This window comes from Xenorhabdus griffiniae, assembly GCF_015163655.1.
In the GTDB taxonomy this organism is placed as follows: Bacteria; Pseudomonadota; Gammaproteobacteria; order Enterobacterales; family Enterobacteriaceae; genus Xenorhabdus; species Xenorhabdus griffiniae.
Genome location: NZ_JADEUF010000005.1, coordinates 1 through 57,671, shown reverse-complemented (window position 1 = coordinate 57,671; position 57,671 = coordinate 1). Strand labels below are relative to the sequence as shown.

The window sequence follows — 57,671 nt, the reverse complement described above, 5'->3', positions numbered from 1 at the left end:
TTGGAATGCTCTATTGCCGTTATTCTTTTGCTTTAAATAGGCTATGAACGTTATTGGATTTATAATTCAGCACCGGATCAAGTTCTTCCATGGTGAAAGAGAGGCCCAGATAACGCTGTGACATCAACTCACTAAAATGCGCCTTGATTAAGCCAAACAACATTTCTCCGACTTTTTGCCGATCTTCAAGGCTGCGTCCGGCACCAATTTTCAGTGTCATATGAACGAAGGCATAATCTTGCTTACCATCCGCCATTTGCCAGGTATCCAGCCAAATGGCGCGACTACGGATACCGCCCAGCGGAAAAATGCCGGTATCTGCCAGCGCCTGATTCACTTTGGTAAATAATTCCGGCAACCTGGCTTTTTCACGGATATTTTCAGTACACTCAGCGTAAAAATGTGGCACGGTCTTCTCCTGTCAGGCATCAGTTTTATTTTGATTCACAATATAATCCGGCAGCGGGAAAACCGCGTTAACCTGTCCTGTCCCTGAACTGGCGAACAATTCCGTCAAAAATTCCACCTTGCCGTCATACTTGTCCCATCCGAGTAGCCCTAGCAGCATCACGGTATCATGCATATTGCCTTCTCCTCGACAATATTGCGCATATTCCGGTAACATTTTGCAAAATTCCTCGAACTTGCCTTCTTTCCAAAGCTGCACGACACGGCGATCCATCTGCTCATCGAACTCACGGGTATAGCTGTTCATGCCCTCTTCGGCACGTTGATCGTCAATGAAACTGTGTGACAGCGAACCGCTTGCCAGTACCGCAACCGTACCATCGTATTTCTCAATTGCCCGTAAAATCGCCGCTCCCAGTTTGCGGCTGTCTTCAAACGCATGGACAGTACAAAAGGCCGAAATTGAAATCACCTTGAAATGGCGGTCGCTGTTCATATAACGCATGGGGACCAGCGTGCCATATTCCAGTTTCAGGCTTGGGATCTCGTGTGACTGGGCACGAACACCCATCTGGCGAGCTTCTTGTGCAATCATCCGGCCTAGCTCTGGGTTGCCGTCATACTCATAGGTCATATCGCGGATAAAATGTGGTAATTCATTACTAGTATAGATGCCGGAGAAATGGTCGGAACAGTTAATATGATAGGCGCTGTTAACCAGCCAGTGCGTGTCGAAGACAACAATCGTATCCACACCCATTTCACGGCAGCGCCGGCTGATCTCTTTGTGTCCATCAATAGCGCTCTGGCGGCAACCGTGATGCTTGCCTGGCAATTCAGACAGGTACATAGAAGGGACATGTGTAATTTTCGCTGCTAACGCTAACTTTCCCATAAACCCTCACTTGGAATCAGGATGGCCGTTATTTAAACACCCCAACGAGGTATAGGGTGCTCTCCCATTGAGATACAGACGTTTTTCACTTCAGCAAACACTTCAAAACTGTATTCCCCGCCTTCACGCCCCACACCGGAAGCTTTTATGCCACCAAATGGCTGACGCAGATCGCGAACGTTTTGGGAATTAACAAACACCATGCCGGCCTCAATATGACGTGCCAGACGCAAAACCTTGCTGACATCCTGTGTCCAGATATAAGAAGCAAGGCCATATTCCACATCATTAGCCATGCGTAGCCCGTCCTCTTCACGCTTGAATGGCAGCAGACAAGCGACAGGGCCGAAGATCTCTTCCTGTGCTACGCGCATGTGGTTATCCACATCTGCCAGGACAGTAGGACGTAAGAAGTGGCCATTTTTTAGATGGGCAGGTAAATCGGCAGGTTTATCGGGGCCTCCGGCCAGTAGTGTGGCGCCTTCTTCGATCCCTAACCGGATATAATTGGAGACTTTTTCCCAGTGTTGCCGGCTTATCAAGCTGCCAACCTGAGTTTGCGGATCTTGGGGATCACCGACACGTAACCGATTCGCGCGTTCAGCAAAGCGTTTAACGAATTCGGGGTAAATACTTTCTTGGATGAAAATGCGGGAACCTGCCGTACAACGTTCGCCATTAAGGGAGAAAATAGTAAACAGAGCGGCATCCAGTGCGCGTTCAATATCTGCATCTTCAAAAATGAGGACAGGGGATTTTCCGCCTAATTCCATAGAATATTTTTTCAGTCCGGCATTTTGCATGATCAGGCGACCCGTTGCTGTCCCTCCGGTGAAAGAGACTGCACGCACATCATGATGTTTTACCAGCGCATCGCCTGCGGTGTTACCGTAGCCCTGTACCACATTCAATACCCCAGCCGGAATGCCGGCTTCCAACGCTAATTCGCCTAAGCGGTTGGCTGTCAATGGGGAAAGTTCGGACATCTTCAAAACAGCCGTATTTCCCAGAGCCAGACAAGGCGCAACCTTCCACGTCGCCGTCATAAAAGGCACATTCCATGGGGAAATCAATGCACAAACACCAACAGGCTGGATTAATGTGTAGTTGAGCATTGTGTCATCAACAGGATAAGTGCGCCCATTCATCTGCTGGCAAATTTCTGCGAAAAAATTGAAATTTTGCGAAGCCCGTGGGATCAAGACATTTTGTGTTTGATGGATGGGAAGGCCCGTATCCTTGGTTTCCAGCGCAGAAATATCGGGAACATTTTGGTCGATTAATTCACCCAAACGGCGCATCAAACGAGCGCGTTCTTTCATTGGGGTATTTGCCCACTTGGGGAACGCTTCTTTGGCTGCCGCAACAGCTTGGGCGATCTCTTCCTGCCCGCCTGATGCAACCTCAGCCAGCACCTCGCCTGTTGCAGGATTAGTCGTTGTGAAATAGGTTTTGCTGCCGACATTTTTGCCGTTGATCCAATGGTTAATCATGGTCATGACAAACTCTCCTCATATTCTTGCTGGCTGACAATACGATTAACTAAGCGCCCAACACCTTCGACTTCTACGATGACTTCATCCCCAGGAACAACATTGGACAACCCTTTAGGTGTTCCGGTGGCGATCATGTCGCCTGGTTGCAATGTCATAAAATCGCTGAGGTAGCTGATTAAGAAAGGAATATCGAAGATCAAATCGGCGGTTGTACCTTGTTGACGGAGTTCACCGTTCACCCATGTTTGCAACGTTAGATTATGCGGATCAGCAATCTGTTGTTTATCTATGATCCACGGACCGATTGGAGTAAGCGTATCGCGGCTTTTTACCCGCAGGTTAGGGCGATAGTAATTTTCCAGATAATCACGAATGGCGTAATCGTTACAAACGGTATAACCCGCAACGTAATTCATGGCCTCTTCTCTGGCAACTTTGTGAGCGGGTTTACCCATCACGACAACCAATTCTGCTTCATAATGCATATATTCCACATTATCAGGACGGACAGAGACCTGACGGTGTCCGGTTAAGCTATTGGCTGCTTTGATAAATACCAGTGGTTCTTCTGGGGGCTTAAATTCCAGCTCTGTTGCGTGATCGGCATAATTTAGCCCTAATGCGAACAGTGTTCCGCTGGCTGGGGGAAGCCATACAACCCCTTCACCGCTGACCGTATTTCCGTCTGGTAAGAAGACATTTTCCTGTTCGTCAACGGTGACATTGAGATCTTGTCCCTGATAATGAATTTTGGCGTATCTCATGCCTGACCTCCTGCCAATACAACCGTATTTTCTAAGTTAGGGAAGCCCTTGGCCTTGATTGTGACTTTATCGGCAGGATGAAGGGTTACGCGCTGGTGGGGCGTTCCCAATAGAATGGCATCGCCCTCGTTTAAGGTGGCGAATTCGCTTAATGCTGCCAATAATTCAGCTGCTGAACGAATAAGATCTTGGGTAGACCAGCGATCAACTTCCTGGCCGTTGATTTCAGTGACAATATCGAGTGATGCTACCGAGTTGGCTTTGATCATTTGACCTAGAGGGCAAAAACCGTCCCGACATTTTGCTTTAATGGCAGGACGGTAGAATGATGTTTCCGGCAGGCTAACTTCGTTTGCCAATGCGTAACCAGCAATATACTGTTCGGCATTCTGAACTGAAACTTTGCGTGCTGTTTTTCCAATTAACAGCGCCAGAGTCGCACCGCTCTGTACCGTTTCCCCGACAGGGTGAGGAATAACATCCCCTGAACCAATCACGGTATTACGGGGTTTGATAAACCAAATAGGTGTTTTGGGTGGTGTTTTATAAGGTTCTTTGTTAAATGCCTTATGCCAGAAATTGATCTGGCTGCTATGGTTGAGGGCAACGGCAAAGACAGTGCCTTTCATGGACAGCTCCTTGAAACCTGGATGACGTGTTGCAAGACCACTTATTAATATATTAATAAACTATGTGTTGGCAATCTTCAATATGTTAAAGAGATTGTTAATTTTAATTGTGATCTATGTAACAACACTTTATTGTTGATCATTTTTACTACATAAAGATCAGCCTGTTATATTTTTAATCAAGGTCATTTGAGATTGAAATTAACTTTTATTTAACTTTTTGTTGGTGGGATCGTTTTATTTATTTGTTAATGTTGAAATCTTTCCCCTTTGTGGATGATTTTGAGCGTGTTAGGCTTTTTAGTGTTCAGGTTGTCTATAATAAGCAGCATGGATGTTAAACTTATAGAGAATGACTAGCGATTAACTAAAGAGTCACTTTTACTTATGCATGAATCCTTGACAATTGCATTGCTTCAAGCGAGAGAAACCGCTATGGGTTTTTTTCGGCCTATTTTGAAGAGCTATAATTTAACTGAGCAGCAATGGCGGATTATTCGTGTACTTGCGAGTAGCCGTTCTATTGATTTTCATGACTTAGCTTGTCTCACTTGTATCTTGCGCCCAAGTCTGACAGGCATTTTGACACGTATGGAGCGTGATGGGCTTATATTCCGCCTGAAGCCTATGAATGATCAGCGTAAGCTGTATGTTTCTTTGACTCCGGCTGGACAGGAACTCTATGAGCAAGCAAAAGGGCAAATTGCTGAGGGATATAAGGCGATTGAGGACGCTTTTTCTCCAGAAAAATTGACCCAACTGTTAGGGCTATTGGATGAATTTATTGCTATTGGGAACCTTTCACAACAAGATTTGGATGAAGAAGACAAACTGTAAGTTGAAGGTTTATTAATTAGTTAATAAATTTAAAAATCAAGCTTATTATCAAACACAACATAAAGGCCGCCGTAATGAATTGCATACGTGTATTGATGCAGTATATTGCGGCGGCTTTTCTGTTTCCCACACGCTATGAAACCTGATATCTCCCCGCTTCGCGGGGAGATATCACAATATACCCACTAAGCTGACAAGACAATTTTCAGTGCTTTCTCTTGAGCTGCATTACCAAATATTTCATAAGCGGTTTCTATTTCACTCAATGGATAATGATGAGTGACCAGCTTTTCAGGTGCAATTTTGCCGGATTGAACGCTTTTCAGCAGCATGGGAGTGCTGCTTGTGTTTACCAGTCCAGTAGTAATGGTAATGTTTTTGATCCAGAGACTTTCCAGATGCAGGTCAACAGATTTGCCATGGACACCAACATTGGCAATGAATCCACCTGCTGCAATGATGTCCTGACATATTTTGAAGGTTGCGGGGATACCCACACATTCAATAGCCACGTCCACCCCAATGCCGTCAGTCAGTTTATTGATAGCTTCTACGACGTTTTGTTTTGCCGGGTTGATAACCGTGTTAGCACCAAACTGCCGGGCGACGCTAAGGCGGTTATCATCAGTATCGATCATGATGATATGTGCCGGGGAGTAAAACTGTGATGCCAATAATGCTGATAGTCCGACTGGCCCCGCACCAATTAAGGCGATAGTCTGCCCCGGTTGGACCTTGCCATTGATAACACCAATTTCAAGACCAGTTGGCAGAATGTCACTGAGCATTAATGCCGCTTCTTCATCGACACCTTCTGGCAGACGATGCAGGCTGTTATCAGCATGGGGAATACGCACTTGTCCTGCCTGTGTACCATCAATTTTATGTCCCAGGATCCAGCCACCATCTTTACAGTGAGCATAAAGCTGGCGTTTACAATAACTGCAACTGCCGCAGACGGTGATACAGGAAATAATTACCTTATCACCGACTTTGATATTGCGTACTGATTCCCCAATTGATTCAACGATCCCAATACCTTCATGGCCCAATGTGCGGCCTTGCTCGACAGTGGGAACATCCCCTTTAAGGATATGCAGATCTGTACCACAGATGGTGGTTTTGACGATGCGGACGATAGCATCTGTTGGTTCAATGAGTTGAGGTGGTGCCTTTTCTTCCCAGCGTTTTTTTCCGGCTCCATGATAAACAAGTGCTTTCATATAACCCCCTTCACAGGTAATGGTTGTGATTTATGGTGTTAAGAATGTCAGTAATCCAGAGCACGATTGACGTTATCTGTTGCCTAAAGTTTAGCAGATGTAAACATTTTCGATTTTCAGCGTGCTTCCCAGAGTCAGCCGTAAAGTAGAATTTGTTTATTTTTACTTAAATGCGATCTTCTGCAATCAGAGCAATAAGCACAAAATAATAGAACCAGAGGGATAATTCTCAAGTAAGATTGGCTTTCTAGACAGTGAATTATCAATAAATCGGACCGACAAAGTGACAGTTTCTCATTCAGCTTTACTAACTGATATTAAGGAAAGCTAACATGGAGTTTAATGAAGTTAATGAAGTTAATGAAGTTAATGAAGTTAATGAAGTTAATGAAGTTAATGAAGTTAATGAAGTTAATGAATCGAGTGCTTTGCAAGGTAAACGAGTAGTGGTAACAGGTGGAGGACGCGATTTTGGACAAGCGGTTTCTGTTTGGCTGGCACGAGAAGGTGCACATGTTGACCTCTGTACCCGCCAATTAACCCGTGCTGAAGCAACATGTGAGATTATTCGCCGTGAAGGTGGCATCGCCAGAGGTTATCAATGCGATATGAGTCATGCTCAATCCGTTAACGATTTTGCTACTCAGTTGCTGCAAGACAATCAACCCATCGATATTTTGATCTTAAGTGCGGCTCAATGGCTGGAAGGGTATTTGGGAGAAGGTGACAATGACACCGATATCGTCAATACGGTGAATTCAGGTATAACAGGTTCTATCCTGCTGACCAAAGCGCTATTGCCGAGCTTGCGCCAGTCACAAGGTGCCGATATTGTTGCTATGGTATCGGTTTGTGGTATTCCCCAATTTACCGAATCTGTCGCTCATCCGGCATTCTTCGCTGCCAAACATGCCATGAGTGGCTTTAGTCAGAACTTAGCTCATCATTTAAGCAAAGAAAATATTCGCGTAACTGGGCTTTATCCACCTGACTTTGAACTTAATGGCTTTGATGAAATTCTGGATAACCAGAAAAAAATGGGGGAGCAATTGCTGAATGGCCGTTCGGTATGGGAAACCATCCGGTTTGTTGTCACTCAACCCCGTAGTTGTCACATTAAAGCTGTTTATTTCCAAGGCCCGACTTTTAAGGATTTTGAATAAGTGGTAGTAAATAAACTGTGGTCATGTAGCGTTTGATGCAGTAATAATTCGGCGTGATTCATAGGATTGGTGAGCATAACGATCACGCCGTTGTTTTAACTTAACTCGCCTCTTTCAGAAAATCGTAGTCTTCTGTCCCCAGATATTCTAGCTCTCCATTTGGCAACCAGCGTACTTGTTCGCCTGTACGATAGAGCCACTTATCCTTGGTATATTGAACAAATGGATTGGCGATAAGTTGTTTTTCTGCCAATACTGAGTGATCCAAATATTTATTGCCCAATTCTGGCCCAGAGAGATAAAGTTCGCCCTTTAACCCCATTGGCACCATTTGCAATCGTTCATTCAACACATAAACTTGGATGCCTGATATTTCAGCAGATTGTGATTGCCCGATTGCCTGTTGATAATGTTTGCGGATCAAATCCATCACCAAAGGGGAGTGTCGTTCTGATTGGGTGTCGCTTAGTTGTTGTGGGTTACCGTATTCCAGTAATGTCTGTGTCTGCTCAGGTGTTAGCAAAGGAAATTGCGATATTGGCGTTTCGGGATAAGACAAGGCATTAACCAACAATTGCTGGAATTGTTCACCTAACGCTTTGATTTGTTTTGCATGGAAAAGGTTAGGATGATAGCGGATACGAAAAGCCCAATAGCCGTCTTCCAGATGATATTCCAATATCCACTCTGTAACGGCTAAATCGTTATTGAAACGACTACCGTAATGAACCTCACATCCGTCTAATTCCAGATTGAGATCCTTAAAACTGGCCTGATTGATACCGACATTGAGCTTATTGATAAGATCGGTGGGTACAGCCTGGAATATAGGCAAACTTGAAAAACGCAGATCAGGTTGAGCCTTCAATGATGCACTATAGTTTAACGTAGCCTGATAGAGAGAATTAAAGCTATCCGTCTCATTAAAATGCAAAGGGAAAACAACCGCATTGATTTGTGCACCAAGCGAAACCGATGCCCCGCCAGCGACTGCAACGGGATAGATAAGGTGAACACTATCAGTTGCAGTATATTGGGCTACGAGCGTTGCCCATAACGTTTTAAATACGAGGAACGGCTTGCAAGGGGATAAAGATGTTGAGAGGTTCTTCCAATCTTCCAATGGCAAGTTGAAACGAAATTCATTCGGTAATTCAGGCTCACCTATCGCGTGTTGAGGCAAATAAGGTAATGGATTACTGGTATTCATTCCTGACAAACATTTTTTCCAGTATTGTTCAGGGTTATATTTACCCAATAATTGTAGAAGTTGACGATCTTGTTCAAATTTCTCTGACGCTTGTTGCAGCGTCATGGGGGAATGGCGCAGAGGACGTTGGTTGTACAGATCAGCGATATTGTGAAAAAACTCTTCTATACCCTGTCCATCACCGATGATATGGTGCAGTACAATAAATAAGTGAAATTGCTGTTCTGTCTCTTTGATTAAACCAAAACGAACGACTGGTCCTTTTCGGAGGTCAAATGGCCGCAGAGCAAACTGATTCAATTGTTCTTCATTATTAGAAAGGTATGTAAACTCAATATTATCTGAGCCAAATATCCAATATAACTCATCATTTTCTTCTTCAATTCGATATTTAAATAAAGGATAAAGATTAATAAATTCTTGCAAAGCCCATTTTAATCTACTTTCATCTAAATTCCCCCTAATATTTTGTTCTATAACGATATTATATTTAGGTGAGTGCGGCTCGAGAACCCATGATTGCCAAAAGAAATGAATAAATGGAGAAGCCAGAATCTTATCCATATGAATACTCCGCTATGATTCTAAATTATATTCAAGGCAGCCTGAGATCAGCTTGTTAAGCATACTCGTGCTGTATTTTTGTTAGATAAAAAAACAGTGGGTTAAATCCATTCCAATAATGAAATTAATCACTATTGCAGGAAGTAACCTATTGATATGTAATGTCATTACTTTATGACATTATACATTCTATTAATTTAATTATTTTATCTGGCAAAGGAGGGGATTTTTTGTCAGTGTATTGATTTATAATAAACTTATTCATTGATGCGGTTGTGCCATTATTAGCTATTTGTTTGAAAAGGATACCTATAGATTGGAAGAGATTAAAGATTATTTTAAGTAAATCAATATCCATAAAATATTAAGAACTAAACTCTTATACCAATCTGACTTCAAGATGCGTGTGATTTCGCTCCGAGAAGCGGGGGAGAAATCAGGTTTCATAGAGTGTTGTAAATAGCGACTTGCAGTTTAATGCGTATTATTGGCTGTTATTTAATGGCTGTGTTGATCATGATAGGCGTGATCAATATGCTTTAATCTCATATGATCACGCTGACACTTAATTTCCGGTTTTATGAAAACGGTGTTATCTGACTCTTGATTATCCTTGCCGATACGCCAGTGCTACGGTTAAAGATTGTACCAAACACAAAGTAGCAGACTGGGAGCGGAACGCATCAACCTGGGCTTCCTTCACCACAAAGCAAATATCGCTAAAACTTGCAAGCGGGCTAATCTGGCTATCAGTAATGACAATTTGCTTTGCACCCGCCTGTACCGCTTTTTCACTGACCATCACCGTTTCTTCGGCATACGGCGTAAAGCTGATAGATACCACGACATCTTGAGGGCCAATCATACTCATCTGCTCGTGGAACATACCCCCTAAGCCATTAATAAGTAGCGGGCGGCATTCAAGATGGCTGAGGGCATAGGCAAAATATGAGGCAACACTGAAAGAGCGGCGCAGGCCGATAATGTGAATATTGTCGGCATTCGCCAGCAAACTCACTGCCTTATCCAAATCCTCTGCGGGAGTACGGGCTGCGAGTTGCTGCATGGCTTGAGCGTTGGAATGAGCAAACTCCTGCAAAATATGCTGAGGATCTTCTGGTATCTGATGATCGTTATCCAGCTCTTTAAACAGCCGTGCCCGATCGGTATAGCTGGCGGTCTCTTCCACCAAATTCAGGCGAAACAATTGTTTCATTTCATTGAATCCACTGAAATTAAAGGCATTGGCGAAGCGGATCAAAGTAGAAGGTGGAACATTGGCTTCTTTGGCAATAACGGCAACAGTATCAAATGCGACACTATTCGTATTATCCAGTACATATCTTGCAACTTGTTGTAACCGTTTACTCAACTCACCATAACGGGATCGAACTTGTTCTTGAAGTTCATTCAGATTAGACGCAGCAGACATCAGGCCCTCCATTTGCATAAAAATAGCGTGTTGATCACATTAATTAAAGCGCATTTCAAATTCAATTGAAAATGAAATATATATTTCATATATCTGTAGCATCGTGATGAAACGCTTATATACCAATCTAACTTCAAGATGTGTGTGATGTTGTAAATTGTCACTTGAAGTTTAATGCGTGTAGTTCAATAGCAACTTGCCAGTTCAATCTTAATTGAATTTAGAGAGGCTCAGAATGGAACAGATTAAAAACTTTATTGGCGGGCAACTCGTTGATAGCCAAAGCGATCGCATTTCACTCATTTTCAATCCAGCCACAGGACAGGAGATTCGAATGGTTGCCTTGAGTGCAACCCATGAGGCTGAACATGCCATTGAATCTGCTCATCTGGCCTTTAAGGAATGGTCAAAAACCTCGCCATTGAAACGTGCACGGATTTTGTTCAAATTCAAATCATTGCTTGAAGAAAACCAGGACAGACTGGCAAGGTTGATTTCTGAAGAGCATGGAAAAATTTATTCTGATGCGGTGGGGGAGTTAACTCGTGGCCTTGAAGTGGTCGAATTTGCTTGTGGTATCCCGCATCTGCAAAAAGGGGAACACTCTGCCAATGTAGGAGCGGGAGTTGACAGTCACTCCCTGATGCAACCCTTGGGTGTTTGTGCCGGTATCACGCCATTTAACTTTCCTGCCATGGTGCCAATGTGGATGTTTCCTATCGCACTAGCGACGGGAAATACCTTTGTCCTGAAACCTTCTGAAAAAGATCCCTCACTTTCGATTGAACTGGCGAAATTATTGCAGCAAGCCGGTTTGCCGGATGGTGTGTTTAATGTTGTGCAAGGGGATAAAGAAGCGGTTGATGTGCTACTGACCGATCCGCGCATTCAGGCAGTGAGTTTTGTCGGCTCAACCCCGATAGCAGAGTATGTTTATGCCACTGCTTCAGCGCACGGCAAACGCTGTCAGGCATTAGGTGGTGCAAAGAACCACAGTGTCTTGATGCCAGATGCGGATATAGACATGGCTGCAAATGCCATTATGGGTGCGGCATTCGGTGCGGCAGGGGAACGCTGTATGGCATTGTCGGTTGTCGTCGCGGTTGGGGATGAAGTTGCAGATAGATTGGTAGAAAAACTCCGGCAACAAATAGCTCAAATGTCGGTTGGCCCTGGTATTTCCAATGGAAAAGAAAACGACATGGGGCCAGTGATTTCTCAGCAGCACAGGGCAAAAATCTGTGACTACATTTGCAGTGGAATAGAGCAGGGAGCAAAATTATTGGTTGATGGGCGAGGATATCCGGTGGCAGGCCATGAAAATGGCTATTTCGTGGGGCCAACGCTGTTTGATTATGTCACGCCGGATATGAAAATCTATAAGGAAGAGATTTTCGGCCCTGTGCTTACCCTTGTCCGCGTACCGGATTATGACACAGCATTGAACTTGATTAACCAGCATGAATATGGCAACGGAGCGGCAATTTTTACTTGTGATGGTGAAACGGCACGCCAGTTCAGTGAAGACGTTCAAGCGGGTATGGTTGGTGTGAATATTCCGATCCCAGTACCGATGGCATTTCATAGTTTTGGTGGCTGGAAGCGTTCCATTTTTGGGCCACTGAATGTACATGGTAATGACGGGGTGCGCTTCTATACCCGAATGAAAACTGTCACCAGCCGTTGGCCCGCCAGTGTGCGTTTAGAACATCACGATAGCCATTTTGTGATGCCAACGATGGAGTAGCTATGTCATGAAAAACAGAGCAATAAAGACCAAGAAAATGACGATGGCTCAAGCCTTGGTCAAATTTCTTAACCAGCAATATATCAATATTGATGGGGAAGAATATCCTTTTCTTCGAGGTGTGTTCACCATATTTGGTCACGGTAATGTGGTGGGATTAGGGCAGGCATTGGAGCAGGAGCCTGGGCATCTTCGCGTTTATCAAGGCTGTAATGAACAGGGGATGGCACATATTGCGACGGGGTTTGCCAAACAGAAAAAACGTCGGCAGATTTTTGCCGTTACCTCCTCTGTTGGACCTGGCGCGGCCAATATGGTGACGGCCGCCGCAACAGCAACAGCGAATCGTATCCCATTACTATTATTGCCGGGAGATACTTTTGCTTGTCGTCAGCCTGACCCTGTTTTACAGCAGATTGAACAATATGGCGATGGCACCATCAGTACCAATGATTGCTTCCGGCCAGTATCCCGTTATTGGGATCGCATTTCGCGACCGGAGCAATTGATGACAGCCATGCTCCACGCCATGCGGGTATTGACTGATCCGGCAGATACGGGGGCGGTCACGATCTGTCTTCCGCAAGATGTTCAGGGAGAAGTGTGGGATTATCCAGATGACTTCTTCCAGAAACGGGTTCACTTGATTGAACGTCGACCTGCTTCTCAGGTGCGAATTCAAGAGGCAGTTGCACTGATTCAGCGCAAGAGAAAGCCGCTGTTGATTTGTGGTGGTGGCGTACGTTACTCCGAAGCTCATGACGCTTTCCGCCATTTTTCTGAAACCTTCCATATCCCATTTGCTGAAACTCAGGCGGGAAAAAGTGCGATTGTGGCTGCCCATCCCCTAAATTGTGGCGGCATTGGCACGACAGGTTGTTTGGCGGCGAATCAGCTGGCTAAAGAAGCCGATTTGATTATTGGCGTTGGCACCCGTTTTACCGATTTTACGACGGCCTCAAAGTCACTGTTCCAACACCCAGAAGTGGAATTTCTTACCATCAATGTTGCAGAATTTGACGCCTGTAAACTGGATGCTGTAGGCGTTCTGGCGGATGCCAGAGAAGGACTCAATGCCATTGCACAGGCTTTGTCAAAAACAGCATGGCGTTCGGCGTGGCAACAAGAAATTTTTCAGGCGAAGGCAGCCTGGCAGCAGGAATTGGAAAGATTGTTTTCCATTCAATATCAGGCCGGAATCAAGCCAGAGATTGCCGGGCATTTGGATGAAAAATTGGAAGAGTACAGTGAAACGTTGCAGACCAATCTGACCCAAACCCGTGTACTTGGTTTGATGGATCAGTATCTGGAAACCAATGCCATCATTGTGGGGGCTGCGGGTTCTCTGCCGGGCGATTTACAGCGCGTTTGGCAACCGAAAGTGCCTGATACTTATCATCTTGAATATGGCTATTCCTGTATGGGATATGAAATTGCTGCATCATTGGGGGCAAAACTCGCGTGTCCTGAACAGCCGGTTTATGCAATGGTTGGTGATGGTTCATATTTGATGTTGCACAGTGAATTACAAACGGCTATTCAGGAAAACATTAAGATCACTGTGCTGCTGTTTGATAACGCGGGATTTGGTTGCATCAATAACTTACAGATGAGCCAAGGTATGGGAAGTTTTGCCACGGAGAATCGTTATCGCAATCAGCAAAACGGCAGATTGGATGGCGCTTTAATACCGGTGGATTTTGCCGGGAATGCGGAAAGCTACGGTTGTAAAAGTTATCGGGTGCATGATGAACAACAATTAATTGCCGCTTTGCAGGATGCGCAGAAGCAGCCATGTGCAACGTTAATCGACATTAAAGTTTTACCAAAAACCATGACGCATGATTATGAATCATGGTGGAGAATAGGAACTGCGCAGGTTGCTGATAATCCAGACATTGCTGCATCAGCGGAAAAAATCAGGGAATATGTGGAGAAAAAAGTGCGTCAGTATTAATTATCAACCGATATTGGATAGCATTGATCAAGACTGAGCGCAAAATCCATGTGTTATATATACCCAATGAATTTCAAGTTGCGGCTTGCAACTCAATGTGATTGTTTATACCTCCCCGCGTAGCGGGGAGGTATAAGACGCATCTTGAAAGACGATTGGTATATACGTTGCGGTTTCTGTACTCAGCCCGTGTTTAAAGTATTTGCCGATAAACGGCACGCTATTCTTTATTTGTACTAGGAGATTTTGTATCAGGTTGGTTATTCATCGAATTTAACGGTAAAAATTTTCGCGGATCGACAGAATTTCCATTTTTTCTTATCTCAAAATGTAAGTATGCCGAAGAAGCATTTTCTCCCATAGTGGCTATTTTATTTCCACGTAAAACGATGTCCCCTTCTTTGACCAAGATAGTATTATTGTTCGCATAGGCGCTTAAGAAAATATCACTGTGTCTAATCACAATCAGATTTTTGTAGCCTTTGAGAGCGTCTCCTGCATAGACCACCCGACCATTTTCGGCAGCCAAAATAGCTTGACCATATCCGCCGAATATATCGATTCCCGGTTCTTTTTCATTAAGCTCAATTTTTATTCCTGATGTCGGCCATATCCATTGATTCACTTCATGAGCCTGATCATATATATCGGATTTTTTCTCTTCTACCCTATTTTGAGTACATGCACTGATGAGCACAGAAATAAAAATCAGGAAAACTGTTTTTTTACAACCAATTAATAAATTAAAAATATTTCTCATTCTAATATCCTTTTTATAAATTTATAAAACAACACCATTCAACCTTGTTTATACTAATCTAGCTTCAAGATGCGTGTGATTTCTTCCCGCGAAGCGGGGATAAATCAGGTTTCATAGAGAGTTGTAAATGACAACTTGAAGTTTAATGCGTATATATTAGTTGTAATCAACTACATCAGATGATTTTTAATATTCCCTGGGTATTAATTAAGTTTATATACCAATCTAACTTCAAGATGCATGTGACTTCTCCCCGCGAAGCGGGGAGAAGTCAGGTTTCATATCGTGTTGTAAATTGCAGCTTGAAGTTTAATGCGTATAGCCCTTACATAATGTGTATGTTTTGCATAAAAACACATCAAATATAACGCTTGGTTGTCATATCGGGCAGAATAAATTCAAGAAAATATGATGTCAATTCAAAAACGAACTGATTTTTTTATGAAATATTTTGCATTAATGGGATCAAAAATATTTTTATGGTAAATGACAATCTGGCCTTTTTAATTTATTAAAAAATTGAGGCTAGTTCTTACCGAAATCCCTACTATAGATGTGGTTACAATTCTGTGTTTATGTTACTACATGCTTGCTGGTGATATCACACTTGATAACAGGCAGATTATCCCTCGATTTTGCTCATAAGATATGGAAACGATCAGGCAGCGTAGACATTGCCGGCAAGATACACGCCAGATGAAAGTTATGAGCTAGCTCTAAAAAATAAAATTTTCAAATAAAGAAAAATTGAAATAAATATTTTATTTGGTATGTTTTCATCCACACCAAAAAGCAGATACCAAGGTATCAAGGAGCATTTATGTTCAATATTGCATTATTTGGCGCTGGGCGAATTGGGCAGGTTCATGCTGTCAACATTGCCAACCATAAAGAAACTTGTCTCTATTCTGTGATAGATCCACATCTGACAAGTGCTAAGACATTGGCACACCAATATCAGGCTAAAATACAGACCACTGAAGAAGCGATGTCAGATCCTGATGTTCATGGTGTCCTGATTGCATCAGCAACGGATACCCATGCCGATCTGATAGAACTGGCCGCCCGACACAATAAAATGATTTTCTGCGAGAAACCGGTTCACCTTGATCTTGAACGGGTTCGCCAGTGCCTTGCTACGGTAAAAACGTGTCAGGTTTCTCTGTTTGTCGGATTTAATCGTCGCTACGATCCGCAGTTTCGTCGGCTGAAAGACCTGTTTGATGCCGGAACCATTGGCAAGGCAGAATCTCTGCTTATTATCTCCCGTGATCCGTCTCCCCCACCTTCTGAATATGTGCGTGTATCTGGTGGTATGTTCAGGGACATGACCATTCATGACTTAGATATGGCTCGTTTTATCATTGGTGAAGAGCCATGTGCTATTTATGCCCAGGGCAGCAATCTGGTTGACCCAGCTATCGGTACGGCGGGTGATATCGATACTGCGTTTATTGTCATGAAATTTCCATCGGGGGTAATGGCAACCATCACCAATAGCCGTCGTTCCGGTTATGGTTATGACCAACGGTTGGAACTGCATGGCGAAAAAGGGCTTCTGACTGCCGGAAATATAAAGGAAAACAGTGTGGAATTCTGGGGAGAAAACGGTTGTACTGCCGCGAAACCAGAACATTTCTTTTTGCAACGTTACCGTGACGCATACATCGCGGAATGGAGCCATTTTGTTGATGTCATGGCAGGCAGGGTAATGCCTGAGACAAGTGGTAGTGATGGAGAACGGGCTTTATACCTCGCAGACAAGGCGCTCGAATCTTTGCACTCCGGTAAAGAAATCAAACTATAACGATAATATTCAATAACAAACATTACTGGAACATTTATTTCATAAAAATCACATATCTGTTCCGGCAGCCATAACTTCGGCAGGCCGTTTTGTACCCGATAGATTTCTGAGGGCGGTGGCAAAGGAAATAATCCTCAGCGGAGGTAACTATATAGCTCTAAACGGTTAATCAGGGGGGAGGGTATATGTTAGCTTTTCTTTCTTTTATTGGTTTTACCTTATTGGTAGCCGGGTTTGCTTATTATAAAACGCACAACAAACACTTAAGTGATTCGACTGAAGGCTATTTTCTTGGCGGGCGTTCCTTGACAGGAATATATATCGGCAGCTCCATGTTGTTAATGAATCTGTCTACAGAACATTTGGTCGGTTTGAATGGACTGGCGTTCAGAACTGGGTTTATTGTTATGGCCTGGGAAGTGATTGCAGCTTTAACTATTGTCCTATTTGCTATTTATTTCTTGCCGAAATATCTGAAATTAGGCATTTCAACCATCCCAGAATATCTTGAACGCCGGTTTGATAAAAACACGTTGTTAATTACATCAATCCTATTTTTGGCGATGTATGTGATCTCATTATTACCTATCGTTCTGTATACAGGAGCGATTGCCTTGGAAAGTCTGTTTCAGGTTTCCCAGGTTTTTCAAGTCGATAAAACCACAGCACTCTGGATCATGGTTTGGGGAGTGGGGGGATTGGGGGCAATTTACGCAATCTTTGGTGGGATCAAAGCGATTGCCGTTGCCGATACCATTAATGGCGTAGGCTTAATTGTAGGCGGCTTGATGGTAACGGTGTTTGCCCTGTTGTATGTGGGAGATGGCAGTATATGGAAAGGGTTAACTGATGTCTATCAGACCCATCCAGAGAAGTTTAATTCCATCGGCAGTGAAGATTCACTTGTTCCATTCTCGACCCTGTTCACAGGACTACTTATCTCCAACATGTTCTTTTGGTGTACTAACCAATCCATTGTGCAGAAATCATTGGGCGCTAAGAATCTGGCGGAAGGGCAAAAAGGCGTAATGTTATGTGCTTTATTTAAGCTCATTATTCCTACCATTATTATTTTACCAGGGATAATTGCATTCCATATTTTTAATGGCCAAATAGATAACCCAGATAATGCCTATCCTGCATTAGTGCAACTGGTATTGCCCAAAGTGTTGGTTGGTTTCTTTGCCGCGGTAGTTGTGGGAGCTGTATTTTCGACATTCAGCGGTGGTCTCAACTCTTCCGTGACATTATTTACCGTCAATATTTACAAGCCACGAATTAACCCGAATGCCACTGAAGCACAGGCTGTGACAGTCGGTAAATATTTAGGCATTGGTCTTGCGCTGGCAACGATGCTCATTGCCCCATTTGTCGCTAACGCACCTGATGGCTTGTTCTACCTGATTCAACAGCTACAAGGGATCTTCAATGCTCCGATCCTCAGTGTCGTTCTGGTTGGACTGATGACAAAACGGGTTCCCCCGATTGCAGCAAAGTTGGGGTTGTTGTTTGGTATGTCGGCTTACATCATTTGTCACTTTATCCTGAACTTCAATATTCATTTCTTCCATCTAGTTGGCATCCTGTTTGTCCTGAATATCATTTTCATGTTGACGATTGGGTATTTTTTCCCAGCTGAATCTTATCAGGAAGTGTATACAGAACAGGTGGATATTACCCCTTGGTCGATGGTTAAACCGGCAGGATGCTTAATTACACTGGCTGTTGTCTCCATGTATGTTTTCCTTGCTGAGAACGTGCCGGCTTATGTGATGGCGCTCTACTATCTCTTTGTCGCTAGTATATTGGGCTACGTTTTCTACCAGATAGGTAGAGTGCTATTTAAACGTCCGGTGGTGGTGAGTACATCAGAAAAAACAGGTATATCAGAAAAATAAGAGCGCAATTAGCAGAAAGTCCTTACTGGATCACAGTATGAATCATGTTCCCATTCTTATTAAAAATGAAATAAATGTTTTCTTATAAGGATCGTCTGGTTTCCGGCAGGGCCAAAGGGGTAACGAAAGCGAACAATATAAGGCGTTTAGCAAAGTAGCGTATCCGGTAAGAGGTGAATCAATGGAACAGCATAGAAAGTTGGATGTGATCTGCATGGGACGTATTGCGGTTGATCTGTACGGTCAACAAATTGGTTCCCGTCTGGAAGACATGACAAGCTTTGCAAAATACTTAGGTGGCTCTTCAGGTAATGTCGCCTATGGAACAGCACGTCAGGGATTAAAATCCTCAATGCTGGCAAGGGTTGGTGATGAACACATGGGCCGCTTTTTGCGTGAAGAATTGGAGCGGGTGGGTTGTGATACCAGCCATTTGATCACCGACAAAGAGCGGTTAACGGCTTTGGTTTTACTCGGCATTAAAGATAACGAAACTTTTCCGCTGATCTTTTACCGTGATAATTGTGCTGATATGGCGATCTCCCGAGATGATTTCAGTGAAGATTATATTGCATCTGCCCGTTGTCTGGCGATCACCGGAACTCATCTTTCCCATCCACAAACTCGTGATGCTGTTTTGACAGCTCTGACTTACGCCCGCCGCAATGGTGTCAAGACTGTTATTGATATCGATTATCGTCCGGTATTGTGGGGATTAGCATCATTAGGTGACGGTGAAACTCGTTATATCGCTTCTGAATCAGTGACAGCACAATTGCAAGAAGTGCTTTCCCTGTTTGACTTGATTGTGGGAACCGAAGAGGAATTTCATATTGCGGGTGGCACTACGGATACTGTTGAAGCTTTGCGTCGAATACGGACACTAACGGCGGCAACATTGGTTTGTAAGCGTGGTGCATTAGGGTGTTCGGTATTTGCTGCCAATATTCCCGATACCTTAGACGAGGGGATCACTGTACGGAGCGTCAAGGTAGAAGTCTTGAACGTTTTGGGGGCTGGAGATGCCTTTATGTCTGGTTTATTGCGTGGCTACCTTAATAACGAAAGTTGGGAACAGGCTTGCACTTATGCCAATGCTTGTGGAGCGTTGGTTGTTTCCCGTCATGGGTGTGCGCCTGCTATGCCAGATAAAACAGAATTGGATAACTATTTAAGGCGAGCAACAGAAGTACGATCCCCAGATTTAGATCCACATCTCAATCACCTGCATCGGATTAGCAATCGACATAAACAATGGGATGAATTATGTGTCATGGCATTTGATCATCGCATCCAGTTTGTCGAAATGGCGCGTGAGGTGAATGCTGGTCTTGAGCGAATTCCACAGTTGAAAAAACTCCTGTTCCGTGCCAGCCAGGAAGTCAGCACAGAAGCTTATTTGGCAGGAAGAGCGGGGATATTATGTGACAGCAGTTTTGGTCAAGATGTACTGAATGCTGCAACAGGGAAAGGATTATGGATTGGCCGTCCGATTGAATTGCCTGGCTCCCGACCACTTTGCCTCGAACATGGTGATATTGGTTCCCAGCTAGTTAGTTGGCCGCGGGAACATATTGTTAAATGTTTAGTGTTCTTTCATCCAGAAGATCGCCACCCACTGCGTCTGGAACAGGAAAAAACCGTACAAGAAGTTTATGCAGCCTGCTGTCAGTCTGGTCATGAATTGTTGCTGGAAGTGATTTTGCCAGTCGATATGCCCCATTCTGATGAGCTTTATCTACGGGCGCTCCAGCGTTTTTACAATCTTGGTATTAAACCGGACTGGTGGAAATTGCCACCGATGCAATCTGCAACCTGGGACCAAATCGCTGCATTAATTGAACAGCGTGATCCTTATTGTCATGGGGTTGTGATCCTTGGCCTTGATGCACCGGAAACGATCTTAAAAGCCAGTTTCAATGCAGCAGCGGGTAAATCTATCGTCAAAGGTTTTGCTGTTGGCAGAACACTATTTGGTCAGCCGTCACTGCAATGGCTGGCGGAAGAAATAGATGATGAAACACTTATCCAGAAAATAAAAACTAATTATCACAACCTGATTGACTACTGGAATCAGCGTAGGTAACTGAATCACAAAGCAAATAGAACATCATTTTTTTCACCTTACAGGAGGAACTTCATGGCTGTTCAACTTGGCATCAACCCCCTGACCTGGACCAATGATGATTTGCCGTCCTTGGGGGCAGAAACACCGTTAGAAACTTGCCTGACAGAAGGGCGACAAGCAGGGTTTGCAGGTTTTGAGTTGGGTAATAAATTCCCTCGCCAGGCACAGATTTTAGGCCCCATTTTGGCCGCTCATGATTTAAAACTCGTATCTGGCTGGTATTCTGCTGAACTATTAACACGCAGTGTTAAAGAAGAAATAGCTGCTGTTCAACCGCATTTAACCCTGTTGCGGGAATTGGGGGCTACTGTGATGGTGTTTGCCGAAGTGACTCATTGCATTCATGGCAATCAGGATAAGCCAGTGTATCTTCGTCCACTGTTTCCGGCAGAGCGTTGGCAGGAATATGGTGAAAAATTGACAGAATTTGCCCGTTATACGCAGTCACAAGGCATACAGATTGCGTATCATCATCACATGGGAACGGTGATTGAAAGTGCAGAAGACATCGATAAACTGATGGAAAATACGGGTGAGGAAGTGGGATTGTTATTGGATACTGGACATCTCACTTTTGCGGGGGATGATCCGTTAACGGTGGCAAGACGTTGGTGCACACGTATTAATCATGTGCATTGCAAAGACATTCGTCCAGACGTGTTAAAAGATGTCAAAAATCGCAAAACCAGTTTCCTGGATGCGGTATTGAGCGGTGTTTTTACCGTACCAGGAGATGGTTGCGTCGATTATCGGGCTATTTTTGCGATCTTGAAAGCGAATAACTATCACGGTTGGTTGGTACTTGAAGCAGAGCAAGATCCTGCTGTTGCCCACCCACTGACTTATGCCACGCTGGGATATCGCAATTTGCATAAATTTGCCAAAGAAGCGGGATTGATTTAAACGCGGAGATTGAGGGGGAGGTTAAATGTCTAAACTACTGTCAAAATACCACGCACCAAATCAGGACAAACGAACGCAGCATATTACGCCGGAAACGGCAGACTGGGGATATGTTCATTTTGCGGTTTATGAACTGAATGTAGGGGAAACCATCACTTTACCCGCTTCAGAAAATGAGACGTGTTTGGTACTGGTGGCAGGAAAGGCCACGGTAGTGACACCTCAGCAACGGTTTGAAAAAATTGGGGAGCGTATGGCTCCATTTGAGCGCAAAAAGCCTTATGCCGTCTATGTGGCACCTAATGAAACGATGGAAATCGTTGCCGAGACTCAACTGGAACTGGCGGTATGTCAGGCGAAAGGAAAAGGCAGTTATCCCACCCGCTTAATCGCCCCACAAGATATTGGGGCTGAACAGCGCGGCAATGGTAATAATCGGCGCTATGTTCATAATATCCTGCCAGATGATCAACCGGCGGATAGTCTGCTGGTTGTTGAAGTCTATACCGATGAAGGATGTACCAGTTCTTATCCTAGCCACAAGCACGATACTGACAACGAGCCACAAGAAACTTACTTGGAAGAGACATACTACCATCGCCTTAATCCAACTCAGGGTTTCTGTGTCCAGCGAGTCTATACCGACGACCGCTCGTTGGATGAAACAATGGCGGTTTATAACAAAGATGTGGTGATGGTGCCAAAAGGGTATCATCCTGTGGCTACCATCGCGGGTTATGACAGTTACTACCTCAATGTTATGGCTGGCCCGACACGCAATTGGTTATTTACCTGGGAAAAAGATCATCAATGGGTTAATGGCAAAGAATATGCGGAGAAACATGCCAGCCGTTAGGTATTGCTCCCATTTAGGGGAGCAATATCATAGAGGCATTTGCTAAACGCGTTTACAAACTGACTTAAATAGCCCATAGGTTAAGCTCGCTAGCAATAATGAATTAATTGCTGGAACACCCCATTCTGCCACCAGGCCAATTACGCTGCCGATAACACTGGCAATAATGGCAGCCCAGCCGATAGTTGGTGTTTCATGCGGAAGTGTGCCTTGCTCTCGGCTCTCATCTAATATCTTGCGATGGGAACGCAGAATATAGTAATCAACCAACATAATCCCAATAATGGGTGGAAAAACAACACCCAACACAGTCAGGAAATCCACAAACCGTTCTAGGATACCCAGAATAGAAAGTAGCGTTCCAAGTATTCCAATAATTACGGTCGTTGGGGGATAACGGAGTTTTTTGCCAGTAATACCCTCTACGGCGTTGATAATACCTAATGATGAAGAATACAGATTTAAATCGTTGACCCTCAATGTGGAGAAAACGACAACCAAAAGACCTGCTCCTCCTGCCACTTGTGACATAATAGTGACCACATCTGACGTATTCAGGGCCTTTGCGATAAGGATCGCCAGGCCATTAATCACAAATTCTCCTGCAATAATGGTCAGCAAGGTGATCCCAAAAACATGCTTGCCTGATTTGGTGTAGCGAGTCAAATCAGGTGTCATTAAACTTGCAACAATTGCGCCACCCACGACGATCGTAATACCTGCACTAATGGTTAAGGTATCACCAGAATGAGGTAAGTTAATAATTTCATGTAGCTGCTGAGTGGTGTTGCCGGACAGTACTATAGTGGAGATATAAGCAACCAACAAAATGAACAGAGGAACAGCGATTCTGGCGGTAAAACGCAATGCCTTAAAGCCAAAAGCGACCAGTGTTGTCAATAAAGTGCCGGAGAAAGCTGCTGACCAGCCAAACCCAAGTTTATCGCCGGAGGCAAAATTAAGGGAGTGGGCGAAAATTGCGTTTTGGATACCAAACCAACCTAATAAGCTGATTGCAATCACGAGGCCTATTAATACAGACCCTATGCGACCAAAACCACACCACCGAGCCAATAGGCTGCCGGATAAGCCTTCACGCATTCCCGCGAAACCGAGCCCAAATGTGACAATGCCAAAGATCAAGCTACCGACGAAAATAGCAATAAAAGCATCGATTAAAGCCATAGAGTTGCCCAACACAGCTCCAAGCATAAATTGGTCCAATGCCGTCAACATGCCCATATGCACAATAGCCACGCTTAACAATGACACACGTTGTGTTTGTGGTACTCGGCTCAATGGATAATTTTCAATTTTGACCATGATATTTCGTGATTCCTTTGGAGTTTAGATAAAGAGAATACCTTTCTCAATTAGGCGTTCAGGAATGTAGTTATCAAGATGTAAATGCCTACAAAATTCCTCAAATTGTTGGAGAGAATGGACATTGGCTTTTTGGTAAATGTTATATATCCTGTTTTCTATGGTTTTGTTACTCACATTGTATATTTTGGCCATTTCCTTATTTGAAAACCGGTGAAGCATAAAAAAAATGATATCCATCTCGGCTCTGGTAAACAGTTTGGTATCAATTTCTGTAGTCAAAACGCTGGGTTTATGTTGATTGATATATTGTAAAGGGGACAATGTATTTAGAGGCTTAGCATTCCATACGATCCAAATACATTTTTTGTCGCTGTTGTATACTGGATACTTTTCACTAATGTATGGTGTTAAACTGTCCCGACCATACCAATAATGTGTTTCTATAACAGAAACTTTATCTTGGGATTCTTCGGTCATTTTATCATGATTTGTTAGATCTTCGGCCAATTCAGCCCAGTCAGCCGGAAACTCATTATCAAACTTTCCCTCTATATCAAAATTTATGGGGGTATTAGTGTAGAAATATGCAGCTTTGTTCATGTAGATATGGCGAGAGTTCAAATCTTTAATTCCCCAAGGTTCGCTCAGATGTTCCATCATGGCGATTAATCCCTTTAGATAGGAGTTGTTATTGTTGTAGGGCAACTTCATTTTTTATCTCATATGGTTGGACACACTGAATTTTTTCGCGAGATAAAAACGAGTGTACTTGTGGGCGTATTCTCCAAGTTCTCCATAGACTTTGTATCCTAACTTTTCATAAAAACCTCTGGCTTGAAAGCTAAAAGTATCAACATAAGCCATATGGCAGTGTCTTTTTAATGCTTCTTCCTCAGCTTGTAACATGAGTTGTCTTCCAAAGCCTTTTTTACGGTATTTCTCATCCACCCAGAGATATTGAATTTCAAGGCCTCCCCACCAAGTTTTAGCAACGAGGCCAGCAATAATTTTATTATTATCAGTGATAGTGAGAAATAGAGGTCGGATATCAACATCACTATATTGTTGATTATGTGCCCAGAGATTTTGAATGACATATGTTTCATCTGAGGAATTTGGAGCGTCAGTAATATGTATTTTCATTTTGAAAGATACCTTTCCATTGTAATAATTTTGGATGTAATTGTTTGTAAATGAAACTAAAACTCTCTAGAAGCAATCATTATCATCTTTTAAATTTAATTTCAAGGGTGTTTTCCACCCATTTAATTTACGATAAAAATGATTATCTTTAATTAGGGTGATGGAGACAGCAAAATGCGAAATTCACCGTTCCGTAGTAACTGTCTGCCACCCTTATTTATTACAAAAATGTAGCGTCCGATTAGGGCATCATCAGGGAAATTCACTTATATTTTCAAATTTGTTGTTATTTAACAGAAAAAAATTAATCTGTCATCCAATAGTATTTATCTTAATACCATATTAAATGTGGTCGGAATATCTATTCTAAATAGGTTTTCATAATACTAAGAGTATCAGATGTTGGAGTTCCTTACCCCGCGCGAGGTAAGGAATACTCCTATCATTTTGATACGCCATTAGATAGGTTGTTTTTTGAACTATAGTGGACAGTCTCTTAATCGAAGAGATCTGATTAAGAGACTGGAACTATCATCAAACTAATATGCTACAAGCTAACGTAGCAAAACTTTATGCCAGAGGCAGGTAAATATCAGTGACAGCTTCGGCTTCAGTCACCGTTGGGAACAACTTTACTCGTTCAAAAAATAGCGGGAAATTCCGAACTTCCTGACTATGCTCTGATAACCAATTTGTATATAAGTAATTGACTATGGGAGCTATTCCCTCATCTGAACCCGTGTATCTAACATAAGCACATTTTCCTGATGGAATTGTTTTTAATACAATTTTTTTGTTCTTAACCTCAAACTTTGGCGAGATCTCTACACACAAATCAAACTGATACTCTTGTGGTTCAACGTTTGCAGGATCTGCATAAACAAAATTAAAAGTTCGGTGACGCTCTGGGGATAATTTATTGCTTATTCTCCACGCTTTGAACTCTCTAATTGTATTGCCAATATTTGAGGGCGGGCCTTTGTGTTCCATTACTGCCACGGTGGTTTCTGGAAAATTGACGATTTTTACTTCAACAGGAGATAATTTCTCACTCATCATTTTAGTCCTAATATTATTTATGATTTGGTAGTGGCTGTGCCAGACAGACCAATCAGGTTTTTTTCTGAATTCAATAGGACTTTGACCAACCGAATTTTTGAACGCCCTGGAGAATGCTTCAGGACTTTCATATCCACATGCAAGAGCAATATCTATGACTGAATTATCGTTATACGCCAGTTCATAAATAGCTCTTTTCAATCGAATTTGCCTGATATATGCAGCAACACCAATACCATAAGTTGCGGAAAACAATCTGTGAAAGTGATATTTAGAACAAGCTGCAATGTTACTCAAACTTTCTCCATCCATATGTGTATCGATATGTTCATCAATGTAATGAAGAAGGGCATCCAATCGTTGTTTAATCATCGTCATATATCCAACCTATCTGGTACAAGGCGATGTTATCTAGTCTCCTATAGCAGAACATGATGATTATTGCTGACTTATATTTTTCATGGATATTCCTGCCAATAAATAGCCTCTTTTTGAGATTTATTGAACCCTATTTATACCAATCTAACTTCAAGATGCTTGTGATTTCTCCCCGCGAAGCGGGGGGAGAAATCAGGTTTCATATCGTGTTGTAAATTGCAACTTATATAGATACAAAACAGGCGGAAATAAAAAACAATCCAATAACAAATATTGCTATTTTAAATTAATTCATTGATTTTTAAGGTAATTATTTTTCTGGATTGATATTGGTAATAATTATAGTATTGATAATTATCATCAATGGTGATCATACCTTTTAGTTATCTTGACTATGAAAAAAATTTTTTCCACAGCTATATAGATATTGTTAGTTAATGTGGATTAACCATCTTACTAATATGTTTTTTCCAATAACATGAGAATGGAATCACATGATGGGTGCTACGATTGATAAGGACAATATATCTGCCGATACGTTGTCTTCTGCCCTTAACTGTTGTCGATTATTGTTGCAGTTGATTAAAGGCGAAGCTCAAGAAACGCCTTCTTTGTCCTCTGATAGCAAGCTGAAATTTGCAGTAAAAGAATACGGTAAAGTACATAATGTTGATATGGCATTATGCCGTTTAAAATTCCATAAGCTAACACCAAAACAGCTACCTTTGGCTTTTCGGGACAAACAGGGAGGGTTTGTTGTATTAGTACGCCTCTCTCCTAATCAGGCGCTGATACAGTCTCCTTATTCTGCTTCACCTGAAGTGCTTCCTATTGATGAACTTGAAGCCAGATGGAGTTGTGAAGTGATCCAGCTGCGGGAGGGTTGCCGCAGGTTCGATGTTTCCTGGTTTATTCCTGCCTTTATTCATCACCGTCACCTCCTTGGTGAGGTGCTGATTTTCTCCCTGATGCTGCAACTACTCGCTCTTGTGGCTCCTTTGCTTTTCCAGGTAGTGATGGATAAGGTGTTGGTACACAGGGCATTGTCCACCCTGGATGTGCTGGTGATAGTGCTAATAGTGGTAGGGGTATTCGAAGTGATACTTCGAGGGTTACGTGAATACCTATTCGCGCATACCGCTAACCGTATCGATATTACCTTGGGCGTTAAACTCTTCCGGCATTTGCTGGGTTTGCCTCTGCTCTACTTCAAACACCGTCAGGTAGGCTCTATTATCACTCGGGTGCAAGAGCTTGATAGTATTCGTGACTTTTTGACTGGCTCTATGCTGACCTTATGCGTAGATGTTGCCTTCACTTTCGTCTTCTTCGGAGTCATGGCCTGGCTGTCATGGCCTCTGACTTGCGTGGTACTGGCATTATTGCCTCTCTATTTCTTGCTGGCTTGGCTGAGTTCAAAACCGCTGCAACAACGGATTGAACAGCAGTTCCAGACTGCGGCCTGCAATACTTCTTTTTTGAACGAATCCGTTAGCGGTGTCGAAACCATCAAGAGCCTGGCGGTGGAACCTAATATGCAGCGGCGTTGGGAGTCTCAGACCGCAAATATGGTTGAAGCCAGTTTCCGTACTCAGGTTCTTAATAGCTTCGTCAGCCACGGGGTGATGTTGCTACAGAAGGTAACGAGTGTCGGGATTATCTGGTTAGGAGCGAACAAGGTTATTGCTCTGGAGCTTACCATTGGTCAGTTAATCGCGTTCAATATGATGGTGTCACACATCAGCCAGCCTATCGCTAAGATGATCGACCTATGGCAGCAATTTGTCCTGACCAGAGTCGCTGTTGACAAACTTGGCGATATGCTCAATCTGCCTGTTGAGCAGGCGCAAGGGGATATTTATCCCCAGACGCCGCTTAACGGTGATTTACAGCTGCGTAATTTGGTGTTCCGTTATCAACCCGATCAAGAGCCTGTACTGAAAGGGGTCACACTGCATATCAAGGCCGGCGAGTCTTTGGGAATAGTCGGTCCTTCCGGCTCAGGGAAAAGCACTCTGGCCCGTCTGCTACAAAGGCTTTATGCTCCAGATGAAGGAGAGATCTTGATCGATGGCATTCCTCTGCATCAACTCAATCCTACCTGCCTGCGCAGCCAGATAGGTGTCGTATTGCAGGAGAATTACCTGTTCAACCGCAGTGTGCGCCATAACATTGCACTCAAGGAGCCCACTGCTTCGTTGGAGGACGTGATAGCTGCTGCCAAATTAGCAGGTGCTCATGATTTTGTCCTCCAGTTGCCTTTGGGTTATGACACTGTGCTGGCTGAAGCAGGTAGTTCTCTGTCTGGAGGGCAGCGCCAACGCATTGCTATCGCTCGAGCACTGATGGCTAATCCCAAGATTTTGATTTTTGACGAGGCGACAAGCGCCCTCGATGATGAGTCTCAAGCCTTAATCCAGGCCAACATGGCTGAGATTTCCCAGGGACGCACCGTTATCACCATTGCTCACCGCCTGTCGACCGTGCGTGACTGTGATCGCATCATCACGGTAGAACAGGGCCAGATCACTGAATCGGGCAGCCATCACCAGTTGCTGGCTAAGGGCGGTTGTTACGCCAGACTGTGGCAGTTGCAACAGGAACTGCGGCAGGAGGTGGTGTGATGTCGTTCAAGCATCTGAAAACCGCACTTTTGGCCTGGCGTCAGGAACGTTATGCACCCAAGGCACTAAAGCGTACCCGTGACGAATACGAGTTTCAGCCAGGCTATCTGGAGATCGTTGAACGTCCTCCAGCACCTTGGGCAAGGCTCACTGCGGGGGCACTGACTCTGTTATTGCTAATCGCTTTGATCTGGTCAATTGTTGGCCGACTGGATATCCATGCCAATGCTATGGGGAAATTACTTGTATCCAGTAATTCGAAGATAATTCAGCCCCTTGAGACTGGTGAAATTGCAGAGATATTAGTTCGCGATGGCCAGAGAGTAAAAGCGGGAGATGTACTTATCAAACTCAACACTTTAGGCGTTGAAGCTGAATTGAAGGAGTTGCAGGAGCAGCTTAACTTCAAACAGTTGGAACAGGCGAGATTGCAAGCACTGTTGACCGATGCTCCTATCGAAAATTTCGTGGTTCCGCAAAGTACGCCACCAGCACAGGCTATGCAAGCGAGAGAGCATTTGGCGAGTATCTGGAAAGAAGTGGTTGCCAATCTAAACAGTCTGGATGGCGAAATGAAGGTTAACCAGGCGAACCAGTACGCTCGTCGTGCCGATATCTCCGCATTGGCGGATCTTGCAGCCAATATCAAGGTACGTCTTGAAGCGCACCGGATCCTGGCTGCCAAAAATCTGCTATCAAAAGTTGAGCTACTGGGGCAAGAGAAAGAAAGGCTGGAGGTAGAACGTTCTCTTTCTCAACAACATGCCGAATTGACTGTCCTTGAAGAGCAATATCAAGGATTGCAGGAAAGCCGAGAGCGCTATCTGGCGAAGATCAACCGCGAATATTATGACCAGTTGAACGAAGCACAGACCGCAATCGCTGTCATGGCGCAGCAGTTAATTAAAACTCGCGAAAAGTTGCGGTCGTATACCCTGCGGGCATCCGTTGATGGGGTGGTGCAGCAATTGGCGATCCACACGTTGGGGGGCGTCGTGCAATCGGCTCAACAACTGATGGTGATCGTACCTGATGATACTCTGTTTGAAGCCGAAGTGATGGTCTTAAACAAGGATGTGGGATTTGTGCACGCAGGTCAGTCGGTAGAAATTAAGGTCGATGCTTTCCCTTATACCCGTTATGGCACCGTACGGGGCAAGGTGGCCCATATCTCTAAGGATGCAGTTAAGGATGAGCAACTGGGGCTGGTATTCCCTGCACGGGTTCGAATGGAGCGAACTTCTATTGCAGTGGATGAGAGTGAAGTCCCATTACAAGCAGGTATGAGTGTTACCGCCGAAATCCGTACCGGGGATAGACGGGTAATCGACTACCTGATCAGTCCGTTGCAACAGTACCAGTCCGAAGCATTGAAGGAACGCTAATGCCAGCTATCGAATCTACCCTATTAGAGCCATCTGGCGGAGACGAGTCCACTGTTGTAGATAGTGGTCTTTTGGCTCTGGCCTATGCCGCCCGCCATTTCAATGTGGCGGTGGAGCCGAAGTTATTGCGTCACCGTCTCGGACATACCCAAGGGCGCACGGACTACCAAGATCTTTGCCGTTGTGCCCAGTGGATCGGTTTAAGGGCTCGCTATATCACCACAGAGATGAGCCGTCTCGAACACCTTCCCCTGCCTGTCTTATTGGATACAGAACAGGGATGGTTAGTATTGGAAAGGGTTGAAGGCGAGTTTGTTGTCTTGTATCAGCCAAACTTGGGTAAAGAGAAGCATTATCCCCGGACTCTTCTCGCCGACCATTGGCAAGGCAGGATTGTGTTACTGGCGGAGGCGGCCGAGCAACCGAAACGACAGAAATTCGGTTTTGGCTGGTTTATGCCTTCCATTCGTAAACATGCTGCCCAGTTCAGAAACGTGCTCCTCGTGTCTTTGATGCTACAGTTGATTGCCTTAGTCACCCCTATGTTGTTCGAGAATGTGATCGATAGGGTTCTGGTCAGCCGCAGTCTGTCAAGTTTACAGGTGCTCGGATTTGCCATGCTTATTCTGGCCGTGTGCGAGCCTGTTTATAGTTTTCTCCGCTCCTGGCTGTTCGCTAACCTTGCCAGTAAAGTCAACGCTGAGCTTTCCAGTCGTCTCTATCAGCACTTAATCGCTCTGCCAATGGACTATTTCCGGCAGCGTCAGACGGGAGAAATCATCGCCAGAGTGCGTGAAATGAGCCAGATACAACAGTTTCTTACCGGTTCGGCCCTGACGATGGTACTGGATTTGGCCTTTGTCGGCTTGTTTGTGGCGGTGATGTTCTTCTATGCCCCTGAGCTAACATGGCTGGTACTCGGCTCTCTGGTGCTCTATTTCCTGTTCTGGATGATCGTTGGACCGGTGCTGCGTGCCAGGGTGTTGCGGGAATATGAGTTAAGGGCTGACAACACTGCTTTCCTGATCGAATCAGTGACCGGCATTGAAACGATTAAGACCAGTGCTACTGAGGCGGGTTTCGCGCGTCGTTGGGAGCAGCAGCTATCTGCGTTTGTTCGTTCCTCGTTTCGCGCCAAAGTGGTAGGACTCCTCGCCGGACAGGGAATAGGGCTGATCCAGAAACTGACCTCCGCCCTGCTACTGTGGTGGGGAGCTATTATGGTGATGGAGGGAAAACTCAGTCTGGGGGAGCTGGTGGCCTTTAATATGCTATCGGAGCACGTTACCCAACCCATTCTGCGTTTAGCTCAAGTCTGGCAGGACTTTCAACACACGTTAATCTCATTGAACCGGCTCGGTGACATCCTCGATGAAGAGGGAGAAAACGGTAGCGGAGGTCTGGCTTCAATCCCCAAATTACAAGGTGGGGTGAGCTTCAAAGGTGTGCGTTTTCGCTATAGCGAGGAAGGTCAGGAAGTATTACGTAACCTCAATATCGAAATTAGACCTGGTGAATTTGTGGGTATTACAGGGCCATCAGGTTCGGGCAAATCCACCCTGACGCGGTTGTTACAGCGCCTTTATATCCCCCAACACGGGCAAGTATTAGTGGATGGGATCGACCTGGCGATTGCAGATCCGGTGGAGCTGCGTCGCAACATGAGTGTCGTACCACAAGAGAGTTTACTGTTTTCAGGCTCGGTGGCAGAAAACATCCGCCAATGTCGGCCGCAAGCCAGTGATGCTGAAGTGATTCAGGTAGCGACTTTGGCTGGGGCAGACGAATTTATTCGCCACCTGCAACAGGGATACAACACTCAGGTGGGTGAGAAGGGCGTGCTCCTGTCTGGTGGACAGCGTCAGCGTATTGCTCTGGCCAGAGCCTTGCTGACTAATCCAGGTATTCTGCTACTGGATGAGGCCACGAGTGCCTTGGATTATGAATCGGAAGCGGCGGTGATAGCCAACTTGCAGCACATTGCTCAAGGTCGCACTGTGATCAGTGTTGCTCATCGCCTCAATACCTTGCGCCATGCTGATCGAATTTTGGTACTCGATCAGGGGCAAGTCGTTGAGCAGGGCAGCCACGAGCAATTGCTTGCCTTGGGCGGACTCTATGCCCGGCTGTGGGCCTTGCAGATGAAAGAAAAAGTAACCCCGTAAAGAGCATCAGTAGGATTTTTTTTATAAGGAGAAGTGTTCATGCCCAATAACAGCTACCCATCACTGCTTGCGCCCGCTCAGGCGGTATCCCGTCAGGGCAGTGCTGATATCCAGCAGTTTGCTATCAATCCTGAATTATTTGCAAAATCCAACACTATCAGTGCCGAGACTCTGGTTAGAGCAGGGCGACTTCCGACAGAAGGAAACGCCAAATTGGTGAAAGTTAAGTCAGGCTTATACGAGATTGAATACGCTGCTCGAAGCCCGAATGAGATAGCCGGTAGTGATGCTAACAGCGTGCCAGCCTATTTCCTTGGCTATAACGGTGCAAATCAGGCTAATACGTTGCCGGCCTATGTAGATATTCCTAAGCATCCCATGCCAGGAAGTTTTCTGTTCACGGGATCGTTGTCGGGATGTTCACTGGTGGTGACCGGCCTTGATGCTGATACTTACCGAGTCTATCACGATGGACGGGTCAACAGTTCGCTGCTATATGATAACGTGGTCATGGCAGTGGATTTTAAGGATTATCAGGTAGCAAACACGGCTGAAGGTCTCGCCGCGGCCTACATGCAATACGTTGAGGGTAAATGGCAATTGGTGTTCCAACGTCAGGAATACCAGCGAGAAGGTCAGAATATTTGGCCGACATTGCGTCGTGGTGAGGAACCCATATTAATTCAGGAAGCTGACAGACAAGCAACTGAGCGTAGCAAGGCCCAATTCGCCACTTATCGTGAGAAGATCCATCAAAAACTGAAAAAGGCTGCTGAGCAGTTTGGTGTGTCAGTTGAAGGGATCTCGGAGGGTGTATATGAACAAGGAGAGTTTTCTCCTCATCATCCGGCAATTGCTGGGTGGATTAAGTTGCGTGACCAGGTTCAGGCTGCGATCGGAGCAGAAACCCAGCCGTTGGTGGATACCCGCAATACACTCTATGAAAAGCGAAGAAAAACCAGAGACAGTTCTGAGATTTCTCTGATTGATGAAAAGATAAGATATATCAATATCACGCTGGATCACTATAAGGAGGAATACGATTCAGTTTTGCGCGAAGTGTTTTCTGTAGAACAAAGCTGGTTGTGGCAGCAGATCAAGTCCAAAAACGGTACAGATGCAGTAGTGCGGATTGATGATACCGCTATTCAAGGTGGACAGGAACACGATTATAACGTGGGTGAGCGTTATGCTATTGTCGAAGCTTACCAGCGAAGTGGACCGAAAAGCACTGAATTTTCTGATGGATTACAGAACTTTCAGGATATCACTATTCCAGGTTTTAATGATGGAATGTCAATCCTGGAGATGAAAAAACTGTTTCTTGACAGCCCGCTTACCCCTAAACAACGAGGAGCTTTGAGCGGTCGTATTACCGAAGTTAGTCGGGCTGAATATATCGACAAGGTATTGAAACAGACCGCGGTGTTCAGTGAAGACTTTCAGCGGGCCGGTAGCAGCTTCAGTCGTCTGATACCACAAGATTTCTATCTGTCGTTGGTTGGGGACGCATCTGGTGGCCGCTGTTATCCCCTGGTCAGAGCTATGGCGGTAGCACTCGCCAATGGTGGTGAAACAAGTATCAATAGTCTGGTGGAAAAACTCTTCTTTGCCGCCGCTTCCCCCCAGGCGGGCAGTTCCACACTGCTAAAAAATAGTCTGGCAAGACTGCATTCTAATGTTGAGGCTAGTCAGGCGTCAAAAGTGCTGGAAGAGAAGGTTACCTTGTCTAAGGTGGTTTCTTTGTTGCAGGAAGCGACTGGAACTTCGACGTTCGCTCTCAATACCCAAAACCATGCCATGATGGTGGGGAGCACTGTCGGCGCTAAAGGGCGTCGTTACTATTTCTATGATCCAAATTTCGGGATATTTGCATTCGATAATTCAGCTAATTTTTTACGTGCGATGGAAAAACATTTAGTGAAGCGTGGCCTGGCTGTTCACTATAGTGCGTTTGGTAGCCAGTCTGCACCTACCTTCAATCTGGTGGAGATTGATCCCGTCAAAATGGCAAGTGTCCCCGTAGGAAATGGCTTAGATGTTGCCGATTTAACCCGTCCAGACGAACTTGCCACTGTGATAGAACAACGACAGTGGGTCAAGCAAGCCGTCAATGCTCAAGTGAAAATTGCCGAGGATGCTCAGTTACGCACCTCATTGGTTACTCTTGATACCGAACAGTGGGGAGCAAAATTTGATAAGGCCATTACAGCGCTGGCTCAGGAACATAAGCTTGATCATCGTTGGATGCCAGTAATTGGCAGCATTAAGGAACAGGAGGAAGGCCGTTATAGTGTCCAATTCATCAATCGGGATCAGCTTGAGGAGACGCTTTTGGTGAGCAGTAACGATGCCACTGTTTTCGAATTTCGCCGCTTTGTTGATGAACATATACTCACTTTGAGCAAACATTTTGACCTTGAACACGGCCAGTTACAGTTTAATGGCGTTGGAGGTGAGGTAGCTCCGGTTGATGGGCTGAATGCTGGATTTGCAGTACAGACGCTAATCCAATGGTTTGCCGACAAAAATCGCAATGATGCGGCCCATGAGAATGTTTCTCCTGATCTGGCCACCGCACTCAAAATCCACAGTTACCTTAACTACGCCCAGATGATTCACGCTGGTGTGAACGATGCCACCAACGTTATCGAGTTGGTGCGCACGGCATTACGTGGTGAAGTGGTGGTCGCTGAAACCTCGCTCAATCAGTTTTCTTCAACTCTGGCTCATACCGCTAATGAAGGCATAGGTGTGCTTCTTGGTGGAGCTTTGGTTGGGTTGGATGCCTATGAACTCGCCCATGCCGAAACGGATACACAAAAGGCGGTGTTCGGAACTCAGCTCGCATTCGATTCGGCCAGCTTTGTTACGGGTACTGCCGGGGTGGGGGCGGGGCTGCTTGGTGCTTCAACGGCCTCAGCTGTATTGGGTGGCGCAGGAGTGCTCCTTGGCGGGCTTGCCGTGGGCTTTACCGCGCTGGCGCAAGCGTTTGGTGCCGTTGCGGAGGATGCGAAAGCAGTGGGTCGTTACTTCGATATGCTCGACAAGGCTTACAAGGATAATGGCTATCGGTATGACAGCGAGAAGAAGGTACTGATACCATTAGCCGGCGCTGTGATTAAGACTCTGGATCTGCGCAATAATCAGATTGATTTTGACAGCCAGTACATTTATCGCACCCATTCAGGTCCTACTGGTTCAGGGAAAATCAATTATTTCTTCTGGATCGGCGATTTTCCAAAAATGGTTCATGATCGCAGCCAGGCGATAGAGGTACGTAGCGGCATCGGCTACAAGGATGTCTCTCATAAACTCGAGCACAGTGACAGTAGCGTATTAATCCTGCCGGGGACACCTAAGTCATTCATCAGGTACGAATATATGCAACTTCCTGGAGCAACTACACGCCACGATACGGGATTTGATGTTATCCGCAGACTCGAAGAGGATAAACGTTTCGATTACGATTTCTACATTTTCCCAGGTGAAGCGACGATCCGCAGGATCCATCAGGAATATGTAGCAACCCCGATCGAAGTGGTACTCGATCAACACGACAGGAAACTGATAGTGCCTGAGCTTCCCAAAGAACTGCACGGCTATCTGCATTACGAAATCAAAGGGGCAGGGGGCGAGTACCTGATAGGGTTGAATGAAGGCACCAGCGTGAAGCTTATAAGTGACGTCGTGGCTGGCAGTAACCCTGTTCCGTCGCGCTGGATCATCGATAGAAGCCAACTCGCCAGTAATACTATCAGCATCTCGAAGAACCGATTGGTAATTGGTGGTGTTGTGGTCGAACTCGATCCCGCTCAGAACGGTCAGATATTGGTAGTCAACGGCAAAAATGAAGTGAGAGAAGTCGATTTTTCCAATCTGACAACGCAGGTGATAAGCGAAGATGCGAGCAAATGGCAAGTGCCCGGCCAGCAAATTGAGCAACACCTCAATGCTCTGGCCGAGGCGCATCAGTTACACGGGCAGTATGTGGTAGTGGAGAACTACAATCACAACGGGCATGATGTTGGCCGGGCTTTCTATGATGTCTCCAGGAAGCGGATGTTATTCACCGATACTCCCCACGACCAAGCGAAACATGCTCAACTGGGAGCGGTGGTGGGTGACCATGCTTATTTCTACGATGCCGATAACGCCGTAGCGTGGCGGGTGGACATTGCCACTGGACAAGTTAACGCACAGTTTGAGCCATGGTTCAACCAGAATGCAGGCAAGATTAGTCGGTTATGGCAAGAAGGTGATGCGGTCTATCTGGCGCGCCGTTATCAGTTGAAGGAGAGAGAAGCTGAATTGAGCTACCGGATCACCGGTGACCGCATGGAGTTAGTTAGTGCGGTGGGTGATGATGAGTTACTCCAGCTTTCGGCAAACAGAGATCGGCACGGTGATGCACTTAAGACTGTACTGCGAGGTTACGAGAGCAATAGCACGCAACGTGAGACTTCGGTGTATACACTGGGTGCGCGGCTTATCCAACCGACCAGTGCCGAGCTGGTCACTCTATTCGGGACGGATGCGGCAGGTGTGGCACATCGCTACTGGATACGTAGCGATGGAACACTGATTAAACCGAATCTGGCACCCCCGAAGGAACAGACCTTACACTTTAACGAGGACGAACAGATCCGCAGTGCCTGGCAGATCCCAGCTGATCTTGTACTGGCGGGAAGCATTTCCCGCCCCGTTGGTACGGAAGTGTTCTTCTTCTACAGTAAAGAGCAGAATGCTTTGTTCCGTCAGGAAGGTCCTGGCCAGGCTGTTCTTGACGCTAATCAACCCACTGCCTTGCGTATCAACACACCACCGTTAGCCAATGTAGTCAACCTGAATGGTAGCCTGCTTGCCATCACTGAGGATGGGCGCGTAGCGCAACTTGATGCATTGGGGCAGCTTAACTACGAAGCAGTTAACGAGCATTGGCTCAAGGGGCGTACCCACTGGTGGCAGGATCTGGCGAGTGTCACAAATGGGGGAACCACTCTGGCGGTATTTGGCGTCAAGGGCACCGATGGCAAAAGCGTGTTGCCCGTGTGGTACCACAATGGACAAGTGGTCGTGGCTTCAGCAACACTACAGGATAAGCCGCTGCAATTCTTGGGATTCGAAGCTGATGGCACCTCTGCGCGGCTCTTTGCACCTGAAAGTGGTAAATTATATCGCCAACCTGCTATGACCACGAATGCATTGGCTACTGCCTTTGGTTCTGACCTTGTACTTAATGCTTCGGCACAACTTCCCGTTGCCAGTGAATTGACACCTGATTTGTCTCTTAAGGCAGCACAACAGGTTGACACGGGAATACGTCTGATCACAGCCAAGGGTGAGATCCTGATACGAACCAATACGGGAGAATTGCGGTTAGTTGGCGTTGATAAAGATTGGCACCAGAACAATGCGGCTAATTTATCACAGGCACTCACTGAACTTGCTGCCCAATGGCACGCCAAAGGGGTACTGACCTTGCAAAATAACAATACTCAAGACTGGTTTGATATTGGCAGCGGTCAGGTTTTTTCAGGTAATGGCATTCCCGTCTCAGGCAATCTGCGTTTTCTGGGAATCAATGCCAAAAATAAGGCGGCATATGTGTATAACCAGGTGACGCAGGAGTTATACCAGAGCGATAGCAGTGGGGTAAAAATACTCAATAAATCCATTGGAATGGAGCGAATCCAGTCATCCTTATTACTTCAAGGAGGCGAAGCCAGTGATAATCTAATGCTGCCGATCATCGATGGTGTCGATAGTCTGGTGCTGTATGGTGGAGCCAATCACGATACCTATCGTTTCAGTAAGGAGATGTGGGCTCACTACCGTACAGTGATCATCGACAATAACGATCCGAGGCAGTCTTTAGATCGTCTGATCTTACCGATAGCCAATCTGAAAAGTGTTCTTGTGAACCGACATGATGATGACTTGATGTTGACCGACTCTGGCACAGGAACAGCATTGGTGGTGCGTCAGGTATTTGGTAATCAGGCCAAATCTCATCAACATTTGCATATTAATTTGGAGGGAACTTCGTCGGCGATTAATGTGGCTTATCTAGTCGAGAACATGAGTAAGCAAGGAGATATGTTGATGGATTTATCCTGGGCCAGCAGGCAACCCAATATTGCCGCTCATGCCGTCACTACTGTTTCAGCGATAGAAAGCCCAAGTCTGGTGAAGTTGAGCGAAGCTATGGCTTCATTCCCTGATATGGGAGGGGCTTACGAGCACTTACGGCAAAATACACAACCGGCTAAGACCGAACAACCGCTTTTGTTACCTAACTCCAACTCTGTCATAGGGTAAGAACGAGAAATAACAGGAGGGGTTAAATGCCTCTCCTGTTTCTGTGCTTACTCAACAAAACTGCTCATGATGTTCAGTTCTAATACCCAAACTTTCATTATTTGCGTAATGGATGACGCGAGAACCACCAGAGGAATTCCATCTTTAGCCAGAGTTGAAAACCCTGACAGGAAGCTATTGAACCTTGCCGCCATTATTGTAGGATCATTCTTAATGACATTATTTATTTTGTACTTGATTAATATCAGACAGGTCAAACCAACACATGAAATTGTTATGTATGATCTTAACCTATTGTTGCAAAAGTAATGTTCAGGATTAAAAAATATTTTGTGCTTTTAAGAAAATAAGTGTTTTTATGGGAATAAAAAGGAATACAGTCCTGCAAATGGGTATCATGCATGATAAGAATAACGCGTAGTTTAGCCAATAAATATGAGCAGTACGAATATGCATTGCGCCACTATGATTTGCTGCAGTCAGTATTGGTTCAACATCTACCTATAAATTTTTCTTTATTGTTTGCCAGGCCGATCAAAAGCAGTGATGATGCCATTGAATGGTATAGTGATTTGCAAGGCCAGCCTCAACCTTTTTCCCAGTTATCAGATATTGGGCGCGAAAAAATTCATGCACAAATTACCCGCCAACTCGCCGTTATTGCCCGATTACGTGAACGATTGAGTGAAAAAGGGGAAGTAAATACAGAAATCTTTACGCTATTGGAGAAAATTAGCCATTTTCCTGCGGAAGAAAATATCTGGAGCATAGATAATCAACCGGTTATCCTCTGGGGGCAAACTATTTCACCTGCCTCGCAATATCAAGATATTGTAACGGGTAACACGATGTCTCCTGATGCGCCTTTACCAGAGCAGAAACGAAAATTTCGCTGGATGTGGTGGCTACTATTATTACTGTTCGCATTATTATTACTATGGTTATTGAGAGGTTGTATATCGCCGAAGCTTTCTCCAGTGAAATCAGCCAATTTTCCTGTGGAAACATTGCCGATACAGCAACCTGTTGTTGAAACGATCGCTGGTGAATCTATAGGGGAGGCAATACCAGAACCATTGGAAGCATTTGCTGTTGTAGAACCAGAGCAGGTGGAGTCAAAAGTAAAATCGAGCGTCACAGCAAAATTACCCTCAATGGATGTGAAAAAGCTTTGCCCTGCTCAACGCAGTAAAAATCAGGCCCCTGAAGTTGTGCTGATTTTTGATGCCTCAGAATCCATGTTTCTTGGCATAGATGTTACACCACGTGAAGTACAACTTTGGCTACAAGGTCTATCGTTCGAAAACGTCCAGAGGGAGCCAAGGCGTATCACGGTAGCAAAACAGTCTGCCAAGAAAATTATCGATAAACTGCCTTCCGATATGGCAATTAGCCTTGTGGCAGCTTCTGATTGCCAGCGTATTTCGACTTCATCGTCATTGACATCTGGGCAGCGGCTGGCGTTAAAACGAACGATTGACCGTATTGAACCGTATGGAAAAACGCCGCTGGCATTGGCATTAGAAACAGCGGGTTCTTTGGTAGATGGTGTGGATCGTGACGCGATCATTTTGTTAATTTCCGATGGGGATGAAACGTGCGGTGGCGATCCTTGCGCTGTGGCTAATGCGCTTAAAAAACAGAAACCCCGTTTACAAGTCAATGTCGTGGATATCATGCATACTGGAGCAGGAAATTGCATTGCTAAACAAACAGGTGGAAAGGTATTTGCCGCTAATAATGCCAGCCAGTTTACCCAAGTAATAAACCAAGCGATACAAGAATATATCCCTGACAATTGTAATTAGTAGAAATAAAATGCAATAAATTTAATGTATTTTTGCATTTTTATCTGTTTTTAGTGGATGTGGTAGCGTAATAAGGGCACGAGGTTTTACTGCTTATTATGTAATAGTTACAATAGACTCTTGGGAACCATCTTCCGTTTTAATGCGCAGCGCAGATTATTCCGTAGCATTATTTTATCTTTTTGGAAAAGGTATATTTGCTCTCTTGGCCCAATTAGCGAAATAAATACATTAGTGTTGTATTTTTTGATAGCAAGGAATGGCTTATTGTGAAAGAAACTTTTTTACGTGGTGACAAACTCGAAAGTTATTTACCCATGGGAGAGAATGGTCAAGCTGTTCACCATTCTGCCCTGCAATTACGAGAAACCCTACGTCTACGCCAGCTCTCTGAGGTTGCTAATTCACTGGCTATTCCACAGGGCAATGAACAGGGGGATCGTATTGATTGGTATGCGGGATTTGCCGGTCATGTTGTTCCTTGGGCGGCGGCAACAGATGACGAGCGTCAATCTGCATTGCGACAACTGGAGGCAAACCAAGCCGCCATTGAACAACTTAGTACGCAAATGGTTAACCAAAAGGCACATGAAATGCGCTTGTTTGGTGCCTTACTGAGTAAAACTATCCAATTTCCCGACCAAGATCATATCTATTTGGTTGACGGCAAACCTGTAATAACCTTTTGGGGATTTGTGAATGCGAAGCAGCAAGCACGCCCAAAACCTCTCGATTGTTTACGTCAATCGCATCAGGAGACTTTTTTACGTAGTGATAAACTCGAAGGCCCTCTGCCCATGGAAGAAAGTGGGCAAGTAGCTCACCTTTTTCCATTGAGATTACGCGAAAGCTTACGCTCACATCAGCTTCCTGGGGTTGCTGATTCACTGGCAATTCCAAAGGTCAATAGACAGGGGGAGCGTATTGATTGGTATGCGGGATTTTCCGGTAAGGCTGTTCCTTGGGCGGCGGCAACAGCTGATGAGCGTCAGTCTGCACTGCAACAGTTAAAGGAAAATCAATCTGCTGTTGAACAACTCAGTGCGCAACTGCCTGAGCAAAAAGCACATGAAATGCGCCAGCTTGCAGGCTTGCTGAATAATACCATCCAATCTCCAGCTCAGGATTGTATTTATTTGGTTAATGGTAAGCCTATATTAACGCTTTTAGGAAAAGCGAGTGCGAATTTAGGAAAAATAAAAACGCAGCAGAAAAACGCCAATACCCTTGATGGCTTGCGCCCAATGCGGCCTGCTAAATCAGCAATTGTTTCAGAATCACCAATTACTTCAGGCAATGCATCAAAACTTGCAATTGAGCCGGTAGCTTCTGTTGCATCGCTATCTTCTTCTGCCTCTGCGTCAATGGCTAAGCGTACACAACGTCGGCGATTACGTCGTTGGTTATGGTTGTTATTACCTTTGTTACTGATTTTACTTTCCCTTTTGTTATTGCGTGGTTGTATGCCCGAAATGCCTGTTTGGGGAATAGTATCGTCAACTCACACTACGCCTTCACATCAAGATGAAGTGATTTCATTTCATGGTGTTACAAGCAGTGGCGGTATATTAGAACGTAGTGACACGATAAATAGCAATAATATGGGTAATTCCCAGCTACTGAATCCCCCCCTTAAGCTGGAAGCAGGAAATTCTGCGGCTGATGGAATGCCATCGGCAAAAGATTCTTTGTTGGAAAAAAGTGTTTCTGAATCAATTGATTCTGGTAAATCGATACCATCAACCAGTACTGATCTATCCAATAACTCATCATTATCTGGGACACCAACATCTTCTTCTGAAGAGATGACAATTCCTGCTAGCGCTTTGCAACAAAACAACATTGATTTTCTCAATGGTCGTTGGCATGCGGGGGCGGGGATCCAGGATAGCCGTACTGGTAAGCCATTGAGGCTGACTTATCAGATCCATAATGGCAAAGGGCAAGTTGAAGTAGTGCGAGGTGATGGAATTCGTTGTCAAGCTCCAGTCAGGGCGGCCATGAACACTGAAATGTTGCAGTTAAATAACAGTGGTGAAGCAAAATGTACTGATGGTTCAAATTACACTATGCCTGATGTTGTTTGTCAGCAGGGCACACAGAATATGGCAGAGTGCAAAGGACGCTATGACGAAAAAACTTTATTTCCTATGTCGATGAAGCGAGAGGCAAATTAACCACATGCTGGCAACTATTACTGATTTCAAAGAGAAAGTCACACTGATCCGTGACAGTGGTATTCAGTTTCTGGATTTTGCTTTTGCGTTACCTAAGCACAAAGTGTACGGTGAATTTCTACTGGCTGGAGAAGATAATCCAGTGATCCGCTTGGTATATAACGAGCGAGATAACAATTTCCTGGTGCCCTCACCGTCGGGAGTTTCTGCGTTTGCAGCGGAATCAGATTACTCATTGTCATTGGAAAAATCCCTTGAGCTTTATAACGACATTTGGCTACCGTTACCATTTTTCCGTTTTAATTCACCCGGGAGTTTTGCACAAGGACCGACCAACTGGTCGCGGGTGAAGTTTCATGCACTTGATACACCGGATGAACAGGGAAACACCTGGCGTGTGACGCTGGCTTTTGATACCAAAGTTTTTCCAGACAGAACGAATACCCAATATTTGGCACCGGGGGATGACGATGTACGTTCTGGTGTCGGTTTTGCGCTGGCAGAAAACCATCATGAAATGGGTGATTTTTTGTTGCTGAAATGGGTGGACGATTGGTTGCGGGAAACCTATACCGAGCGGGCTACTGGATTATGGCGCCATTATCATGAAGATATCGATAATAGCCTGAACCAAAAGGAACATCAGGCGCATTATCTTAATTTGGTTAATGCACTGAACGTTTCGCTGGGCGTTCCTGAAATTCAGCTTAATGATGTCAGGTTAAATGATAACCCGATTATTGACGTTGACTTGGTGCTAGATATAGGTAACTCACGCAGTTGTGGGATTTTGATTGAAGACCACAAAGATGATAACCAAGGCTTATCTCATCATTATCAGTTGCAGCTACGTGACTTGAGTGAACCTCAATATGTCTATACAGAACCTTTTGAAAGCCGATTGGAATTTGCCCAGGCTGAATTTGGCAAGCAGGATTTTTCCGCGAAGAGTGGACGTAGTGATGCCTTTACTTGGCCAACTATTGGCCGCTTGGGAGAAGAAGCCTTCCGCATGGCATCACAGCGTTTAGGAACGGAAGGATCAACCGGGCTTTCCAGTCCAAAACGTTATTTATGGGATGAAGCAACATATTCCCCCGGCTGGCGGTTTAGTCGTGCATTTGTTAAATCGGATCGTGAACCACAGGCAACAGCGGCACCGATGACCTACATGATCAATGACAAGGGTGAAGCGCTTTATGCACTCAAGCCTTCTGAACGTATGCCAGTGTTTACACCGAACTATAGTCGTCGCTCTTTGATGACTATGATGTTGTCAGAGGTATTGGCACAAGCGTTAATGCAGATTAATAGCCCAGCCCAACGCTTGAAGATGACCCATGCCAGTACACCACGCCAGTTAAAAAATATCATTCTTACTGTTCCGCCAGCTATGCCAAAGCCTGAGCGTGCTATTTTCCAACAGGCAATGACACAAGCCATCAGATTGGTGTGGAAAGCACTGAGCTGGGAAGATCGAGATCAAGGTATTGATGAAAGTGGGCGGGAAGATAAGAACGTCGAACGCAAGCGCATATTGCCAGAAGTGCATGTGAAATGGGATGAGGCGACTTGTGGCCAATTAGTTTACCTCTATAACGAGACACAAAACTATTTTTGTGGTCGTAGTGAAGAGTTTTTTGCTGCCACTGTGCGGCCTGACAACAAGCTGGAAACTGGTGATAAACGCACATTGAAAATCGCATCCATCGACATTGGTGGTGGGACGACGGATCTGGTTATCACGCGCTATACCTTGGATGAAGGTAGTGGCAGTAATGTGCGTATTGTTCCAACGCAATTATTCCGCGAGGGTTTTAAAGTCGCCGGTGATGATATTTTGTTGGACGTGATCCAGCTTTACTTACAGCCGGCATTCAAGGCTGCCTTGTTGGACATCGGTTATCAAGATTTAGATGCAGAAGCAATCATGTCTCGATTGTTTGGTAGTGAGGCACTGGAAGCGGGTAAGCAAGTGCTGCGTCAACAATTGACATTGCAAATATTTGCTCCGATAGCGCTTGCCATTTTGCATCATTATGAAAAATTTAATCTCGCAACAGGTGAGCAGGTAATTAGCGCTACGTTCAGTGATCTGCTTCCCTCTCCACCAACGAATAAATTGCTTGAATACGTGGATGAAGAAGTTAAACGTAATCTGCCAGCCGGAATAAAAAATGAATTCTCTATTCTAAATGTCCCAGTAAACATTAGCTTGATGAAACTGCATAATGAGTTTATTGATCTCCGCAATAACCGCATTAATATCTGCCAAAGCCTGCGTTCATTGAGTGAAGTCCTTTGGCACTATAGCTGCGATATCTTGCTGTTAACTGGACGTCCTTCCCGCTTGCCAGGAATTCAGGCATTGCTGTGCAAATTACAACCAGTGCCGCCTGCACGTATTCTCCCGCTGCATGGATATGAAACCGGAGGTTGGTATCCATTCAATAAGAACGGGTTGATTGAAGATCCTAAATCTACTGCTGCGGTTGGGGCGATGCTGTGCTTGTTGGCGGAGAAATCACGGCTGAGTAATTTCTACTTCCGTACTGCCAATTTCAAACCTTATTCAACCATTCGTTATTTTGGCATGCTTGACAGTAATAACTTGTTGAAAAATAGCAATATATTTTATCGAGACATAGATCTGGATAAACCAGGGTTCCAACTGGATCGCGAGCAATATTTTGAATCACGTGGGGAAATGCGGCTAGGTTTCCGTCAACTCGATAATGAACGTTGGCCAGCAACCCCGTTGTATACCCTGAAAATTCAGGGCGCTCGGGTAGCGGCAGCATTAGCTGGTGATGCGATATTACGCCTGAAATTGGAAGTGGAAGAAGGGCAGGGGCGCGAAGCAGAATCTAACGGTAGCCCAGAAAAATTCCGCATTAATGAGATGGAAATTGTCGGATCTGAGCAAAACACGCGCCCTAACGACGTTAGCTTCAAACTTAATACCCTGATTGGAAGTGGCTTGGGTGAAACTTATTATTGGCTCGACAGTGGGAGCATAAAAATCTAATGAATAACCTTACTCCCGAACAATTAAAACAAGCGTGGCTTGATGTAGCAAAAGGAGCGGGCCAAGCGATTGAATGGATAGAGGATGTGCGTGGCAATGCCCCTCGCCTGAATACAGAAGCCGATCGGTTAAAACTGAAATTGCGTCGGAGCCGTAATACAGCGCACCGTTTGGCGACGGCGGCCATGCGTCCGATGACTATTGGTTTCTTCGGTTTGTCCCAAGCGGGAAAGTCCTATCTTATCTCCTCGCTGGCTGCGGGGGAAAATGGGCGTTTAGAAACCCAAATGGGTCACCATAAACTTGATTTTATCGAACATATTAACCCTCGTGGTGGAGGCAAAGAGGCTACCGGCCTTGTTACTCGTTTTAGTCGTCATACACTCCCAGTCAATCCAGATTGGCCGATTGAATTACAACTATTTAATGAAGCGGAAATCGCCAAAATTCTTGCTAATACGTTTATTCATGACTTCAATCAGGAAAGGATTGATTGGGGTTATGATGAAAAACGCATTAATGCGCTGCTTACCACGCTAAATGGACGACGCCAGCCTCATAAAGAGCCGGGCATGACGGAAGAGGATGTTGTTGCACTATGGGATTATTTAGTTCGTCATGCGGAAAAAAGCCAAAGCAAAATGGCATTGCAATACTGGCCAACGGCAGTAGAGCTGGCACCTTGGCTATCAATTGATGATCGTGCCCAGTTATTTGGCGAACTATGGGGCAATATTCGTGAGTTCAGCGATACCTATCGACGTTTTGCCTATACGTTACAGCGTTTGGGAGGTGCCAGTTTGGTCAGGGCACCACTGAGTGTTTTGGTCACTGAGCAGAATAATCGATTGGTACAAACCAGCAGCATAATGAATGTTGATATGCTGGAGCGCCTGAACAAGAGCAATGACTTGCAGGTTGAAGTTTGTCCTGAGCTGGAAAATGGACTGTCTGCCCCTGTTTCCCTCTCCTTGGCAGAACTTACCGCACTAACAGTCGAACTGCATGTACCATTGCTTTCTTCTACACGGGAAAGGTTGTTTGAAAATGTCGACTTGCTAGATTTTCCCGGTTACCGCGGTCGCCTTGGCGTAGAGTCACTGGATTATTTCCAAAACGCGGCAGAAACAGAAAATGAAGACAGTAACCCGCTGGCGCAATTAATCCTGCGGGGCAAGGTAGCTTATTTGTTTGAACGTTATACGCTCAACCAAGAAATGAACGTATTGGTGGTTTGCACACCTTCAAATGAACAATCCAACGTGAAAGATGTTGGTAGTGTATTGGATGAGTGGATTCGTTATACCCAAGGCGCTGATGCTAGTAGCCGTGCTCGTCGTCCATCGGGATTAGTTTGGGCGATCACTAAGCTGGACTTACGTATCACACAAGAGTTAACCAAGTCAGAAGACATGCTGCGCGAAGCCTGGGGCAAGGGTGGCATGATTAAAATCACTATGACAGAACGTTTTGGTCATTTTCCGTGGATGCAGGAATGGCAACCAGGGCGAGCTTTTAACAATACCTTCTTGGTGCGTAAACCGCGTCAGGCTACACCATTTATCATGATGCAAGCAGACAGTGAAGTAGGATTCAATCAACAAACTGCACCTAAGTTGACCTTGATGAAAAAAACGTTCCTTGAGGATACTGCGATTCAGCGTCACATTGCTTCACCTGAGGAGGCATGGGATGCCATGCTTCAACTTGACGATGGTGGTATGCGTCGATTGGCCGACTATTTGGGGAGCGCCTCACAACATGAAATTAAGTTGATGCGTATAGCGGAACAGCTAGATGAAACTCGTCATGAACTGGTGGAAGGGAACTTACATGCTTGGTATCAGCCAAATGGGGCTGAAGACGTGGCGAGAAAAGAACTGATTGCTGATGATATTCTTAAGGTATTGCAAACCCGTATGGAGATGCACGGTGAACTGTTGGTAAGTTTTATCCCTTCGCGCAAGGCACTGCAAGAACTGTATATGCAGGAAACGGAAGTGGAGTTGTCTGTTGAAGATAATAAAGCGGATGAATCGATAGCCAACTTCGGCATTGGTAGTGATTTTGATCTGTTCGGTGATACACCAGACGAAACGGTATCTGTTCACAGCCATGAACAAGAGTTTGCCCATCGCGTGATTAAATTATGGATCAATTACCTGCGAACCGTCCCGGAACAGCTGGATGTGGCGAATGTTATCGGTCTACCTCGCCCTATTGTTGAAATGTTGGTGGATGAATTAATTACGGCTATTCAGAGAATGAACGTCGAGAGGGATCTGCTGAAAGTGCTGGAAAACACGGAGCAAGCAGGTGTCCGACGGGAAAAAATGATGGAGCGTCAGGTTTCCCGTGTGATGCACGTTATGAATGATTTTGTCACTTGGTTGGGTTATCAGAACATACCGAATGAAAAACGTCCTGATAGCCGTTTTAACAAAGGCCAACCTATTTTTTCCCGCCCAGATAAAAAAGATCCAGCATTGTGGAGAGGTGATGAACGGCTTTATCGATTAACAAACGAGACGCTGAACTATAGCGCCATGTTTGTTTTTGATTGGCTGATCGGCCTGAAGGACGTGATTAAAGAAAATGCCGGTCACTCTGCTGGGCGTGAAATTACTGCCATCCAAAATGAACAGCTGGGCGCCATTATTCAACGTATTCAATTGTCGTCGGAGTAACGAGTTGTGATTAAACCAGAACTGAGACCTCATGAACCGGTTGAGCCGGGATATGCCATATTGCGCATTGAAGATTGGCAGGGAGCCACTGAGGGCATCAAGGTATCAGTCCAGCGCAATCAGGATCGCTGTTTTGTAGATGAGCGAGGGCAATGGATCAGCAATGAAGTGTGGTTAATGCTTCCTGAATTGCAGGAAGTGGATGGCGCGGTGGAAGCGCAAATAGGCCCTGCATTGGTTGATGCTTTGTTGGCTGAGCGTCAGGTGGCATATCGTGTCACAGCAAAAGACTGTGATGGTCTGCAAAATATCGGGGTGCTGAAAATTGCCGATGGGGTGCTAAGTTCCTTGGCAAAAGGAGACTATGTCCCTACAGATAAAGAACGTGAGCTTAGTGACAATGTATCTTCAACGCAGGAAACAGCCGTGCTTCCTGACGAAACATCGCCTGTTGAAACACAAAATACTGTATTGCCGAAATCAGAGGCGCAGTCATTGTCGTTCAATGAAAAGGATAATATCCCATCACCTGTGCCACCAGTATCGGCAAAAAGATCAAACAAAAATTTATTGATAGCTCTGGCGGTATTGTTGATTGTAGTCGTTGCTGGTGCATTTTGGTGGTGGTTGAAACCACAAGCTAAGCCAGAACCAGTGATTGCCAGCGCGTCGGAAACAGCGCCTTGTGCAGGTGAAAATATGACTAAAGGCAGTGGGCTGGATTTTGTTAAAAGTTGTTTACGTAGCCAGCCTTCCAGCCAGCAAGTGTTGGAAATCATTAATCAGGCAAAAGAGGCAAAACAGTGTGATATTGCCCAGCGCCTTTATGCCTATAAGGCACAATCGGGTGATACAAACATCGCTTTACGTTATGCCCAAGAATATGATCCGAAAACAGCAACGAAAAAAGGGTGTTTTGTTGCGGATGCTCAAACGGCCATTTATTGGTACGAAATACTGGTTAATCAAGATCCACAAAATCGTAAAGCGAAAGCTCGTTTAGAAGAACTGAAAAAATAGCGTGCTGAAGGAATAGGAATGGCATGATGAAATATCTTGGCTGGCTGGTGGCGGGTTTCCCCGCTCTGGCATTGGTGGTATCGACTGGGGCGTCAGCACAAACACCGTTATTGCAGGAAGGGAAACAAACGCTCTATCAGCGGGTGCTAACTTATCCTGGTTGTGAATTATCGGCGAAGATCGGTGAAAAAGGCAAAGAACAACCTGCCTTTAGTCGTTTTTACGTCTACCAGCGCCAGCAGCAAGGAAACGAAGAATGGTTACATGTAGGTCCTGATAGTTACGGTTATCCTCGTGGCTGGATGAAATCCGGCTGTACCGTAGATTGGAAAATGCAGTTGACTTTGGCTTTTACCAACCCTTCTGGGCGTAGCCCAATGTTGTTCTTCCGTGATAAAACGGATGTAGAAGATATTTTGAACAAACCGAATCCGGCTGCGCAATTGCAGCCATTATTGAGTGGGCTGAAAGAGGGGAAATCCGTTTCTTCTGTGTTGGCGCGTGAACCTGATTATATGATCAATCAGCACCAGAATTTTTATCTGCTGCCCGTGTTGGATTCGGATGATATTTTTACCAACACAGGTTATCAAGTACGAATACTTAATGTTGCTTCCGTAAGTGAAACGCCTAATTCAGAGCAAGATAAGGGAAGTAACATCTCTCCCGATAAAGAAAAAAATATGATGAAAGGGTTCTCGGCATCGGTGGTATTCGTGATTGATTCCACTATATCGATGGGGCCTTATATTGATCGTACTAAACAAGCCATTGAGAAAATTTACCAGCAAATTGAAAAAGAGAATTTGCTTGGGCAGGTGAAATTTGGCCTTATCGCTTATCGCTCCAATGTTACGGCGGTTCCAGGCTTGGAATATGACAGCAAACTGTATGTCGATCCCAATACGGTCAAAGATGGAAAAGATTTTCTGGCAAAAGTTCGTGACCTCAAACAAGCCAAAGTTTCCAGTAGCAAAGTCAATGAAGACGCTTATGCAGGCGTAATGACGGCATTGGATAAAGTGGACTGGACGAAATTTGGTGCGCGTTATGTGATCCTCGTGACGGATGCAGGTGCATTGGAAGGTGATGATAAATTATCCACCACTAAATTGGATGCTACACAGGTGCGTTTGGAGGCTACTTATCGCGGTGTGGCATTGTATGCACTTCATTTGAAAACACCAGCAGGGCGTAAAAACCATGCTTCCGCAGAGAGCCAGTACCGTGAGTTAACGCTCAATGCCTTCTTACATAAACCGCTGTATTACCCGATTGACTCAGGCGATGTGAACAGTTTTGGTACGATAGTTGACAGCTTGGCCAATGCGATCACAGGGCAGATTAAAACAGCATGGAGTGGAAAAGAGACGGTTGGTAGCGCACTTGGCGCTGATGAATCCTATTCTTCTGATGCGGGAGAAAAAGAGGCGTTATTACAGGGACCTTTACTGCGTGATGCTGCTTTGTTAGGGCACGCCATGCAATTGGCATACCTTGGCGAGAAACAGGGAATCCAAGCACCGCCGGTATTTAAATCTTGGATTAGTGACCGAGATTTGGTGAAACAAAATATTCCAGCGACAGAGGTCAAGGTACTGTTGACCAAGAGCGAGTTAAGTGATCTGAGTGAAATCATGAAGAAGATCGTGGATGCAGCCAATGAAGGCCTGATTTCTCCGGATGATATGTTTGCCAGTTTGCGTTCACTAGCTGCGACTATGGGGAATGATCCAAAACAGGCAAAAAATAAGCAAGCAACCAAACTTGGTGAAATGGGGCTGCTGGGTGAATATATCGAAGGATTGCCTTATTTGAGCGAAGTGCTGAGCCTGGATGAAGAGACGTGGAAAAGTTGGGATGGATTGGAGCAAGAGCGTTTTATTCGTCGTTTGAATACCAAACTTAAGTATTACCAGCGTTATAACGAAGATGTCGATCGCTGGATTTCATTGGCACCAGACAGCGATCCGCGTGATAACGTCTACCCTGTACCATTGGAAAATCTTCCATGATGTTGCACATTGAGTCGATGCAGATACAGCGTGGGCAGGAAGAGCAAGGTCTTACCGTTAGTTTGCCGTCGTTGTCGCTGGATGCGGGAGAAGTGGCCGCATTAACAGGTCCCAGTGGATGTGGTAAAAGCACTTTACTGGAGATGATTGGGGGGATATTGCAACCTGATCATCTCATGTGTTACCGATTAGGAATGCCACCACGTGATATTGCCACGCCGATTTTGGCAGGGGAAGAGCGCCAACTTGCTGGGATACGGGCGAAAGATATCGGTTTTGTTTTGCAACATGGTGGCCTGCTTCCTTGGCTTTCAGTGGAGCAAAATATTCAATTGCCTCGCAAAATAGCAGGGTTAGTGGTTCACTCCGATTGGCTGGATACCGCTATTTCGCGCCTGAAAATTGGGGGATTGATGAAAAAAATGCCTTCCCAACTTTCAATTGGGGAACGCCAGCGTGTCGCCTTTGTTCGTGCCATTGCTCATCAACCTCAACTATTATTGGCAGATGAACCTACAGCAGCGCTGGATCCCCATAATGCGGAGGCACTTTTTGGCCTGATAATTGAAATGGTAAACTCACTGGGTTTAGTTGCGATTATTGTGAGTCATGATTGGCAGCGGGTCACAGATTTGAGCCTTAAACGTTATGCTGCGAAAGTGGATGAAAAACAAAGTGTCTTCACAATCTATTAATAGTAATGGCTCTACCATGCGACCGTCTCGTTGGCTTCTGCCCCGTATGGCGTTGGCAGATTTGGTTCATGATCGCAAGGTCGCGTTCTGTATCATCTTTTCGTTGATTGCTGTAATCACGCCTCTTTTACTGCTGTTTGGTTTGAAAAATGGCATAGTCAGCCAGCTTCGCCATATCCTATTGGATGATCCACGTACACTCGAAGTTCGTATGTTGGGAAATGGTAACTATGACCGTACTTGGCTGATGCAGCTTGCGGAGCGTCCCGATGTCAGTTTTGTTATGCCATTAACGCGTTCATTGAACACGCAGGCTGATCTGGTTAAATATAATCGGCATTTTGTCAGTAATGCTGAAGTGATCCCCACAGCCCCACATGATCCCTTGTTGGTTAACGCGCGGATACCGCAGGGTCCTCAACAAGTCGTGCTTAGTGCTAGTGCCGCAGGGCAGTTGCAGGTAAAAATAGGGGATAGCTTACGTTTAGTGATTACCCGTAAACGAGATGGGCTGAACGAACGCGCACAACATACATTAACTGTCATTGATGTAATTGATGGAGCGAAATTTTCCCGCCCTGCCGCTTTCGTCACGCTGCCTCTTTTGGTTGCGATGGAAGACTACCGTGATGGTTATCAGGTAGAGCTATTCAATACCCACGATGGGAAGCAAGTCCATGGACGTACATCTTTTGCCAAAGCTCGGTTATATGCTAGTAGCATTGATACGGTAGAAGAATTAGCTGACTGGCTACAGCAGCAAAATATTGAAACGGTGACCCAGCAGGCACAGATTGAATCTGTACGTGCCATCGATTATGTACTTGGCTTGATTTTTAGCGTTATCGCTTGGATATCTGCTTCAGGTTGTGTCGCGTCGCTGGTGGGGGCCTTTATGGCAAATATCGATCGTAAGAGAAAAGATATGGCTGTGCTTAGATTATTGGGTTTCCGTCGTCGGGCTGTTGTGTTGTTTATCCTGATCCAGGCTTTGTTTCTTACCGGCAGTGCTTGGGGAATAGGCTTATTTCTCTATTTTGGCGCCAGCCAGTTATTTGACAGTGTACTGGGGGCTTCACTACCTGAAACGGCATTTGTGTGCCATTTGGAACCCTCGCATCTATTGATCGCATTATTGGTGATTTTAGCCGTAGCGTTGGGGGTTGCTGCAATAGGGGCATTACGCGCATTGAAAATTGAACCTGCGGAGAGTTTACGTGAGATTTAATCATTGTGTGAGGGGGGCTTATGTGGGTATGGTCTTGTCAGGATTCTTGCTTGGAACATTTTCACTTTCTGCCAATGCAGCCAATGTGAGTTGGGAAGAAAAATATTATAATCCCAAGCCATTGGCGGATGATGTGATATTACCTATGCCTTGTAGTGGTGCGATGGTATTTCGCAAGATCTCCATTCCCCTTAGCCAACCATTGCAGGATTACAGCATTATATTGGGCGGGGAAGGTAACGATGAATGGGGATATCTGGAGCAAGCGCGAGCTGAACATATTGCGGGAAGTTTCGCAGAAGGCCGGTCTGTCAAGGGGCGCTACTTCTTGATGGCGAAGTACGAGATAACAGATTTACAATATCAGGCCATTATGGGCAACTGTCCGACACCAAATATGAAACTGCGTCTGCCTAAAGTGAATATTGGTTGGATAGATGCCATGAATCTGGCGAACCAATATAACCTTTGGTTATTGAATAATCAGCCTAAGGCCTTACCCGTAGAAGATGGTAAACCCGGTTTCTTACGCTTGCCGATAGAAACTGAATGGGAGTTTGCTGCCCGTGGTGGTTTGGCTGTTTCCACGGCTGAATTCCGCGATCAACGTTTCCCAATGCCAGAAGGGATAACCAATTATGTCTGGTTTGCAGGCTCCCAATCCTCCAATGGCAAACTTCAACTTACCGGCTTACTTAAACCTAACCCGCTGGGGCTGCATGATATGTTAGGCAATGCATCTGAGATGATGTTTGAACCTTTCCGCTTAAATAAATTAGATCGCCAGCATGGTAAAGCAGGGGGATATATCGTTAGGGGCGGAAACTTTCTGACACCACAAAACGACATACGTAGCGCATTGCGTGGTGAAGAACCTTATTATTCGGGACAAGGTGATAATAAAAATAAAACCATTGGCTTTCGTTTGGTGCTGGTTTCTCCGACATTGACTTCCCGAGAACGTATCAAAGAGATTGCCAAAGAGTGGAAAGCATTAGGTACAGATAATATACAAGCCAAGGAGAAAAAAGCAGCTGATTCTATTGATAACTTGAGTAATATCTCAGCCCAGGTTCAGGATACGACGGTAAAAAAGCAGTTGGAACAATTGCGAGCTGATCTGCGGGCAAATGCACAGCTGCGTGATGAACAGCGCGATCAGGCAATACGCACTTCTTTGCAGCTTGGGGCATTCTTATGTACCAAATTAAAAGATGACGGAGAATTTTATGATCGCTTGGTTAGTTTATATGAAAAAACCTGTAAAGCGGGCAGTGAGCTAGATGCTAATTGCTCGCGTCGCCAAACACAGCTAGAACAGCATAAAAAAGCGCTGAGTTTTATTGTTAATTATTATGCTGATACCTTGGTGGATATGGGAATAACTTATAATGTTGAGCTTATTGCCCCGCAACTTCGTATTGTTCAACAGCAAATGTCAGCACGCGGAAAGACGAATTTGAACCGTTACCTCAACACTTATTGGGACAACCTTAAAGGGTATTGGAACAACGGGAAAGTTGCACGAGACAGTTGGTTAGATGCATGTAAGAAAAATAATTAATAATCAATCAGATTAAAAAAAGGATAATAAGGAATGGTTTTGAAATCTATTCGTTCTATGGTTTCTATCTGCATGATTTTTTTTCTGGCGGGCTGCCAAACCTTGCAAAGCCCTTTTGCCCAGAGTGGGGGAGTGGATTCTCGTTTAACCCAGAATAAAGATGTTGAATTTTTTAATAAATCGGGATGGCAGGCATGTATAGCTGGTGCTGCGACAGGAGCATTGGCTTGTGCGCTCGCCAGTGACCATAAAGCAATATGTATTGCTGCCGCTGCTATTTTGGGTTGCGGTGTTGGTGTGGGAGCCAATGCTTATCTGGATAACCAGCGTAAACAATATGCAACTAAAGAGCAGTTACTGGTTGCTTCAATTAACGATGTTAAAGCAGAAAACAAACGTATCCAGAACGTAACGGCTACAGCTAGGGAAGTTATTGCGGCGGATAAGCGTACTTTAGCAAATCTCAAAAAAAATATCGTTGCGAAGACAGTGAAAAGAGACCAGATGCAAAAAGAGCTGGCAGGCCTTGACGCCAATATTGCTTATCTGCGCAATACTATTAAGGAAATGAAAGCGCATGAAAAGCAGTGGAATGAAGTCTCTTCTTTGATGGTAAAAGATAAAATTCGTACGAAAGATTTGGATAATCAAATTGTCCAGATGCGAAAAAACATTGGCACGTTACAACAAGAGCTCGACAGCCTTTATGAACAACGTACCGCAATTAAAGTGAGCTGATAAGGGAGTTCTTATGCGTGTATTAATGATGCGTGGATTAGTTATGTTAGCAGCTGGTGTCGCATTGGCTGGTTGTGTAACGAAGACAAAAGACTGTGATCCGACATTGGGCGATATGAGTATTATTGCGAAGTTTAACTGTAATTACTCAGGAACTTGGGATCAACGTGTAGTGGAAAAGGAGCAAGAACTACAACACGAACAGGCTTTGAATAAAGAGTTTAAGGCAATTTATGAAGCGATTGAACGTGAGAAAAAATCGGGTAAGGAGAGTCTGGAAAGCAAAAAGCGTTCTCACACCGCATTGCAGAAATCTATAAACAGCTTGTTGGGTCAATTGAAAACCAAATCTGCGGGCAAAGTGAAAATGGAAAAACAGATCGCTGAATTAGAGCAACGCTTGCATAATTTGCAAAACCAACCATCACCATCTGAAATGCAAAAGCAATTGGAATTACAACAGTTACAGAGTCAACTTAATGAACTTCAAAACAGCCTGTTGTTACAATAATCAGACTAATTACCAGTAAGTTGGATTAATACTCAGCTCATTTATTGTTGACAATTCGATCACTATAAATGGGCTGAAGTTATTTTAGGGATTATTCTGTCCGGTTATCCGGGCGGGGTAAGAGTCCAGTTTTGTCCATCATCATGCCAAACGGAGTATTAAACCGGCCAGCACGATCCCTTGTTGTATCCGACGGTAATATTGTTGCCGGCAGCGATAATGTTGGGTATAGCGGTGGTGATTGCAACGTCAATGTTTAAGAAATAGTTGTAAGTGTGATAGCACGTTTAAGAGTCACTTTCCGGTAAGTCAGAAATATGTTCAGCCAGGTGATCGATTATGGTATCAGGTAGACATTTTATGCTTGTTAATAAATTATTTTTTTTATAAACATCGACACCAGCAACATACTTACTCCCAAGATATGATGAAGTTACAGTATAAGTGAAGTCACCATTCTTAAAATCTAGCTCATGAATTTGTGCTTTCCCTGTGTCAGTATCAGCTGCACTGACATTATGAAATCGATGAGATAATTGTTCTGGAAATCTCTGTAATTCGATATCGGGTTTTTGGTTAGTTTTACCAAATCGATATGTGTATTTTCCATTATACAGGCTCACATTGACCATTTTATGATTCTTGTTAGCACATTGAAACACGGTCACTATGTGCGATGCGGCTATTGCTGAAGAGGTCAGAGTAAATAGTGATAACAACGCTGCTGTTTTTAATAGAGGTCTGCGCATAACAATTTCCTTCATTTTGTTGCCTTAGTCATAAAGTTAGCTCAAAAAATTTATTAGTGATAGTAATGATTATCTGAGTTCAATTGAGATGCCGGACGATGAAAGGCAAAATGGTTTTTTGTTTTGCCTTTCAGCAGACAAGCCGCATTGCAGCGCGTCAGTTTGCAACAGATATTAGTTTTTGTGTTAAAGAAGCTATCAGCAAAAATGAAAAAAGATTTAAATCTTAGGTCGTGACATCAATTTATTGAATCATGTATAGGGTCGTGACATCAATTTATTGAATCATGTATAGTATGCCTATTTGGAGAACATTCAGATGGCAAAGATTGATGTGACCTGTCCCTCTTGTTGTGCAGTTAAAGGGATCCAC

At 44.8% G+C, this 57,671-nt stretch carries 39 protein-coding genes and 1 pseudogene; 26 read left to right on the top strand and 14 right to left on the bottom strand.

Going from position 1 to position 57,671, the window contains the following annotated elements:
- Positions 1-19: 19 nt before the first annotated feature.
- From IQ211_RS02105 to IQ211_RS02085, 5 genes are read right to left on the bottom strand one after another with little or no spacing between them, the layout of a single operon-like run.
- Positions 20-409 (bottom strand): 5-carboxymethyl-2-hydroxymuconate Delta-isomerase, encoded by a 390-nt coding sequence (locus tag IQ211_RS02105; protein WP_189758598.1) that lies wholly within the window; start codon positions 407-409, stop codon positions 20-22.
- A 12-nt stretch (positions 410-421) separates the two neighbouring features.
- Positions 422-1,303, bottom strand: coding sequence for a 3,4-dihydroxyphenylacetate 2,3-dioxygenase (hpaD, locus tag IQ211_RS02100; RefSeq protein ID WP_189758599.1), 882 nt, complete (start codon positions 1,301-1,303; stop codon positions 422-424).
- A 32-nt stretch (positions 1,304-1,335) separates the two neighbouring features.
- Positions 1,336-2,802 (bottom strand): 5-carboxymethyl-2-hydroxymuconate semialdehyde dehydrogenase, encoded by a 1,467-nt coding sequence (gene hpaE, locus IQ211_RS02095; protein ID WP_189758600.1) that lies wholly within the window; start codon positions 2,800-2,802, stop codon positions 1,336-1,338.
- On the bottom strand, positions 2,799-3,563 hold the full coding sequence (locus IQ211_RS02090) for a fumarylacetoacetate hydrolase family protein (RefSeq protein ID WP_189758601.1): 765 nt from the start codon (positions 3,561-3,563) through the stop codon (positions 2,799-2,801). Before IQ211_RS02090 ends, hpaE begins: the two co-directional genes overlap by 4 nt.
- Complete coding sequence (locus tag IQ211_RS02085) at positions 3,560-4,192, bottom strand: fumarylacetoacetate hydrolase family protein (protein WP_189758602.1); 633 nt, start codon at positions 4,190-4,192, stop codon at positions 3,560-3,562. The genes IQ211_RS02090 and IQ211_RS02085 overlap by 4 nt, the downstream gene beginning before the upstream one ends.
- Before the next feature lie 387 nt (positions 4,193-4,579).
- Between IQ211_RS02085 and hpaR the strand changes: the two genes are divergently transcribed.
- A complete protein-coding gene (hpaR, locus tag IQ211_RS02080) occupies positions 4,580-5,029 on the top strand; it encodes a homoprotocatechuate degradation operon regulator HpaR (RefSeq protein WP_189758603.1) in 450 nt (149 codons plus the stop codon).
- 185 nt (positions 5,030-5,214) lie between these two features.
- Here the strand turns inward: hpaR and IQ211_RS02075 are convergent, their stop codons facing one another.
- Positions 5,215-6,252 (bottom strand): zinc-dependent alcohol dehydrogenase family protein, encoded by a 1,038-nt coding sequence (locus IQ211_RS02075; protein ID WP_189758604.1) that lies wholly within the window; start codon positions 6,250-6,252, stop codon positions 5,215-5,217.
- A gap of 332 nt (positions 6,253-6,584) precedes the next feature.
- Between IQ211_RS02075 and IQ211_RS02070 the strand changes: the two genes are divergently transcribed.
- Positions 6,585-7,415, top strand: a complete 831-nt coding sequence (locus tag IQ211_RS02070) for an SDR family oxidoreductase (protein WP_193836315.1) — start codon at positions 6,585-6,587, stop codon at positions 7,413-7,415.
- Between the two features lie 100 nt (positions 7,416-7,515).
- Here the strand turns inward: IQ211_RS02070 and IQ211_RS02065 are convergent, their stop codons facing one another.
- Positions 7,516-9,189 carry a condensation domain-containing protein gene (locus IQ211_RS02065; RefSeq protein WP_189758606.1) on the bottom strand — a complete coding sequence of 558 codons (1,674 nt, stop codon included), beginning with the start codon at positions 9,187-9,189 and terminating at the stop codon, positions 7,516-7,518.
- A 607-nt stretch (positions 9,190-9,796) separates the two neighbouring features.
- A complete protein-coding gene (locus tag IQ211_RS02060) occupies positions 9,797-10,621 on the bottom strand; it encodes a MurR/RpiR family transcriptional regulator (protein WP_189758607.1) in 825 nt (274 codons plus the stop codon).
- Between the two features lie 235 nt (positions 10,622-10,856).
- Here IQ211_RS02060 and IQ211_RS02055 point away from each other — a divergent pair, with 235 nt between their 5' ends.
- Complete coding sequence (locus IQ211_RS02055) at positions 10,857-12,368, top strand: CoA-acylating methylmalonate-semialdehyde dehydrogenase (protein WP_189758608.1); 1,512 nt, start codon at positions 10,857-10,859, stop codon at positions 12,366-12,368.
- Between the two features lie 22 nt (positions 12,369-12,390).
- Positions 12,391-14,325 (top strand): 3D-(3,5/4)-trihydroxycyclohexane-1,2-dione acylhydrolase (decyclizing), encoded by a 1,935-nt coding sequence (iolD, locus tag IQ211_RS02050; RefSeq protein ID WP_282885653.1) that lies wholly within the window; start codon positions 12,391-12,393, stop codon positions 14,323-14,325.
- 220 nt (positions 14,326-14,545) lie between these two features.
- Here iolD and IQ211_RS02045 read toward each other — a convergent pair whose 3' ends face one another.
- Positions 14,546-15,085 (bottom strand): peptidoglycan DD-metalloendopeptidase family protein, encoded by a 540-nt coding sequence (locus IQ211_RS02045; protein WP_189758610.1) that lies wholly within the window; start codon positions 15,083-15,085, stop codon positions 14,546-14,548.
- Between the two features lie 820 nt (positions 15,086-15,905).
- On the opposite strand from IQ211_RS02045, the gene iolG reads away from it, so the two are divergent.
- The 5 genes from iolG to iolB all read left to right on the top strand — a co-directional run bounded on the left by iolG (position 15,906) and on the right by iolB (position 22,677).
- Positions 15,906-16,892: an inositol 2-dehydrogenase gene (gene iolG, locus IQ211_RS02040; RefSeq protein ID WP_189758611.1), complete on the top strand. Its 987-nt coding sequence runs from the start codon at positions 15,906-15,908 to the stop codon at positions 16,890-16,892.
- Positions 16,893-17,077: 185 nt separating this feature from the next.
- Complete coding sequence (locus IQ211_RS02035) at positions 17,078-18,790, top strand: solute:sodium symporter family transporter (protein ID WP_189758612.1); 1,713 nt, start codon at positions 17,078-17,080, stop codon at positions 18,788-18,790.
- 181 nt (positions 18,791-18,971) lie between these two features.
- On the top strand, positions 18,972-20,876 hold the full coding sequence (locus IQ211_RS02030; RefSeq protein ID WP_189758613.1) for a bifunctional 5-dehydro-2-deoxygluconokinase/5-dehydro-2-deoxyphosphogluconate aldolase: 1,905 nt from the start codon (positions 18,972-18,974) through the stop codon (positions 20,874-20,876).
- Between the two features lie 54 nt (positions 20,877-20,930).
- The gene (gene iolE, locus IQ211_RS02025) at positions 20,931-21,821 is read left to right on the top strand and encodes a myo-inosose-2 dehydratase (protein ID WP_189758614.1); all 891 of its coding nucleotides are present in this window, start codon (positions 20,931-20,933) and stop codon (positions 21,819-21,821) included.
- A 25-nt stretch (positions 21,822-21,846) separates the two neighbouring features.
- Positions 21,847-22,677, top strand: coding sequence for a 5-deoxy-glucuronate isomerase (gene iolB / locus IQ211_RS02020; RefSeq protein WP_189758615.1), 831 nt, complete (start codon positions 21,847-21,849; stop codon positions 22,675-22,677).
- Between the two features lie 42 nt (positions 22,678-22,719).
- On the opposite strand, the gene IQ211_RS02015 is transcribed toward iolB, so the two are convergent.
- The 4 genes from IQ211_RS02015 to IQ211_RS02000 form a co-directional block, all read right to left on the bottom strand.
- Complete coding sequence (locus IQ211_RS02015; protein ID WP_189758616.1) at positions 22,720-24,000, bottom strand: cytosine permease; 1,281 nt, start codon at positions 23,998-24,000, stop codon at positions 22,720-22,722.
- Positions 24,001-24,024: 24 nt separating this feature from the next.
- Entirely contained in the window at positions 24,025-24,714 is a 690-nt protein-coding gene (locus IQ211_RS02010) for a helix-turn-helix transcriptional regulator (protein ID WP_189758617.1), read from the bottom strand.
- A 3-nt stretch (positions 24,715-24,717) separates the two neighbouring features.
- On the bottom strand, positions 24,718-25,146 hold the full coding sequence (locus IQ211_RS02005; protein WP_189758618.1) for a GNAT family N-acetyltransferase: 429 nt from the start codon (positions 25,144-25,146) through the stop codon (positions 24,718-24,720).
- 570 nt (positions 25,147-25,716) lie between these two features.
- Positions 25,717-26,583 (bottom strand): AraC family transcriptional regulator, encoded by an 867-nt coding sequence (locus IQ211_RS02000; protein ID WP_189758619.1) that lies wholly within the window; start codon positions 26,581-26,583, stop codon positions 25,717-25,719.
- Positions 26,584-27,077: 494 nt separating this feature from the next.
- Between IQ211_RS02000 and IQ211_RS01995 the strand changes: the two genes are divergently transcribed.
- The 16 genes and pseudogenes from IQ211_RS01995 to IQ211_RS19445 form a co-directional block, all read left to right on the top strand.
- Positions 27,078-29,207 (top strand): type I secretion system permease/ATPase, encoded by a 2,130-nt coding sequence (locus IQ211_RS01995; RefSeq protein ID WP_223281595.1) that lies wholly within the window; start codon positions 27,078-27,080, stop codon positions 29,205-29,207.
- Positions 29,207-30,592 carry an HlyD family type I secretion periplasmic adaptor subunit gene (locus IQ211_RS01990; protein WP_189758620.1) on the top strand — a complete coding sequence of 462 codons (1,386 nt, stop codon included), beginning with the start codon at positions 29,207-29,209 and terminating at the stop codon, positions 30,590-30,592. Before IQ211_RS01995 ends, IQ211_RS01990 begins: the two co-directional genes overlap by 1 nt.
- Positions 30,592-32,757 (top strand): type I secretion system permease/ATPase, encoded by a 2,166-nt coding sequence (locus IQ211_RS01985; RefSeq protein ID WP_189758621.1) that lies wholly within the window; start codon positions 30,592-30,594, stop codon positions 32,755-32,757. The genes IQ211_RS01990 and IQ211_RS01985 overlap by 1 nt, the downstream gene beginning before the upstream one ends.
- Before the next feature lie 39 nt (positions 32,758-32,796).
- Positions 32,797-39,078: a TcdA/TcdB pore-forming domain-containing protein gene (locus IQ211_RS01980; RefSeq protein ID WP_189758622.1), complete on the top strand. Its 6,282-nt coding sequence runs from the start codon at positions 32,797-32,799 to the stop codon at positions 39,076-39,078.
- 401 nt (positions 39,079-39,479) lie between these two features.
- Entirely contained in the window at positions 39,480-40,886 is a 1,407-nt protein-coding gene (locus IQ211_RS01975; protein WP_189758623.1) for a VWA domain-containing protein, read from the top strand.
- Positions 40,887-41,155: 269 nt separating this feature from the next.
- Positions 41,156-43,063 carry an SrfA family protein gene (locus IQ211_RS01970; protein ID WP_189758624.1) on the top strand — a complete coding sequence of 636 codons (1,908 nt, stop codon included), beginning with the start codon at positions 41,156-41,158 and terminating at the stop codon, positions 43,061-43,063.
- 4 nt (positions 43,064-43,067) lie between these two features.
- Positions 43,068-46,091, top strand: coding sequence for a virulence factor SrfB (locus IQ211_RS01965; RefSeq protein ID WP_189758625.1), 3,024 nt, complete (start codon positions 43,068-43,070; stop codon positions 46,089-46,091).
- Complete coding sequence (locus tag IQ211_RS01960) at positions 46,091-48,778, top strand: putative virulence factor (RefSeq protein ID WP_189758626.1); 2,688 nt, start codon at positions 46,091-46,093, stop codon at positions 48,776-48,778. The genes IQ211_RS01965 and IQ211_RS01960 overlap by 1 nt, the downstream gene beginning before the upstream one ends.
- A gap of 6 nt (positions 48,779-48,784) precedes the next feature.
- A complete protein-coding gene (locus IQ211_RS01955) occupies positions 48,785-49,798 on the top strand; it encodes a hypothetical protein (RefSeq protein ID WP_189758627.1) in 1,014 nt (337 codons plus the stop codon).
- Positions 49,799-49,824: 26 nt separating this feature from the next.
- Positions 49,825-51,813: a vWA domain-containing protein gene (locus IQ211_RS01950; protein WP_420856233.1), complete on the top strand. Its 1,989-nt coding sequence runs from the start codon at positions 49,825-49,827 to the stop codon at positions 51,811-51,813.
- Complete coding sequence (locus tag IQ211_RS01945; protein ID WP_223281596.1) at positions 51,810-52,508, top strand: ABC transporter ATP-binding protein; 699 nt, start codon at positions 51,810-51,812, stop codon at positions 52,506-52,508. The genes IQ211_RS01950 and IQ211_RS01945 overlap by 4 nt, the downstream gene beginning before the upstream one ends.
- A complete protein-coding gene (locus tag IQ211_RS01940; RefSeq protein ID WP_282885608.1) occupies positions 52,489-53,736 on the top strand; it encodes an ABC transporter permease in 1,248 nt (415 codons plus the stop codon). The genes IQ211_RS01945 and IQ211_RS01940 overlap by 20 nt, the downstream gene beginning before the upstream one ends.
- Positions 53,737-53,764: 28 nt before the next feature.
- The gene (locus IQ211_RS01935) at positions 53,765-55,300 is read left to right on the top strand and encodes an SUMF1/EgtB/PvdO family nonheme iron enzyme (RefSeq protein ID WP_189758633.1); all 1,536 of its coding nucleotides are present in this window, start codon (positions 53,765-53,767) and stop codon (positions 55,298-55,300) included.
- 33 nt (positions 55,301-55,333) lie between these two features.
- Complete coding sequence (locus tag IQ211_RS01930; RefSeq protein ID WP_189758629.1) at positions 55,334-56,038, top strand: coiled-coil domain-containing protein; 705 nt, start codon at positions 55,334-55,336, stop codon at positions 56,036-56,038.
- Between the two features lie 13 nt (positions 56,039-56,051).
- Complete coding sequence (locus IQ211_RS01925) at positions 56,052-56,549, top strand: hypothetical protein (protein ID WP_223281597.1); 498 nt, start codon at positions 56,052-56,054, stop codon at positions 56,547-56,549.
- A 121-nt stretch (positions 56,550-56,670) separates the two neighbouring features.
- Positions 56,671-56,816 (top strand): annotated as a pseudogene (locus IQ211_RS19445) (IncC plasmid conjugative DNA transfer DtrJ family protein); the annotation flags it as partial.
- A 20-nt stretch (positions 56,817-56,836) separates the two neighbouring features.
- Here IQ211_RS19445 and IQ211_RS01920 read toward each other — a convergent pair.
- Positions 56,837-57,313, bottom strand: coding sequence for a hypothetical protein (locus IQ211_RS01920; RefSeq protein WP_223281598.1), 477 nt, complete (start codon positions 57,311-57,313; stop codon positions 56,837-56,839).
- Positions 57,314-57,396: 83 nt separating this feature from the next.
- Here IQ211_RS01920 and IQ211_RS19835 point away from each other — a divergent pair, with 83 nt between their 5' ends.
- Entirely contained in the window at positions 57,397-57,528 is a 132-nt protein-coding gene (locus tag IQ211_RS19835; protein WP_262985586.1) for a hypothetical protein, read from the top strand.
- The last annotated feature ends 143 nt before the right edge of the window (positions 57,529-57,671 follow it).

Coding starts and splice junctions, on each gene's coding strand:
- IQ211_RS02030 (WP_189758613.1), top strand. CDS start 18,972: ATGGAACAGCATAGAAAGTTGGATGTGATCTGCATGGGACGTATTGCG.
- IQ211_RS01920 (WP_223281598.1), bottom strand. CDS start 57,313: ATGAAGGAAATTGTTATGCGCAGACCTCTATTAAAAACAGCAGCGTTG.
- IQ211_RS01935 (WP_189758633.1), top strand. CDS start 53,765: ATGGTCTTGTCAGGATTCTTGCTTGGAACATTTTCACTTTCTGCCAAT.
- IQ211_RS02065 (WP_189758606.1), bottom strand. CDS start 9,189: ATGGATAAGATTCTGGCTTCTCCATTTATTCATTTCTTTTGGCAATCA.
- hpaR (WP_189758603.1), top strand. CDS start 4,580: ATGCATGAATCCTTGACAATTGCATTGCTTCAAGCGAGAGAAACCGCT.
- IQ211_RS01950 (WP_420856233.1), top strand. CDS start 49,825: ATGAAATATCTTGGCTGGCTGGTGGCGGGTTTCCCCGCTCTGGCATTG.
- IQ211_RS02090 (WP_189758601.1), bottom strand. CDS start 3,563: ATGAGATACGCCAAAATTCATTATCAGGGACAAGATCTCAATGTCACC.
- hpaE (WP_189758600.1), bottom strand. CDS start 2,802: ATGACCATGATTAACCATTGGATCAACGGCAAAAATGTCGGCAGCAAA.
- IQ211_RS01975 (WP_189758623.1), top strand. CDS start 39,480: ATGATAAGAATAACGCGTAGTTTAGCCAATAAATATGAGCAGTACGAA.
- IQ211_RS02060 (WP_189758607.1), bottom strand. CDS start 10,621: ATGTCTGCTGCGTCTAATCTGAATGAACTTCAAGAACAAGTTCGATCC.
- iolB (WP_189758615.1), top strand. CDS start 21,847: ATGTCTAAACTACTGTCAAAATACCACGCACCAAATCAGGACAAACGA.
- IQ211_RS01965 (WP_189758625.1), top strand. CDS start 43,068: ATGCTGGCAACTATTACTGATTTCAAAGAGAAAGTCACACTGATCCGT.
- IQ211_RS01980 (WP_189758622.1), top strand. CDS start 32,797: ATGCCCAATAACAGCTACCCATCACTGCTTGCGCCCGCTCAGGCGGTA.
- IQ211_RS02075 (WP_189758604.1), bottom strand. CDS start 6,252: ATGAAAGCACTTGTTTATCATGGAGCCGGAAAAAAACGCTGGGAAGAA.
- IQ211_RS02010 (WP_189758617.1), bottom strand. CDS start 24,714: ATGAAGTTGCCCTACAACAATAACAACTCCTATCTAAAGGGATTAATC.
- IQ211_RS02015 (WP_189758616.1), bottom strand. CDS start 24,000: ATGGTCAAAATTGAAAATTATCCATTGAGCCGAGTACCACAAACACAA.
- IQ211_RS01985 (WP_189758621.1), top strand. CDS start 30,592: ATGCCAGCTATCGAATCTACCCTATTAGAGCCATCTGGCGGAGACGAG.
- IQ211_RS02035 (WP_189758612.1), top strand. CDS start 17,078: ATGTTAGCTTTTCTTTCTTTTATTGGTTTTACCTTATTGGTAGCCGGG.
- hpaD (WP_189758599.1), bottom strand. CDS start 1,303: ATGGGAAAGTTAGCGTTAGCAGCGAAAATTACACATGTCCCTTCTATG.
- IQ211_RS01930 (WP_189758629.1), top strand. CDS start 55,334: ATGGTTTTGAAATCTATTCGTTCTATGGTTTCTATCTGCATGATTTTT.
- IQ211_RS01925 (WP_223281597.1), top strand. CDS start 56,052: ATGCGTGTATTAATGATGCGTGGATTAGTTATGTTAGCAGCTGGTGTC.
- IQ211_RS02000 (WP_189758619.1), bottom strand. CDS start 26,583: ATGACGATGATTAAACAACGATTGGATGCCCTTCTTCATTACATTGAT.
- IQ211_RS02055 (WP_189758608.1), top strand. CDS start 10,857: ATGGAACAGATTAAAAACTTTATTGGCGGGCAACTCGTTGATAGCCAA.
- IQ211_RS02005 (WP_189758618.1), bottom strand. CDS start 25,146: ATGAAAATACATATTACTGACGCTCCAAATTCCTCAGATGAAACATAT.
- IQ211_RS02045 (WP_189758610.1), bottom strand. CDS start 15,085: ATGAGAAATATTTTTAATTTATTAATTGGTTGTAAAAAAACAGTTTTC.
- IQ211_RS01990 (WP_189758620.1), top strand. CDS start 29,207: ATGTCGTTCAAGCATCTGAAAACCGCACTTTTGGCCTGGCGTCAGGAA.
- IQ211_RS19835 (WP_262985586.1), top strand. CDS start 57,397: ATGAAAGGCAAAATGGTTTTTTGTTTTGCCTTTCAGCAGACAAGCCGC.
- IQ211_RS01945 (WP_223281596.1), top strand. CDS start 51,810: ATGATGTTGCACATTGAGTCGATGCAGATACAGCGTGGGCAGGAAGAG.
- iolE (WP_189758614.1), top strand. CDS start 20,931: ATGGCTGTTCAACTTGGCATCAACCCCCTGACCTGGACCAATGATGAT.
- IQ211_RS02085 (WP_189758602.1), bottom strand. CDS start 4,192: ATGAAAGGCACTGTCTTTGCCGTTGCCCTCAACCATAGCAGCCAGATC.
- IQ211_RS02070 (WP_193836315.1), top strand. CDS start 6,585: ATGGAGTTTAATGAAGTTAATGAAGTTAATGAAGTTAATGAAGTTAAT.
- IQ211_RS01995 (WP_223281595.1), top strand. CDS start 27,078: ATGATGGGTGCTACGATTGATAAGGACAATATATCTGCCGATACGTTG.
- IQ211_RS01960 (WP_189758626.1), top strand. CDS start 46,091: ATGAATAACCTTACTCCCGAACAATTAAAACAAGCGTGGCTTGATGTA.
- iolG (WP_189758611.1), top strand. CDS start 15,906: ATGTTCAATATTGCATTATTTGGCGCTGGGCGAATTGGGCAGGTTCAT.